The organism is Weeksella sp. HMSC059D05, assembly GCF_001809725.1.
Classification (GTDB): domain Bacteria; phylum Bacteroidota; class Bacteroidia; order Flavobacteriales; family Weeksellaceae; genus Weeksella; species Weeksella virosa.
Genome location: NZ_KV798521.1, coordinates 1 through 56,723 on the forward strand (window position 1 = coordinate 1; position 56,723 = coordinate 56,723).

The 56,723-nt window shown below is 35.5% G+C and carries 61 protein-coding genes (1 of these 61 running past the window's edge); 35 read left to right on the plus strand and 26 right to left on the minus strand.

Annotated features, from left to right (window positions below; all coding sequences use genetic code 11):
* Nucleotides 1-220: 220 nt before the first annotated feature.
* Both HMPREF2660_RS01475 and HMPREF2660_RS01480 read left to right on the plus strand, forming a co-directional pair.
* Nucleotides 221-712: an RNA polymerase sigma factor gene (locus HMPREF2660_RS01475; RefSeq protein ID WP_070485374.1), complete on the plus strand. Its 492-nt coding sequence runs from the start codon at nt 221-223 to the stop codon at nt 710-712.
* A gap of 30 nt (nt 713-742) precedes the next feature.
* Nucleotides 743-1,081 (plus strand): hypothetical protein, encoded by a 339-nt coding sequence (locus HMPREF2660_RS01480; RefSeq protein ID WP_070485376.1) that lies wholly within the window; start codon nt 743-745, stop codon nt 1,079-1,081.
* Nucleotides 1,082-1,097: 16 nt separating this feature from the next.
* On the opposite strand, the gene HMPREF2660_RS01485 is transcribed toward HMPREF2660_RS01480, so the two are convergent.
* The 6 genes from HMPREF2660_RS01485 to HMPREF2660_RS01510 form a co-directional block, all read right to left on the minus strand.
* Complete coding sequence (locus HMPREF2660_RS01485) at nt 1,098-1,391, minus strand: ATP-dependent Clp protease adaptor ClpS (RefSeq protein ID WP_013598586.1); 294 nt, start codon at nt 1,389-1,391, stop codon at nt 1,098-1,100.
* Between the two features lie 4 nt (nt 1,392-1,395).
* Nucleotides 1,396-2,226, minus strand: coding sequence for a 50S ribosomal protein L11 methyltransferase (gene prmA / locus HMPREF2660_RS01490; protein ID WP_070485378.1), 831 nt, complete (start codon nt 2,224-2,226; stop codon nt 1,396-1,398).
* Between the two features lie 77 nt (nt 2,227-2,303).
* Nucleotides 2,304-3,062, minus strand: a complete 759-nt coding sequence (tpiA, locus tag HMPREF2660_RS01495; RefSeq protein WP_070485379.1) for a triose-phosphate isomerase — start codon at nt 3,060-3,062, stop codon at nt 2,304-2,306.
* A gap of 34 nt (nt 3,063-3,096) precedes the next feature.
* Nucleotides 3,097-4,179: an ABC transporter permease gene (locus HMPREF2660_RS01500; protein ID WP_070485381.1), complete on the minus strand. Its 1,083-nt coding sequence runs from the start codon at nt 4,177-4,179 to the stop codon at nt 3,097-3,099.
* Nucleotides 4,176-5,300, minus strand: a complete 1,125-nt coding sequence (locus HMPREF2660_RS01505; protein WP_070485383.1) for a BT_3928 family protein — start codon at nt 5,298-5,300, stop codon at nt 4,176-4,178. The genes HMPREF2660_RS01500 and HMPREF2660_RS01505 overlap by 4 nt, the downstream gene beginning before the upstream one ends.
* Complete coding sequence (locus HMPREF2660_RS01510) at nt 5,297-5,845, minus strand: DUF1599 domain-containing protein (RefSeq protein WP_070485384.1); 549 nt, start codon at nt 5,843-5,845, stop codon at nt 5,297-5,299. The genes HMPREF2660_RS01505 and HMPREF2660_RS01510 overlap by 4 nt, the downstream gene beginning before the upstream one ends.
* 56 nt (nt 5,846-5,901) lie before the next feature.
* On the opposite strand from HMPREF2660_RS01510, the gene folP reads away from it, so the two are divergent.
* On the plus strand, nt 5,902-6,726 hold the full coding sequence (gene folP, locus HMPREF2660_RS01515; RefSeq protein WP_070485386.1) for a dihydropteroate synthase: 825 nt from the start codon (nt 5,902-5,904) through the stop codon (nt 6,724-6,726).
* Nucleotides 6,727-6,728: 2 nt separating this feature from the next.
* Here the strand turns inward: folP and HMPREF2660_RS01520 are convergent, their stop codons facing one another.
* Nucleotides 6,729-7,139 carry a hypothetical protein gene (locus HMPREF2660_RS01520; protein WP_070485388.1) on the minus strand — a complete coding sequence of 137 codons (411 nt, stop codon included), beginning with the start codon at nt 7,137-7,139 and terminating at the stop codon, nt 6,729-6,731.
* Nucleotides 7,140-7,583: 444 nt separating this feature from the next.
* Nucleotides 7,584-8,651, minus strand: coding sequence for a branched-chain amino acid aminotransferase (locus HMPREF2660_RS01525; RefSeq protein WP_070485390.1), 1,068 nt, complete (start codon nt 8,649-8,651; stop codon nt 7,584-7,586).
* An 89-nt stretch (nt 8,652-8,740) separates the two neighbouring features.
* On the opposite strand from HMPREF2660_RS01525, the gene mnmD reads away from it, so the two are divergent.
* Both mnmD and HMPREF2660_RS01535 read left to right on the plus strand, forming a co-directional pair.
* Nucleotides 8,741-9,454 carry a tRNA (5-methylaminomethyl-2-thiouridine)(34)-methyltransferase MnmC2 gene (gene mnmD / locus HMPREF2660_RS01530; protein ID WP_070485393.1) on the plus strand — a complete coding sequence of 238 codons (714 nt, stop codon included), beginning with the start codon at nt 8,741-8,743 and terminating at the stop codon, nt 9,452-9,454.
* Nucleotides 9,455-9,459: 5 nt separating this feature from the next.
* Nucleotides 9,460-9,888 carry an NUDIX domain-containing protein gene (locus tag HMPREF2660_RS01535; protein ID WP_013598596.1) on the plus strand — a complete coding sequence of 143 codons (429 nt, stop codon included), beginning with the start codon at nt 9,460-9,462 and terminating at the stop codon, nt 9,886-9,888.
* Between the two features lie 16 nt (nt 9,889-9,904).
* On the opposite strand, the gene HMPREF2660_RS01540 is transcribed toward HMPREF2660_RS01535, so the two are convergent.
* The 4 genes from HMPREF2660_RS01540 to greA are packed head-to-tail and all read right to left on the minus strand — an operon-like array spanning nt 9,905 to nt 11,758.
* Entirely contained in the window at nt 9,905-10,285 is a 381-nt protein-coding gene (locus tag HMPREF2660_RS01540; RefSeq protein WP_232013414.1) for a hypothetical protein, read from the minus strand.
* A 3-nt stretch (nt 10,286-10,288) separates the two neighbouring features.
* Nucleotides 10,289-10,858: a hypothetical protein gene (locus HMPREF2660_RS01545; RefSeq protein WP_070485395.1), complete on the minus strand. Its 570-nt coding sequence runs from the start codon at nt 10,856-10,858 to the stop codon at nt 10,289-10,291.
* A gap of 6 nt (nt 10,859-10,864) precedes the next feature.
* Nucleotides 10,865-11,260, minus strand: a complete 396-nt coding sequence (locus HMPREF2660_RS01550) for an HIT family protein (protein ID WP_070485397.1) — start codon at nt 11,258-11,260, stop codon at nt 10,865-10,867.
* Nucleotides 11,261-11,287: 27 nt separating this feature from the next.
* The gene (gene greA / locus HMPREF2660_RS01555; protein WP_041942312.1) at nt 11,288-11,758 is read right to left on the minus strand and encodes a transcription elongation factor GreA; all 471 of its coding nucleotides are present in this window, start codon (nt 11,756-11,758) and stop codon (nt 11,288-11,290) included.
* A gap of 144 nt (nt 11,759-11,902) precedes the next feature.
* On the opposite strand from greA, the gene HMPREF2660_RS01560 reads away from it, so the two are divergent.
* The 5 genes from HMPREF2660_RS01560 to HMPREF2660_RS01580 all read left to right on the plus strand — a co-directional run bounded on the left by HMPREF2660_RS01560 (nt 11,903) and on the right by HMPREF2660_RS01580 (nt 17,709).
* Complete coding sequence (locus tag HMPREF2660_RS01560; protein ID WP_070485399.1) at nt 11,903-12,343, plus strand: Rieske (2Fe-2S) protein; 441 nt, start codon at nt 11,903-11,905, stop codon at nt 12,341-12,343.
* Between the two features lie 271 nt (nt 12,344-12,614).
* A complete protein-coding gene (gene eno / locus HMPREF2660_RS01565) occupies nt 12,615-13,907 on the plus strand; it encodes a phosphopyruvate hydratase (RefSeq protein ID WP_070485401.1) in 1,293 nt (430 codons plus the stop codon).
* 88 nt (nt 13,908-13,995) lie between these two features.
* Nucleotides 13,996-15,279 (plus strand): citrate synthase, encoded by a 1,284-nt coding sequence (locus HMPREF2660_RS01570; protein ID WP_013598603.1) that lies wholly within the window; start codon nt 13,996-13,998, stop codon nt 15,277-15,279.
* 125 nt (nt 15,280-15,404) lie between these two features.
* Complete coding sequence (locus tag HMPREF2660_RS01575) at nt 15,405-16,073, plus strand: sterol desaturase family protein (RefSeq protein ID WP_070485402.1); 669 nt, start codon at nt 15,405-15,407, stop codon at nt 16,071-16,073.
* A gap of 382 nt (nt 16,074-16,455) precedes the next feature.
* The gene (locus HMPREF2660_RS01580) at nt 16,456-17,709 is read left to right on the plus strand and encodes an AI-2E family transporter (protein ID WP_013598605.1); all 1,254 of its coding nucleotides are present in this window, start codon (nt 16,456-16,458) and stop codon (nt 17,707-17,709) included.
* A gap of 115 nt (nt 17,710-17,824) precedes the next feature.
* On the opposite strand, the gene HMPREF2660_RS01585 is transcribed toward HMPREF2660_RS01580, so the two are convergent.
* The 3 genes from HMPREF2660_RS01585 to HMPREF2660_RS01595 all read right to left on the minus strand — a co-directional run bounded on the left by HMPREF2660_RS01585 (nt 17,825) and on the right by HMPREF2660_RS01595 (nt 20,464).
* Complete coding sequence (locus HMPREF2660_RS01585; RefSeq protein WP_070485403.1) at nt 17,825-19,147, minus strand: ABC transporter permease; 1,323 nt, start codon at nt 19,145-19,147, stop codon at nt 17,825-17,827.
* A gap of 7 nt (nt 19,148-19,154) precedes the next feature.
* Nucleotides 19,155-20,078 (minus strand): ABC transporter ATP-binding protein, encoded by a 924-nt coding sequence (locus HMPREF2660_RS01590; protein ID WP_013598607.1) that lies wholly within the window; start codon nt 20,076-20,078, stop codon nt 19,155-19,157.
* 65 nt (nt 20,079-20,143) lie between these two features.
* The gene (locus HMPREF2660_RS01595) at nt 20,144-20,464 is read right to left on the minus strand and encodes an MGMT family protein (RefSeq protein ID WP_013598608.1); all 321 of its coding nucleotides are present in this window, start codon (nt 20,462-20,464) and stop codon (nt 20,144-20,146) included.
* 41 nt (nt 20,465-20,505) lie between these two features.
* Between HMPREF2660_RS01595 and HMPREF2660_RS01600 the strand changes: the two genes are divergently transcribed.
* The 4 genes from HMPREF2660_RS01600 (at nt 20,506) to argS (ending at nt 24,809) form a co-directional block, all read left to right on the plus strand.
* The gene (locus HMPREF2660_RS01600; RefSeq protein WP_013598609.1) at nt 20,506-21,051 is read left to right on the plus strand and encodes a hypothetical protein; all 546 of its coding nucleotides are present in this window, start codon (nt 20,506-20,508) and stop codon (nt 21,049-21,051) included.
* Between the two features lie 116 nt (nt 21,052-21,167).
* Nucleotides 21,168-22,013 (plus strand): UDP-2,3-diacylglucosamine diphosphatase, encoded by an 846-nt coding sequence (locus HMPREF2660_RS01605; RefSeq protein ID WP_070485405.1) that lies wholly within the window; start codon nt 21,168-21,170, stop codon nt 22,011-22,013.
* A complete protein-coding gene (locus HMPREF2660_RS01610; RefSeq protein WP_070485406.1) occupies nt 22,010-23,002 on the plus strand; it encodes a glycosyltransferase family protein in 993 nt (330 codons plus the stop codon). Before HMPREF2660_RS01605 ends, HMPREF2660_RS01610 begins: the two co-directional genes overlap by 4 nt.
* 34 nt (nt 23,003-23,036) lie before the next feature.
* On the plus strand, nt 23,037-24,809 hold the full coding sequence (argS, locus tag HMPREF2660_RS01615) for an arginine--tRNA ligase (RefSeq protein WP_070485408.1): 1,773 nt from the start codon (nt 23,037-23,039) through the stop codon (nt 24,807-24,809).
* A gap of 62 nt (nt 24,810-24,871) precedes the next feature.
* Here argS and HMPREF2660_RS01620 read toward each other — a convergent pair whose 3' ends face one another.
* A complete protein-coding gene (locus HMPREF2660_RS01620; RefSeq protein ID WP_013598613.1) occupies nt 24,872-25,765 on the minus strand; it encodes a polysaccharide deacetylase family protein in 894 nt (297 codons plus the stop codon).
* A 232-nt stretch (nt 25,766-25,997) separates the two neighbouring features.
* On the opposite strand from HMPREF2660_RS01620, the gene mtgA reads away from it, so the two are divergent.
* Complete coding sequence (gene mtgA, locus HMPREF2660_RS01625; RefSeq protein WP_013598614.1) at nt 25,998-26,669, plus strand: monofunctional biosynthetic peptidoglycan transglycosylase; 672 nt, start codon at nt 25,998-26,000, stop codon at nt 26,667-26,669.
* A gap of 39 nt (nt 26,670-26,708) precedes the next feature.
* On the opposite strand, the gene HMPREF2660_RS01630 is transcribed toward mtgA, so the two are convergent.
* Nucleotides 26,709-28,937 carry a T9SS type A sorting domain-containing protein gene (locus HMPREF2660_RS01630; protein WP_070485410.1) on the minus strand — a complete coding sequence of 743 codons (2,229 nt, stop codon included), beginning with the start codon at nt 28,935-28,937 and terminating at the stop codon, nt 26,709-26,711.
* 84 nt (nt 28,938-29,021) lie between these two features.
* Between HMPREF2660_RS01630 and HMPREF2660_RS01635 the strand changes: the two genes are divergently transcribed.
* On the plus strand, nt 29,022-30,512 hold the full coding sequence (locus tag HMPREF2660_RS01635) for an aminoacyl-histidine dipeptidase (protein ID WP_013598616.1): 1,491 nt from the start codon (nt 29,022-29,024) through the stop codon (nt 30,510-30,512).
* Nucleotides 30,513-30,798: 286 nt separating this feature from the next.
* Here HMPREF2660_RS01635 and HMPREF2660_RS01640 read toward each other — a convergent pair whose 3' ends face one another.
* The 4 genes from HMPREF2660_RS01640 to HMPREF2660_RS01655 all read right to left on the minus strand — a co-directional run bounded on the left by HMPREF2660_RS01640 (nt 30,799) and on the right by HMPREF2660_RS01655 (nt 34,293).
* The gene (locus HMPREF2660_RS01640) at nt 30,799-31,392 is read right to left on the minus strand and encodes an RNA polymerase sigma factor (RefSeq protein ID WP_013598618.1); all 594 of its coding nucleotides are present in this window, start codon (nt 31,390-31,392) and stop codon (nt 30,799-30,801) included.
* A 184-nt stretch (nt 31,393-31,576) separates the two neighbouring features.
* The gene (gap, locus tag HMPREF2660_RS01645) at nt 31,577-32,584 is read right to left on the minus strand and encodes a type I glyceraldehyde-3-phosphate dehydrogenase (protein WP_070485412.1); all 1,008 of its coding nucleotides are present in this window, start codon (nt 32,582-32,584) and stop codon (nt 31,577-31,579) included.
* 57 nt (nt 32,585-32,641) lie between these two features.
* A complete protein-coding gene (gene pfkA, locus HMPREF2660_RS01650; RefSeq protein WP_013598620.1) occupies nt 32,642-33,613 on the minus strand; it encodes a 6-phosphofructokinase in 972 nt (323 codons plus the stop codon).
* Between the two features lie 44 nt (nt 33,614-33,657).
* Nucleotides 33,658-34,293: a DUF4294 domain-containing protein gene (locus tag HMPREF2660_RS01655; protein WP_013598621.1), complete on the minus strand. Its 636-nt coding sequence runs from the start codon at nt 34,291-34,293 to the stop codon at nt 33,658-33,660.
* A 63-nt stretch (nt 34,294-34,356) separates the two neighbouring features.
* On the opposite strand from HMPREF2660_RS01655, the gene HMPREF2660_RS01660 reads away from it, so the two are divergent.
* From HMPREF2660_RS01660 to tsf, 9 genes are all read left to right on the plus strand, one after another.
* Entirely contained in the window at nt 34,357-35,445 is a 1,089-nt protein-coding gene (locus HMPREF2660_RS01660; RefSeq protein WP_070485526.1) for a M42 family metallopeptidase, read from the plus strand.
* A gap of 299 nt (nt 35,446-35,744) precedes the next feature.
* The gene (purN, locus tag HMPREF2660_RS01665; protein WP_070485414.1) at nt 35,745-36,314 is read left to right on the plus strand and encodes a phosphoribosylglycinamide formyltransferase; all 570 of its coding nucleotides are present in this window, start codon (nt 35,745-35,747) and stop codon (nt 36,312-36,314) included.
* A gap of 45 nt (nt 36,315-36,359) precedes the next feature.
* A complete protein-coding gene (purH, locus tag HMPREF2660_RS01670) occupies nt 36,360-37,880 on the plus strand; it encodes a bifunctional phosphoribosylaminoimidazolecarboxamide formyltransferase/IMP cyclohydrolase (protein ID WP_070485416.1) in 1,521 nt (506 codons plus the stop codon).
* A 36-nt stretch (nt 37,881-37,916) separates the two neighbouring features.
* Nucleotides 37,917-39,179, plus strand: coding sequence for a phosphoribosylamine--glycine ligase (gene purD / locus HMPREF2660_RS01675; protein WP_013598625.1), 1,263 nt, complete (start codon nt 37,917-37,919; stop codon nt 39,177-39,179).
* Between the two features lie 163 nt (nt 39,180-39,342).
* Nucleotides 39,343-40,203, plus strand: coding sequence for a fumarylacetoacetate hydrolase family protein (locus tag HMPREF2660_RS01680; protein WP_013598626.1), 861 nt, complete (start codon nt 39,343-39,345; stop codon nt 40,201-40,203).
* Nucleotides 40,204-40,427: 224 nt separating this feature from the next.
* On the plus strand, nt 40,428-40,883 hold the full coding sequence (rplM, locus tag HMPREF2660_RS01685) for a 50S ribosomal protein L13 (protein WP_013598627.1): 456 nt from the start codon (nt 40,428-40,430) through the stop codon (nt 40,881-40,883).
* An 8-nt stretch (nt 40,884-40,891) separates the two neighbouring features.
* Complete coding sequence (gene rpsI / locus HMPREF2660_RS01690) at nt 40,892-41,278, plus strand: 30S ribosomal protein S9 (RefSeq protein ID WP_013598628.1); 387 nt, start codon at nt 40,892-40,894, stop codon at nt 41,276-41,278.
* A gap of 127 nt (nt 41,279-41,405) precedes the next feature.
* Nucleotides 41,406-42,155, plus strand: coding sequence for a 30S ribosomal protein S2 (gene rpsB / locus HMPREF2660_RS01695; protein WP_013598629.1), 750 nt, complete (start codon nt 41,406-41,408; stop codon nt 42,153-42,155).
* A gap of 120 nt (nt 42,156-42,275) precedes the next feature.
* Nucleotides 42,276-43,100: a translation elongation factor Ts gene (gene tsf, locus HMPREF2660_RS01700; RefSeq protein ID WP_013598630.1), complete on the plus strand. Its 825-nt coding sequence runs from the start codon at nt 42,276-42,278 to the stop codon at nt 43,098-43,100.
* A gap of 104 nt (nt 43,101-43,204) precedes the next feature.
* Here tsf and HMPREF2660_RS01705 read toward each other — a convergent pair whose 3' ends face one another.
* The 4 genes from HMPREF2660_RS01705 to truA form a co-directional block, all read right to left on the minus strand.
* Nucleotides 43,205-44,149, minus strand: coding sequence for a hydrogen peroxide-inducible genes activator (locus HMPREF2660_RS01705; RefSeq protein ID WP_013598631.1), 945 nt, complete (start codon nt 44,147-44,149; stop codon nt 43,205-43,207).
* Between the two features lie 127 nt (nt 44,150-44,276).
* Nucleotides 44,277-44,693 carry a hypothetical protein gene (locus HMPREF2660_RS01710; protein WP_013598632.1) on the minus strand — a complete coding sequence of 139 codons (417 nt, stop codon included), beginning with the start codon at nt 44,691-44,693 and terminating at the stop codon, nt 44,277-44,279.
* Nucleotides 44,694-44,767: 74 nt separating this feature from the next.
* Complete coding sequence (locus HMPREF2660_RS01715; protein WP_070485418.1) at nt 44,768-46,531, minus strand: ABC transporter ATP-binding protein; 1,764 nt, start codon at nt 46,529-46,531, stop codon at nt 44,768-44,770.
* Nucleotides 46,528-47,274: a tRNA pseudouridine(38-40) synthase TruA gene (truA, locus tag HMPREF2660_RS01720; RefSeq protein ID WP_013598634.1), complete on the minus strand. Its 747-nt coding sequence runs from the start codon at nt 47,272-47,274 to the stop codon at nt 46,528-46,530. The genes HMPREF2660_RS01715 and truA overlap by 4 nt, the downstream gene beginning before the upstream one ends.
* A gap of 36 nt (nt 47,275-47,310) precedes the next feature.
* On the opposite strand from truA, the gene HMPREF2660_RS01725 reads away from it, so the two are divergent.
* Nucleotides 47,311-47,802 (plus strand): metallophosphoesterase family protein, encoded by a 492-nt coding sequence (locus tag HMPREF2660_RS01725; protein WP_041942316.1) that lies wholly within the window; start codon nt 47,311-47,313, stop codon nt 47,800-47,802.
* A gap of 161 nt (nt 47,803-47,963) precedes the next feature.
* On the opposite strand, the gene HMPREF2660_RS01730 is transcribed toward HMPREF2660_RS01725, so the two are convergent.
* On the minus strand, nt 47,964-49,202 hold the full coding sequence (locus HMPREF2660_RS01730) for an NAD(P)/FAD-dependent oxidoreductase (RefSeq protein WP_070485420.1): 1,239 nt from the start codon (nt 49,200-49,202) through the stop codon (nt 47,964-47,966).
* A gap of 120 nt (nt 49,203-49,322) precedes the next feature.
* Here HMPREF2660_RS01730 and hutH point away from each other — a divergent pair, with 120 nt between their 5' ends.
* The 9 genes in view from hutH to HMPREF2660_RS01775 are tightly spaced (at most 15 nt apart) and all read left to right on the plus strand, a layout consistent with a single transcriptional unit that may run on beyond the window.
* Nucleotides 49,323-50,849 carry a flexirubin biosynthesis tyrosine ammonia-lyase FlxA gene (hutH, locus tag HMPREF2660_RS01735; protein WP_070485422.1) on the plus strand — a complete coding sequence of 509 codons (1,527 nt, stop codon included), beginning with the start codon at nt 49,323-49,325 and terminating at the stop codon, nt 50,847-50,849.
* Nucleotide 50,850: 1 nt separating this feature from the next.
* On the plus strand, nt 50,851-51,585 hold the full coding sequence (gene fabG / locus HMPREF2660_RS01740; protein WP_070485424.1) for a flexirubin biosynthesis SDR family reductase FlxB: 735 nt from the start codon (nt 50,851-50,853) through the stop codon (nt 51,583-51,585).
* 12 nt (nt 51,586-51,597) lie between these two features.
* The gene (locus HMPREF2660_RS01745; RefSeq protein ID WP_070485426.1) at nt 51,598-52,821 is read left to right on the plus strand and encodes a beta-ketoacyl-[acyl-carrier-protein] synthase family protein; all 1,224 of its coding nucleotides are present in this window, start codon (nt 51,598-51,600) and stop codon (nt 52,819-52,821) included.
* An 8-nt stretch (nt 52,822-52,829) separates the two neighbouring features.
* Nucleotides 52,830-53,084 (plus strand): phosphopantetheine-binding protein, encoded by a 255-nt coding sequence (locus tag HMPREF2660_RS01750; RefSeq protein WP_070485527.1) that lies wholly within the window; start codon nt 52,830-52,832, stop codon nt 53,082-53,084.
* Nucleotides 53,084-53,962: an LpxL/LpxP family acyltransferase gene (locus HMPREF2660_RS01755; protein WP_070485428.1), complete on the plus strand. Its 879-nt coding sequence runs from the start codon at nt 53,084-53,086 to the stop codon at nt 53,960-53,962. The genes HMPREF2660_RS01750 and HMPREF2660_RS01755 overlap by 1 nt, the downstream gene beginning before the upstream one ends.
* 9 nt (nt 53,963-53,971) lie before the next feature.
* Nucleotides 53,972-54,889 carry a hypothetical protein gene (locus HMPREF2660_RS01760; RefSeq protein WP_070485430.1) on the plus strand — a complete coding sequence of 306 codons (918 nt, stop codon included), beginning with the start codon at nt 53,972-53,974 and terminating at the stop codon, nt 54,887-54,889.
* Nucleotides 54,886-56,022: a dialkylresorcinol biosynthesis protein DarB gene (locus HMPREF2660_RS01765; protein ID WP_168160779.1), complete on the plus strand. Its 1,137-nt coding sequence runs from the start codon at nt 54,886-54,888 to the stop codon at nt 56,020-56,022. The genes HMPREF2660_RS01760 and HMPREF2660_RS01765 overlap by 4 nt, the downstream gene beginning before the upstream one ends.
* A gap of 15 nt (nt 56,023-56,037) precedes the next feature.
* The gene (locus tag HMPREF2660_RS01770; RefSeq protein ID WP_070485434.1) at nt 56,038-56,469 is read left to right on the plus strand and encodes a hotdog family protein; all 432 of its coding nucleotides are present in this window, start codon (nt 56,038-56,040) and stop codon (nt 56,467-56,469) included.
* Nucleotides 56,470-56,723 carry the 5' portion of a hotdog family protein gene (locus HMPREF2660_RS01775; protein ID WP_013598645.1) on the plus strand. It continues 190 nt past the right edge of the window, so the window shows 254 of its 444 coding nt (coding positions 1-254); it begins with the start codon at nt 56,470-56,472; its stop codon lies beyond the right edge, outside the window.

A 56,723-nucleotide genomic window follows, 5' to 3' on the forward strand; every position in this document is an offset into this window, starting at 1 on the left:
CTATCTTTTCTACTTCATCCTACTGAAATCCTTTTAAAATGCTTTATTATATACAATAATTATTAATGGTAAAGATAAATTATTCCATTTTTTAGTATATTCTAATTTTATTACGAGCATATTAATTTTTTCATAGTTCTATTGTCTTTAGAAATTTAAAATATTGTTTGAATTGTTTTATCAAGATTTAGATTTACATTTGTATTTAAGTTAAATTGGTTTGGATTTTAAAGCGTTTGTTAAAGAATATCAACAAAAAGTGTATTGGCAGGTGCGTCGCATGGTGTATAATCATGAGGATACGAATGATTTAGTACAGGATATTTTTGTGAAAGTATATACAAATTTTGATCAGTTTCGTGGTAATGCTAAACTTTCTTCTTGGGTGTATAGAATTGCTTTTAACGAAACGATAAATTTTCTGAATAAACAAGCTAGAGAACGTACTTTATCATTAGACGAATTAGCTTTAGATTCTATAGATAAATTGAAAGATGATATTTATTTTGATGGTGATGATACTGAAATACTTTTACAGAAGGCTATTGCAAGTTTGCCTGTCAAACAACGCATGGTATTTTTGTATAAATATTACGAAGAATTAAAATATGATGAAATAGTTGAAATTTTAGGTGGTAGTGTTGGAGGTTTGAAAGCTTCTTATCATCATGCTGTAAAGAAAATAAAAGACTTTATTTATCAACATCATTAAACCTTTATTATTTATTTTTGTCTTACAATCATGAGAGATATTAAACCAACTAATCCGTATCGTGTTCCAGAAAACTATTTTGATCATTTGGAGCAATCTATTCTAGAGGCTAATCAACCAACGAAAAAAAGAAAACTATCTTTGGGGCCATGGCTGGTAGCAGCAAGTGTGCTTTTGTTGGCAGTGGCTTTTTATTTCACTTTGTACCAAAATAATTCCTCTTTCGTTAATGCAAAAAAAGAAGAGTTGGTTTACAATCGTTTATTCGATTTGTTTATCTCGGAAGATTATAAAAACGTGCCGGATGAAATGGAGAATGAAAAATTACAAGAATTTTATTCAGACGACTTATTGATCGTAATGGATTAATGTCTCCTCTCTACTCTTATACAATTTCTGCAGAGATGCCTCTATTCAAGAGCTCTTCGCATCTAGGCTTCAGGTAAGTATATTCTCCTGTTAGCACATCACATTTACCATTATAATGTATAATTAGTGTACATTGTTCTGCTTGTTCTGGTGTATGATCGCAAACATCAATAAGTGATTCGATAACCCAATCGAAGGTGTTAACATCGTCGTTATGAACAATGATCTGATTTTGTTCTTTTTCTTCTGTTAATACCTCAATATCCGTTTCAGGACTTGTTTCGATAAGAGGTTTTACGTTAAAATACATGGTTTTATTTTTTGATAAAATGTAAAGCAATCCAGTTGTTTCGTTCTTTTTTCGTCACAAATTTCAGACCATTTTCTGTACATGTTGCCAAAATATCATCGAAATCGATATCCAATAAACCACTTAAATATAAATCGCCGTCTTTTTCCAAGACTTCGCTATATTTTGGCATATCTTTTATCAAGATATTTTTATTGATATTGGCAAAGATAGCATCAAAATGTTTTCTACCCAAAAGAGAAGAATCTCCCATTTTGGCATCGATACTCACTAGATTTTTTTTCGCATTTTCGAGTGAGTTTTCCACCGCCCATTCGTCAATATCAATAGCTTCAGCAAAGTTAGCACCTTTTTTCATTGCCAATATTGCAAGAATAGATGTTCCACAACCCATATCTAGAATATCTTTTCCCAGGAAATTATTTTCTAGAATATATTCCACCATCATATGAGTTGTTTCATGATGTCCTGTCCCGAAAGACATTTTTGGCGTAATAATAATTTCGTACGGATAATTTTCTTCGGTAGGATGAAAATCTGCACGGATAATGCATTGATCATTAACTCGAATAGGATCGAAGTTTTTCTCCCATTCGGCATTCCAATTTTGTTGCTCAATTTCTTGTCGAATATATTGTATTTTGGCATCGCTTATCGTTTCTATAATCGCATTCACTGCTTGTTCGTCATCCAATTCTTTTGGGATATATGCCTGAAAACCAAATTCGTTTTCTACAAAACTTTCGAAAGGTAATTCGGCAATCATTGCGATTGTAATTTCGGTCCAAGGATTTCTGGGTTCTATTGTAAAAGTATATTCGTTATAATTGGTCATAAAAAAATGATCTAAAAAGCTTGACAAAGTTACATCAAGTTTTTTAGACCATTGTTCATATTTTTTTACATTTCTTATTATTGTGCTGCCATTATAATTTGGGTAAATTGATCCAGTTGTAAAGAGGCACCTCCTACCAAACCTCCATCGATGTCATTTTGGGAAAATAAGTTTTCTGCATTTTCTGCATTCACACTTCCGCCATATAAAATAGGTGTAGAATTAGCGATTTCTGCTCCAAAATTTTTATCCAATACTTCACGTACATATACATGCATTTCTTGGGCTTGTTCTGGGCTTGCTGTTTTTCCGGTCCCGATGGCCCACACTGGCTCATAAGCCAAAATAAGTTTGTTAAGATGCTCTTTATCTTGTTTAGCCAAAACATCGAGAAGTTGACTTTCTACCACTTCGAAATGTGTGTTATTTTCACGTTGTTCTAGATTTTCTCCAAAACAAAAGATAGGATAAATCTGATGTGCAAAAGCTTGTTTCATTTTCTGCTCTAATACTTCGGCATCTTCGTGTTGATAAGTTCTTCTTTCAGAATGACCGATTAGGCTAAAGTCTAAGCCAATAGAATCTAGTTGTTCTGCAGAAATATCACCAGTATAGGCACCTTTTTCGTGTGCAGATAAATCTTGAGCTGATATTTTCAAGAATTGCTCATCGACATTTTCTAGCAAGGTAGGTAGATATATAGAAGATGGTGCTATTATTACTTCTGCTTCTGGCTGATTGTCCGCTATCCAACCATTAAGATCAATCGCTAATTGAAGGGCTTCCTCAAATTTCAGATTCATTTTCCAATTTCCAGCAACAATTTTCTTTCTCATGTTTTATGTGTTTAGTATGTTTTGAAATATTTTTTTAATTAATTCTAACGCGTGGATCCAAGATTCCGTATATAAAATCGATAACAATATTAATGATAATAAACATCACGGCAATGGTGAGTACTGCTCCCATAACGATTGGCAAATCTAGTGCATTGAGTGCATTGACAATTTCTTTGCCCAAGCCATTCCAGCCAAAAATAAATTCTACGAAAACAGAACCGGCCAACATCGAAGCAAACCATCCTGATATTGCAGTAATTACAGGATTCATCGCATTTTGCATAGCATGTTTCATGATCACCATTTTTTTCGTAAGACCTTTGGCGTATGCCGTACGGATATAATCTTGATTAAGAACTTCTAACAACGAATTTCTGGTCAATTGACAAAAGACAGCCAAAGGTCGAGAACCCAAGGTGAGTGCAGGAAGTAAAAGGTTTTTCGGGACCAAATGAGTTCCTTCGCCTAGGTCATCTACTTCATATAAACTCCCAATCATATTGAGTCCAGTAATCGAATGCAGTAAATAGGCAAAGATATAAGCCATCAAGATTGCAGAAAAAAAAGAGGGAATACTCATACCGAAACTCGTAACTACTAGTAAAACACGGTCTATCCATTGATCTTTGTAGAGTGCTGCAATTATGCCTAAGCCAACTCCTAAAATAGTAGCTATCATTATAGATGCGATGGCCAAAATAAGGGTGTTGGGTAAAGTTTCTGCAATAATGCTGTTGACGGTTTTCCCCTGTTTCTGAAAGGATGTTCGTAAATAGGGAGTTTTCAATACAAGGCTTTTATCTCCGAAACGAATAAGTGTTTGATACGAATATTTCCCACTACTCAAAGCAGTATAATCGGTGCTATTTTCTTGGTTTTGATGCAAAGAAATTGGCGATAAATCATTGAGGTAATACGCGTATTGTTTCCATAAAGGTTGGTCGAGCCCAAGATTTTTTCGGATAATAGCTAATTGTTCTGGATCTTCTTTTTGGTCGAGCATCATCCGTGCAGGATCGCCGGGTAATACCGTAAAAAGAAAAAATACAACCGTAATTACTCCCCACAAGGTAAGTAAACTATACACTAATTTTTGTAGCAAATAGCGAATCATAACAAGTCGCTTAATAGTTGTTCTATGCTAGGTAAATCATTGAAATGGTACTTCGACTTCACCACACCGTTGCTTAATGTCATGATTCCAGGATTACTTCTGGTCATGGTTTTCAGAACAATCTGATCGACCAAACAAACTGGTTGTGTAATTTTTTCGATTGGATTATTACTCAAAATTGCAAACGGAATGTCGTGTACATGCGCTTCGTGGGCAATTCGCTCGATAGCTAATCTTTTCTTTGTGGCAATTTCATGTGCAAATGGTACAATAATAAAAATTACTTTGGGCTGATTGAGGTAATAGTCTGTTTTATCTACCCCCAAGCAGTCTAATGAAAAATCTTTTATTGCTGGCTCATAGCCTTTGTACACTAATCGAGATTTGGTGAGTTCTGGCAGAATTTCCCATGGCGTACCATCTTTATACCACTTGTCATTTGTCACATATTCTGTGTCATTGATTTGGACAGTTTTTCCGTTTTCTTTGTTTTTTAGTGTAAAAACAGTCTCATAAACCGAAGGTTTTTTTCCTAATTCTTCGGCAGATTTCATTTCTTCTTTCAGATCTTTTCCGACTGCGTATGCTCTAAAATCTATAATTGGTGAGTGTTCTATTCCTAGGTAAGCAACATACGACGATAAAATTAATCCTATAGCAAGAAGCAGATAGTTTGTTTTTGGTTTGAATAATGGTTGAATAAATCGATGACCAAAAAGAATTATTAAAATTAAAACCGTTAGCACTATATCTTTGATGAAAGATGTCCAAGGATCTAATGTTAAGGCATCCCCGAAACAACCACAGTCGGTAACTTTATTGAAGTAGGCTGAGTAAAATGTAAGGAAAGTGAAAAAAGCTATTACTGCAAGTAATGCCCAAGCAGTAAACTTTCGGGTAATTCCCAAGAGTAACATCAGCCCCAAACCAATTTCTAGTAAGGTAATCAATACAGCAATCGGAAGGTGAAACTCCATTAAACCTGCCAGATTGAGAACACTCGGTGAGAAATATTCTTCGAGTTTATAGCCCATCCCAATAGGATCAATGATTTTTACAAATCCAGAAATAATAAATAAAACTCCGACCAAAAGACGACAAATTTGTACTAGAATTCTCATACAGTTTTGTTTTCATGGATTAATATTAATGCAAAGATCGAATAATTTACCATATCGAGATAATTAGCATCCAAGCCTTCAGAAACCAACGTTTTTCCTTGGTTATCTTCTATTTGTTTGATACGAAGAATCTTCTGTAAGATAAGGTCTGTAATCGAACTGATTCGTAAATCTCGCCAAGCTTCTCCGTAATCATGATTTTTGTTTTTCATCAAATCAAAAGCCTCTTGTGCCATTTTATCGTAATATTCTAAGGCTTGTTCTACCGAAAGGTCGGGTTTATTGACCACGCCCAACTCCAATTGAATCAGAGAAATCAGCGAATAGTTAATAATCCCAATAAATTCTTCTTCTTCGCCTTCGGCAATTTTTTGTTCGTCTTGAGTTTGAAGGGTTCTTATTCGATTGGTTTTGATATAAATTTGATCGGTAAGTGATGGCAAACGCATTACGCGCCAGGCACTTCCGTAATCTTGTAATTTGTTCTGAAACAATTCTCGACAATTAGCAAGGATCGTTTGAAATTGGTTTGCTGTATTTTTCATAAATTCGTTTCAAATTCAAAAATAAACGAAATTCGTTAAAAACCCGAAAAGATAACATGACAATTAACTGTAAAGGCACTTTAGTTGATCTTTCTACTCCAAAAGTGATGGGCATTCTTAATGTCACACCCGATTCTTTTTACCAAAAAGGGCGAACACCCGATATAGATTCTTTGTTGAAAAAAGCAGAAAAACATTTAGCAGATGGTGCAACTTTTTTAGATTTAGGTGGTTATTCTACGCAACCAGGAGCAAAAGAAGTTTCGGTAGAAGAAGAGTTGGATAGAATAATTCCGGCTGTGGATGCATTACAGAACTATTTCCCTGATGCTTTGCTTTCTATTGATACGTTTCGCAGTCAGGTTGCACAAAAATCTGTCGAAGCAGGGGCGCATATAATTAACGATGTTTCGGGCGGAACGTTGGATGAGCAAATGTTCTCAACCATTGGTCAATTGCAGGTTCCGTATGTTTTGATGCATATGAAAGCGACTCCGCAAACCATGCAAATCAATCCACAATACGAAGATGTTGTCACCGAAGTTAATCAGTTTTTGTTAGAAAGAGTTCAACAGTTACAGATGCTAAAAGTAAAAGATATTATTCTGGATCCTGGTTTTGGTTTTGCCAAAACATTAGAACATAATTATCAATTACTCGATAAAATGGAATTGATTGGTTTCGGAGATTTTCCAATTTTGGTGGGCGTTTCTAGAAAATCGATGGTCTATAAATTACTCAACATTACGGCAGAAGAATCTCTCAATGCGACGACAGCATTGCATATGATTGCTTTGCAAAAAGGAGCTAAAATCCTTCGTGTTCACGATGTAAAAGAAGCCCAACAAGCGATCGTAATTCACCAAATGTTGGGCAAATAAAATTATTTTTTGCATAAAGCATGTTCGTAAGCGTCTAGAACTTCGTCGACATCAGAGCTTACATGCCACACACCGTTGACCAATTCTAATATGATTTCGTTATCGTAAAGATTTTCATCATCGGTAAGAAGATTTATTTTTTCTAAATCTCGATTTCCGACAATTATCGCATGTGTAAGATCAATTAATCGATCATTTACTGCAATTAAATTTTCAAAAGTCAATAATAAACCATCTTTTTCTTCGATTAATTGATGCAAACTAAAAATTGTGAATTCTTCCGAATCGGTTTCTCCATCCAACCAAATTATTCGCCAATGGAATTGCTCGGGTGATGGAATCGGACGAGTAAGCTCGAATATATCGAGATAAGCATCGTTAGGTAATCGACTATCGATATGAAAATCAGCCATTTTTTTATAATTTATACAAAGGTAGAAAACGTTTTTTTCTTCTTTCTATAAAGGTTTCTATTTTTTTTCTAGAATGTTTAGGATTGTATGGTTTGTCGCTTGATCATTTAGAAGCTATAAGCAGTCTGTATAATTTCTTAGATCCAGTAGGGATGCGTAAGGTCCTTTTATCGATACGTGTGTGACTAATGAAGAAATCTCAAAGAGTTTTTCTCGAAAATAGGATGGCATAACAAAATAATTGTTAAATAGTTTTTGAAATCTGTTTTTTGTTCTGTTCCTCCATTTTAATAATTACCTTCAGAATGTTTCGAATTGATAGATGTTTTATTCAATTTTATAGTACTTAGGGTCTACCAGAAAATTTCACAAAAAAAGCCGAAACAAAAACTTGTTCCGACTTTCTTGTTGATTTATAATCAATCTGATAAACAATAATTAAACTTATACTGTTTGATGCTCTTCTACTTTTACTCTCCACCCGTAAGGATCTTCCACCTTCCCGAATTGGATATCGTTTAATTTCTTTTTCAGTTGCATTCCGTACGAATCTTCATCGCTAATATTGGGCAATTGGCAACGCTCATCACCAAACCCTACTGCATCATAAACGTTGACCACAACCGCTGTTCCTACTCCGAAAACTTCTTTTAGTTCTCCTTTTTGGTAAGCTTCATACATTTCTTCTACAGAAACAGGACGTACTTCTATATCATATCCATTGTCTTTGGCTAATTGAATAATAGAATCTCGGGTTACCCCATCTAAAATTCTCTCAGAAGTTGGTGCTGTTAATAAAGTATCACCAATACGAACAAAAACGTTCATCGTACCCGCTTCTTCGATAAATTTGTGTGATATAGAATCGGTCCAAATGACCTGATCATAGCCTTCTAGTTTTGCTTGTTCAGTTGGGTAAAAAGAGCCTGCATAGTTTCCGGCACATTTAGCAAAACCAACACCTCCTGGTGCCGAACGGCTATAGTAATCAGCGATTTTTACTGATAATCTTTTGGTGTAATAGCTTGGTGAGTAAGCCATTAGGATAACAAAAGTGAATTCGTTAGAAGAACGTGCTGTGATCGCCTCTTCAGTAGCAAACATGGTTGGTCTTAGATACAACGATGTTCCTTCTTTTTTCGGAACCCATTGACGATCCAAATCAATTAAAGCTTTTAGTCCATCCATAAAGATTTCTTCAGGCACTTCTGGCATGTTTAGACGAACTGCCGACTTATTGAAGCGTTTGAAGTTTTTTTGTGGTCTAAAAATGAATACCTCATCGTCTTCATTTTTATAAGCTTTCATCCCCTCGAAAATAGCTTGTCCATAATGAAAAACCATTGCTGCAGGAGTGAGTTCGATCGGTTGGTAAGGCATGATTTTCGGTTCGCTCCACTTTCCGTCTTTGTATTTAGCAATCAACATGTGGTCTGTAAAATCTTTCCCGAAAGTAGTAGACTCAAACACTTTTTCTGTAAATTTGGTTTGAGGTATTTTCTCTATTATCATAATGAACTTTTGTTTGTTGCAATCCAAATATACGTTTATTTTGTTGAATATATTAAATCAAAGCTGATAAAAATTAGGAGATTTTTCGGATGAAAAGGTCAATTATCCAAACGCAAGACGGTTCGCGTACCATTCGTATAGAAGAATGGACAGAATCCTATCATTCTGTGCATGGTGCGGTGCAAGAAGCTGTGCATGTTTTTATGAAAAATGGGCTAGAAGAAGTGGCCATGAATAAATCAACCATAAAAATATTAGAGATTGGCTATGGTACAGGGTTGAATGCTTTATTGACAGTTTTATATGGCTCAAAACTAAACCTGATGATTGATTATGTGGGGATAGAAAAATTTCCGGTTTCTCGAGAAGAACTTTTCGCTTTGGCTTACGCAGATAGCTGTACGAAAATAGCAGATAAATCTATCGAGAAAATAGAAGATATACAACAGAAAATGTTCGATGCTTCGTGGGGTGTTTTTACAGAGATAACACCTTCTTTCAGACTGAAAAAAGTACAACTTGATTTTTTCGATTTACCGAAACTATTGGATAAAGATTTCGATTTAATCTATTTTGATGCTTTTGGTGCGCGTGTTCAACCAGAATTATGGGAAATGGAGTTGTTGCAAAAAGTGGTCGAAAAGATGAACATAGAAAGTCAATTCACTACCTATGCTGCGAAAGGGAGTTTGAAACGCACCTTGCAGACATTAGGCCTAGATGTCGAAAAACGTGTGGGACCTCCAGGAAAAAGAGAAATGATGATCGCAAAGAAATATCCTATCCAACCCGAAAATATCTGATAACAATGAAACCTTTTAATGTACGGGTCTATGCATTGCTTGTTCATGATGCAAAAGTTTTGGTAATGCACGAACCTTTTCTAGGGAAGTTGATTTATAAATTTCCGGGTGGTGGATTAGAGTTTGGAGAAGGAACGCGTGATTGTTTGGTAAGAGAATTAAAAGAAGAACTGAATCTGGAAATCGAGGTGGAAGAGCATCTTTATACACAAGATTTTTTCATGCAAAATGCTTTTGATCCCGAAGAGCAAATAATTCTAATTTATTATAAAGCGAGTATTTCTGATAAAAATTTAACTCAATTAAAAGTTTTAGAACGGAATATTAACCAGTTACTTTGGATGAGAATCGATGAGCTGTATGTAGAAGATTTTACATTAGTAGCCGATAAAAAAGTGATAGAGATTTTTCGAGAGAAATATCTAAAGAAATAAAAAAAACTTTGACTCCCTAGGCGTCAAAGTTTATGATATTTTGATCAACGAAATATTGGATAATTGCGTGTTTCATGAGTAATGTTTGTTCGTTTGTTTTCAGTTCTGGCAAATTCTCAATTAGCTCGAAATGTGGCCAACCGTCTTTATCCAAACCATCAAAACGATAATAACCAAAAGGTTCTAAAACACGACAAACGGCAATATGTAAAAGGTTAATTTTCTCATCCTTTTTGAATCGTCTTTTGCCTTGCCCTAATTCTTGAACCCCGATAAGAAACAGCATCGTATCCAAATCAGGTAATTCTCCATCGGTGAAATTTTCTTGAAAAAATCCTTCGATTTTCTTCCATTTTTCTGCCATATTACTAGCTCTTGGCATAAGATGTTGTGCCATTTTTTAGAATTTTTTGCCACGATGACGCATATTTGGATTTTGGAGTTGTCCTGGATTGAAATTGAACTTCTTCATTTGTCCTTGCATCATTTTTATATGATCCGTAAACATATTTTTATCATCTAAACGCTTGGCTTCTTTTAGGTAGATTTCCGCCTCTTTTCTTCTTCCTTTTGCCATGGCGGCTCCTGCTAGAGAAAGGTTTGCCATTGCTCGATCGTGCTTGAAACTAAGACCATAATCCAAAGCATTTCGCATATATTTCTCAGATACAGCAATATTATCCTCGGCTTCGGTAATGCCTTTCATATAATTAAAATAGCCCCACTGTTTACGAATTAGTTGGGTTTCTTGATTTGTAATTCTATTCAGCCATTTTTTGGCTTTTTCTACTTCTTGCTTTCGCATGAACCAAAAAGCCATGATGATATTTTCGTTTCGAAAGTAGAATACTATTGGGAAAATTGCTAAAAATAACATTATAAAGCCCCAGCCATACGCCCGATCTGTAAAAAGATAAATTCCACTAATGATAAGAACGCCAGCTAGTACAAGTTTAAGGTATTTGTTCATAATCTTTTATACTAAGTATGATTTAATTTTATCGGCAATTTTTCGCATTTCTTCTGCAGAAAGCGACAATTTGGGTTGTGTAAAATTGATATCTTGCATAGTGTTGAGAGGAACCAAATGTACATGTACATGCGGTACTTCTAGCCCTACAACAGCTACCCCAATTCTTTTACACGGAATGGCTTTTTCTATTGCTGGTGCAATACTGTACGCAAAATCCATTAGCCCTAGATAAGTTTCACGATCCAACTCAAAGAGTTTATCTACTTCTTTTTTAGGGATTACCAAAACATGTCCTTTCACCAAAGGAAAAGCATCGAGTATGGCAATATAGTTTTCGTTTTCTGCTACCTTATAAGAAGGAATTTCGTTCCGGATGATTTTTGTGAATATGCTAGCCATTTATTAAAATTTTTGGCAAGTTACGATTTAATCTAAAGAAATACTCAATACTTCAAAAGTTAAAGTCTGACCATTAGGCAGCTCTATTTCAGCTATATCACCTACCGATTTACCTAATAAACCTTTAGCAATTGGTGTATTTACTGATATACGCGCTTTTTTTAGGTCAGCTTCTGTTTCGGGTACCAATGTATATGATAATTCTTGTTTACTTACTTGATTGCGAATACGAACAGTAGATAAAATCGAGATTTTAGTAGCATCTAATTTCGATTCGTCTATAAGACGAGCGTTAGCAATGGATTCTTGTAACTTAGAAATTCTCATCTCTAACATTCCTTGTGCTTCTTTGGCTGCGTCGTACTCAGCATTTTCAGATAAATCTCCTTTGTCGCGGGCTTCAGCGATTTGTTGAGAAATTTTCGGACGTTCATAGGTTTCTAGCTCGTGCAATTCGGCACGTAATTTTTCCAAGCCTTCTTTTGTTACATATTGTATATTTGCCATATCAATGTTTTTTTACTTACTTACATTTATAGATATAAAGAAAATAATCCTACACATTGCCTTTATCGGGATGCGCAGGACTATTTTCTATTTTGTTAAATGCAAAGATAGTAAATTTTTAAAATAGACATACATATGAAGCAATTTATTCGGTTTCTTTTCTTTTTTAGTACATTCTTTGTATCAAGTATTTTCAGTTCCTGTGAATCCGATACGCACAACGATTGTGTCCCGCGCGTAAATGTAAGCCTGACTCTCAATACTAACTTGCCAGAATATAGTGTTCTAAATTCACCTGGTAGATGGATATATGTAGGAGGAGAAGGTGCTGGAACAAGAGGTTTGATTATTGTGAGTATCGGTAATGATCGATATAAAGCTTGGGATCGTAATGCACCACATCTATGTCCCGATGTCAATACTACCCTCGAAGTAGTAGACGGCATTAAGATAGTGTGCCCAAAAGATGGAGCAGAATGGAATATTAATACAGGACAACCTATAAAGATTGCCAATCGCTCTCCTATGGAGTATAATGCGTTTCGATCAGGAAATACTTTGGTGGTAACTCGATAGCTACTATAATAGTATTTTCATTTTTTTCAAAAAAAATATACCTTAACAACATAAGCTCAACTCAAATTTTTTCGCTAGAAGAAGAAAATCAGAAAGAAGCGTTTTTTATTATATCAAATCTTTCGGATAGACAACCAAAATTTAGAAAGATGTTGAAAAAATATAGCAGCGGTGAAATCGTCTTAATTAAACTTGTAAGGAAGATACAATTATTTTAATTTTGACATGCAAATAAAATTATTACGAACTTAAGTAACATAAAAAACAAAAAATGAGTATCATTACACACATTCATGCAAGACAAATATTGGATTCTCGCGGTAATCCAACTGTAGAGGTAGATGTTATTACCGAGAACGGAATTTTAGGGCGTGCAGCAGTACCTTCAGGGGCTTCTACCGGAGAACACGAAGCTGTAGAACTACGAGACGGAGGTGATTTTTATCAAGGGAAAGGAGTTCTTAAATCGGTTGATAATGTCAACGAAATCCTTGCACCAGAATTGGTAGGATACTCGGTTTTTGAGCAAAATTTAATCGATCATACCATGATCGAAATAGACGGAACCAATAATAAAGGGAATTTAGGAGCAAATGCAATTTTAGGCGTTTCTTTGGCCGTTGCAAAAGCAGCTGCGGAAGAATTAGGTTTGCCACTTTTTCGCTATGTCGGTGGTGTAAATGCCAATACGCTACCCGTTCCCATGATGAATATCGTCAATGGAGGCTCGCACTCTGACGCACCAATTGCATTTCAGGAATTTATGATAATGCCTGTAGAGGCCGAAAATTTCTCGGATGCATTGCGTAAAGGAACCGAAATTTTCCACGCTCTGAAAGCTATTTTACACGAGCGCGGTTTGTCTACTGCCGTAGGTGATGAAGGTGGATTTGCACCAACTTTTAAGGGAACAGAAGATGCGTTGGATACCGTAATGTTGGCTATAGAAAAAGCAGGTTATCAGGCAGGTACAGAAATTATGTTGGCACTTGATTGTGCTGCATCAGAATTTTATGTCGATGGAAAATACGATTATACCAAGTTCGAAGGTGCCGATGCAGCAATCCGTACATCAGAAGAACAAGCAGCTTATCTTGCAGAATTAGTAGAAAAATATCCTATCATCTCTATAGAGGATGGAATGGATGAAAATGATTGGAAAGGTTGGAAAGTATTGACGGATAAAATTGGTGAAAAAGTTCAATTGGTTGGAGACGATTTATTGGTAACAAATGTCAAAATGTTAGAGCAAGCTATCGAATCTGAAACAGCCAACTCTATTCTTATAAAAGTAAACCAAATCGGGACATTGACCGAAACAATCGAAGCGGTACAAATGGCACAAAACGCAGGCTATACAGCAGTAATGTCTCATCGATCTGGAGAAACAGAAGATGCAACTATTGCCGATTTGGCCGTGGCTTTGAATACTGGACAAATAAAAACAGGATCAGCATCTCGCTCAGATCGTATGGCAAAATACAATCAATTACTTCGAATTGAGGAGACTTTGGCTCAAACTGCTATTTACCCAGGCCGAAAAGCATTTAAAGTTAAGCGATAAAAACTGATGATAAAATTCATGAGTTTTTATGCTGTAAAAATTCGATTTTTATCGTATATTACCCTGGTTTAAAGAATTATATTAAAAAATGTCAGATAAAGTAACCTTAAATTACGAAGGAAAAAGTTTAGAATTGCCTGTTTCAACTGGAGCTATGGATGAAAAGGCAATTGATATCTCAAAATTAAGAGACCAAACTGGGTTGATTACAATGGATCCAGGATACAAAAACACTGGTGTATGTGAAAGTGAAATCACTTTTTTAGATGGGGAAGAAGGAAAATTATTGTATCGTGGTTACCCGATTGAGCAGTTAGCAGAAAAATCGAGTTTTGTTGAGGTTATTTACTTGTTACTAAAAGGAGAATTACCAACACAACAAGAATTGGATCAATTCGAAAAAGATATTGCAGAATACAATTATGTGTCAGAGGATTTAGTGAAAATCTTGGATGCATTCCCAAGTACAGCACACCCAATGGGAATGTTATCGTCGTTGACGTCTGCCTTATCAGCATTCAATCCGAAAACTGTGAATGTAAATTCACCAGAAGACATGTACAAAGCAGCGGTTACCTTATTGGGTAAATTCCCAGTTTTAGCATCTTGGACACAACGCAAAACAAAAGGTTTACCGATTAATTACTCGAATGATGAACTGGGATATGTAGAGAATTTTTATCATTTGCTCTTCAAAAAACCAGGTAAAGAATTAGAACTGAATCCAGTAGTTGTAGATGCTTTAGACAAGTTATTAATCTTACATGCAGATCATGAGCAAAACTGTTCTACCTCTACGGTACGTTTGGTAGGATCATCACATGCAGGGCTATTTGCATCAATTTCAGCAGGGATTTCTGCACTTTGGGGTCCATTGCATGGTGGAGCAAACCAAGCCGTTCTAGAAATGTTGGAGGCTATAAAAAATGATGGGGGAGATGTGCATAAATACATCGAAAAAGCAAAAGATAAAAATGACCCTTTCCGTTTGATGGGATTCGGTCATCGTGTGTACAAGAACTTCGATCCACGTGCGAAAATTATAAAAGTGGCTGCCGATAATGTTTTAGAGCAATTAGGGGTGAATGATCCTATTTTAGATATTGCTAAAAAACTAGAAGAAGCGTCACTACAAGATAGTTATTTCATAGATCGTAAATTATATCCTAATGTTGATTTCTACTCAGGAATAATTTATAAAGCATTGGATATCCCTACTGAAATGTTTACCGTAATGTTTGCAGTGGGTCGTTTACCTGGTTGGATTGCGCAGTGGATGGAGATGAGACAAACAAATCAACCAATTGGTCGTCCACGCCAATTGTATACTGGGAAGCCTACCCGTGATTATGTAGAAATTTCTAAAAGATAATTTAGATTTAATAAAAACATATAGAGACCGAATCCTTAGAGATATCGGTCTGTTTTATTTTTAATCTAATTCTAATTTGTAGATAGAAGTTGATTTTTGTAATTTTAGCTCAGAAATAAATAATCATGAAGTTTGATAAAATAAATAACAAAGGGCAAGCTCAACTCTTTGAAAATAAATTTTTAGAAGCACTTACCAAAGGTAGCCCACAATTAAGTTGGGGGATACATCTTCCGATTCTTATTTTCTGCTTTTATTACGGCTATAAAAATTATCAAATGCCATTGGGAACGATGTTCATGGTATTTTTCGGGGCAATATTCTTTTGGACTTTCTTTGAGTATATTGCGCATCGATATATTTTTCATCTGATAAGTGAAAATCCCAAACTGCAAAGATTTGCTTACATAATGCACGGCAATCATCACCATTATCCACGGGATAGACAACGTTTGTTTATGCCTCCTGTGCCAAGCTTAATTATTGTTGCTGCTTTGTTTGGTATATTTTATCTTGTTATGAGAGAATATGCTTTTGCTTTTTATCCAGGTTTTGTTTTAGGATGGTTGATGTATGCATCAATGCACTATATGATCCATGCAATGGCTCCGCCGTTTAAGTTTATGAAACCTCTTTGGCGAAATCATCATCTCCACCATTACAAAGACGAAACCTTAGGTTTTGGCGTATCGAACACCTTTTGGGATAAAGTTTTTGGGACAATGTTCGACCTGAAAAAAGAGAAAGAAGATAAAGAAAAAGTTCAAGAGCTAATGTTCGAAAAGAAAAAATAACATCAATAAAAATATTTAAGAGCTTTCAATATATTTTGAAAGCTTTTTTTGTACCTTTTCTAAAAAAATGAATAAAACAAACTGAAATAATATTTTGGTCTATTGTTTGCGACAAAGCTAGATGCACACTTTACCATAATGACTGCGATTAACAATCCTAGACAATGGAGCTAGGGCGACAAAGAGAAATGATTTTTGTGCTTTATACGGACTCATGTAGCAAGAGAAATTCATTCTATCATTAGAATCTAGAAGTAGAGGTTTTAGTGTATTTAATGTAAATAAATTTATAAGAAAGATTCCTTTCATCAAAACGACTAATGCTTGGGCGAATGATGACAAAAAAGCTCACAATTAATAAACATAAAAAGTACTACATATAATGGAAAATAAACAATTTCAGTTGAAAGAAAGTGCACGTGCTTCACTTCGTCGACATCGCAACAGGAAACTTCCTTTTGTCGTGAAGCTCGCTTGTGTTTTGGTAAGTTTAGTTACTTTATTTTATATCTCAATTGTCGGTAAATCGATTATTGTGCCTTTGATTATTGGTTTTCTTTTATCAATGGTATTATTACCGATAGCAAATTTCCTCGAAAGAAAGTTGCGCTTTCCTAGAATTGTAAGTTCTTTGCTTTCTCCGATCATGTTTGTTCTTGTAGTTTTGGGAGTTATGTTTTTGTTGGGGACTCAAATTGTACAATTCCAGAATGAGTTGCCCGAACTACAAAAACAATTAATCGATTTGTTTCATAAAACCCAACAATTTATTGCCGAACAATTTAATGTGACGGAACAAGAACAACTAAACTACTTGAAAAAAAATACAGAATCGACTATCAAACATGGCGGTGCTGTAGTTGGTGATGTTGTGTCAACAATGACAACCGTGATCGGCTCTTCTGTTTTTGTATTCTTATATACTTTTTTCTTTCTACTCTATCGTAGCCATCTTACTAAATTTATTGTTTGGTGTTTTCCTCCAAGCGAACAAAAAAAAGTGCGTAATGTAGTTAGCTCTATCCAAAGCATTATCAAACAATACATCGTAGGTTTGGGCATACAGATTACTTTTATTACGGTTGCTTTGTTTACTGCATTTTCTATTATTGGGATAAAATATGCCTTCTTTTTTGCAGCTCTTTGTGGTCTTCTAAACCTAATACCCTATATCGGTATTTTCTCTGCAACAGTTTTGGCTACTTTGGTGACCTTGGCAACAAACGAACCCATCAATGCTTTGTGGGTAGTGATCTCCGTGATTGTTGTCAATTCGATTGATGGCAATATTCTAACACCAAAAGTAATAGGATCAAAAGTTTCTCTAAATTCATTTGTAGTACTTTTCGGTATTATCGTAGCAGAAAGTATTTGGGGGATGGCCGGAATGTTTTTAGCGATTCCGATTTTGGCAATTGCGCGTATTGTTTTCGATGCGGTCGAAGACCTGAAACCTTACGGATTTTTGTTAGGCGAAGAGAATGCACCTACCCCTATGTTCGAGAAATATTATAATTTATATTTCACGAAAACAAAACCAAAAGACGAAGATTTACCACAGAATCTACAGACAGAAGAGCAAAATCATCAAGAATTTGATGAACGAAAAAGTGATGAAACTGATAAAGATTCATAAAATAATAATCAGCAATTCGTTATTTATGGTAGGATTTTTCTCATTCTATCGATATATAAAAGATCCCTTTCAGAAACTGAGAGGGATTTTAACTTTTGATTTATTTTGATTGGATTTAATTTTTATAATTAATCCATTTTATCATTTCTTTTATAGTAGGTTTTTTACCAAACATCAGAATTCCAACTCGATAGATTCTCGCAGCAATAAAAATCATAATCAAGGTAGAAACAATTAAAATTCCTAACGACAGAGCTAATTGCCAAACAGGAACATCGAACGGAATACGAGTCATCATCGAAATCGGTGACGTTAGCGGAAACATCGATAACCAGAAGGCAACAGGACCATCGGGGTTTTGTAGTGTTGTAAAACTTCCGTACAATCCGACCATCATTGGGACCAAAGGTAAAAAAGTAAATTGTTGCGTGTCGGTGTCATTGTCCACAGCCGAACCAATTGCCGCAAATATACTACTGTAAAACAAATAGCCTAAAATGAAAAAACCAATGAATGCAATTATAATAACTGGATAATTTAGGCTTAATAAAGTAGTCGAGATATCGTTTATTTGGTGCATAATATCAGGATTCTCCCCTAAGGTTGCGGATGCTTCTTCGGGTAAATTTTCGGTCATCATACTCATTCTTGCAGCCATAATCGCAGGAAAAATTGTCACCAAAATAAGGGTTATAGCAATCCAAATAGCGAATTGTGTAGTGGCAACCAACGTTGTGCCTATAATTTTTCCCATCATCAGTTCGAAAGGTTTCACAGAAGAAATAATAATTTCGATAACTCTATTTTGCTTTTCTTCAACCACAGAGCGCATCACTCGTACACCGTAAATCATGATAAATGTGAATATTATATAACACAAAAAGGCAGAAAGACCAATTTTTACAGCCAAACCAGAATCTTCTTTACCATCTTTTACATTATAAACATTTAGCTTTATATTCGATTTTGTATTGTAGATAACCTCTGGGTCAACACCTTTGTTTTGTAAAAGCATTTCTTCTGCTTTTTTATCCAAAGTAAGCTTAATTTTCGTACGTTCTTCCATACCCAAATTCCCGTTTGTAAAGAGTTGTGTATGCTTATCAAGCGGAGACAAATCAGTTTTGCTTACCAATGGAATATGAAGAAGAGCGTTGAGGAATTTACTTCCATTTAGGGTGTCTTTTATCGAATTTAGTTCGTTTTTGGTATAAAAAAGATAAGAAGTCGTCGGTGTAGACTTTAGCTCGGTGAAAAATAATCCACTTTCATCAACCACCGCAATATTTTTATGTTCTTCATTGGCCATGCTAAACCAAACTACTGCACCGATTGCCAGAATAATTAGCAAAGGTGATAAAACAGTCATGATAATGAAAGATTTATTTTTTACTTGCGTCAGGAATTCTCGTTGCGCAACGAGTAGAACTTGTTTCATGGTAGATTTAATGATTTGATTGTTGAACAGCCTCTAAGAAAATATCGTTCATAGAAGGTATAATTTCACTGAATTGATGAATTTCACCCACTTTGGCCAACTCCGACAATACATGATTAGGAGAAATACTTTTATCAAACTTCAGGTCGAATGAATGACCAAAAGGAGTCTGAAGTACATTTTCGGTAGAATAGTGTTGTGAGAAATTGGCAAATGCTTCTTCGGCAACATTGCTTAGCATAATCCTATATTTACCTGTTTTGTATTGGTTACGGACTTCCTCAATCGTACCATCCAAAACTTTATTAGAAAGATTAATCAAGGCAACATGATCACACATTTCTTCTACCGACTCCATACGATGTGTAGAGAAAATAACAGTTGTTCCTTTGTCGCGTAATTCTAAAATTTCTTGTGCAATGATGCTTGCATTTACAGGATCGAAACCACTAAAAGGCTCATCGAAAATAAGTAAAGCGGGATTGTGTATTACAGTGATGACAAATTGTACCTTTTGTCCCATACCTTTCGATAATTCACCTAATTTCTTTCCCCACCAAGAAGAAATACCAAGCTTGTCGAACCAATACTGTGTTCTATCGCGCGCTTCTGTATGCGATAAACCTTTTAGTTTTGCAAAATACATGGCTTGCTCACCGACTTTCATGTTTTTATACAAACCTCTTTCTTCGGGCATATAACCCACATGTGCAATACTTTCTTTGTTTAGGGGTTGATTATTGAGGATAATTTTACCTTCATCTGGTGCGGTAATTTGATTGATAATTCTAATAAAAGTCGTTTTTCCTGCTCCATTTGGACCCAAAAGACCATATATAGAACCTTTCGGGATGTTGAGGTCAAACGAATTCAGTGCCGTTTTGTCGGCATAACGCTTGGTTACGTTTTCAGCTTGTAATAAATATTCCATAATAAACTACTGTTCATTGCAAAGTTAGTCATCCCAGTGTAGGAATAGTTACAAATGCGATGAAATTAAGGCCATAAATTTTCTTTGAAGTTGACGATTTGATCGTTTTCGATTATAAAACCTTCATTTTCTAATAATTGCTGCATGAGTTGTGGAGGATGAAAATGCATTTTCCCTGTTAATTGTCCGTTACGGTTAACAACTCGATGAGCAGGAATAGAGCTATCAACATGTGCATGATTGAGAGCGTAGCCAACCATCCTAGCTCCACTTGTAGATCCTAAAATGGCTGCAATACGACCGTAAGTTGAAACTTTTCCTAACGGGATTTTCCTCACAATTTCGTATATTTCTGCAAATGTATTTGTTGGTTTATCTAAACTCATTCTAACTTATTTTTATCGTAAATTTAGTAAAATAGAACAATATGAAACAAAGTCTACATGTGAAATCTATTCGCTCCCGACCAAGACTCAAAGCCTATTCTTATCATAAAAAAGAAGAGGTAGAAGATATTATGAAACAATTACTCGAGAAAAATTCAGATCTCGGAGGATATGTCGGGACATTAGGAAGTGTGGTTCGGGTACGAAAAGAAAAAACCAAATATTGGTCACCGCAACTGAGTTTGAAGCTGGAATATAACGAAGATCGCCCCGATGTGTTAGAATTACGAGGGATTTTTGGGCCACGACCAAGTGTGTGGACATTTTTCATGTTCTTGTACGGTTTTGCGGGGGCTTTGGCACTAACCGTAGGGATTTATGGTGCGGTAGAAATGGCTCTCGGGATTGGCACTGTCTGGATTTGGTCTTTGCCAGTTTCTTTTCTGATTGCATTACTTACCTATGCAGCAGCACGGTATGGGCAACATTTATCGCGTAATCAATTAGAAAGATTGCATCAATTTGTTGATGAAATATATCAGAAAGGAGATTTCTATAATAAATTACCGAAGCCATTATCCAAGTAAAAGAGTTAAAATCAATGTTAATAAATTCTATACACTTTTTCTGAAAACTTCACATTTTAGTAGCTTCTGCACAACTTTCAGGTAACTTCAGTAGCCGATATTTACCTAAAACTACTATGAAAAGAAAAGTTGATTTGGTGATTATCTCTGATGTGCATTTAGGGACGTACGGTTGCAAAGCAAAAGAACTGTTGGCCTACCTGAAAAGCATAAAACCAAAAAAAATAATTCTCAATGGTGATTTTATTGATATTTGGCAGTTTAAGAAAAGTTATTTCCCCGCTACACATTTAGAAATCATCAAACATATCCTCAACCTTTCTCTTAAAGGAACAGAAGTGATTTACATTACAGGAAATCATGACGAGTTTCTTCGCAAATTTCCCAAGGTACAATTTGGTAATATTCAGATTGTAGACAAATTAGTTCTAACGGTAGATTATAAAAAAGTATGGATTTTCCATGGAGATGTTTTCGATTTATCCGTACAGCATTCTAAATGGATTGCAAAATTAGGCGGAATAGGATACGATTATCTAATCCGAATCAATAATCTATCGAACTGGGTGCTAAAACAATTTGGATATGAAAAATACTCTTTCTCTAAAAAAATAAAAAATTCGGTAAAAAAAGCAGTCAAATATATAAATGATTTCGAGCAGACAGCAGCCGAACTCGCCATTGAGAATAATTATGATTATGTAATATGTGGGCATATTCATCAACCACAAATCAAAAAAGTGACAACCAATAAAGGTGAGTGCGTGTATCTGAATTCTGGTGACTGGATAGAAAATCTTACCACTATAGAATTTCATAAAGGATTATGGAAAATTCATCACTACGAGACAGGGCTATTTGAGTATGAAAATCAGGAAGATTGGTTGAAAAATGAGCTCCTCGAGCAAGATGAGCAAATGTTCGAGAATTTGATGGAAAGCATCCAAATAAAAATTAAATGAAAATATTATACGCACTGCAAGCCACAGGAAATGGACATCTGGCACGGGCAAATGTGCTAATTCCTAAGCTACAAGAATTTTTGCCAGTTGATGTTTTGGTGTCGGGTACAAATGCTCAACTAAAAGGTACTTTTGAATATAAGAAATACCAAGGAATTTCTTTGTTTTATTCGGGAAATGGTGGATTGGATTTTATGAAAATAGTACAGAAAAATAGCTTTTCTACCTTTGCTAAAAATATTCGTCGTTGTAAAATCAAAGATTATAGTTTGGTTATCAACGATTTCGAGCCGATTACCGCTTGGGCAAGTAAACTGCAAAACGTACCGACTTTGGCGCTGAGTCACCAATGGGCTGTGAAACATACTAGTTCTCCTAAACCAAAAAAAAATGATTTTTTTGCTCAAATAATTTTAGAAAAATATGCGCCTTCACGAGAAGGAATCGGATTTCACTTCAAATCCTATCACTCATCCATTTATCTTCCATTGTTGCGCGAGCAAATTGTTGCACAAAAATCTTCTTATGATCATTATTATTTGGTGTATTTACCAAGTTATCACCATGATGAGTTGATTTCATTTTTTCAAAGATTTCCTTCGACAAGGTTTGTTATTTTTTCACCGATGACGAAAACCAGCTTTTCCAACTCTCAAATAGAAGTTCGACCTATAGATGGAGACCTTTTTATAGAAAAACTTCTTCATTGCGAAGGAGTTATATGTAACGCAGGTTTCGAGTTGCCTTCGGAGGCTCTATACCTGAAGAAAAAACTATACGTTATTCCGATTGCCAAACAATATGAGCAATTGTGCAATTATACAGCATTAAAAAAAATGGGCGTAGACGGAAATCTACATTTAGACCAAGCTGAGATCGCATCTTGGCTAAAGAAAAATGCAATTACGAATTTTTCATGGGAAGATCAGACCGATAAAGTAATCGGAAAAGTTTTGCAAACGATCTCAAAACTGCCAACTATCCGCTAAGAATGTTGTAATTTTGCATTTTTAGAATTTTATCATGACAAATAATAAACAACACCTAAACCTTCTCTTGCAAAAAGCAATCGAAGAGGTTTATCAATTACAGTTTCCATCGCTAGAAATTCAGTTTACTCGCAAAGAATTCGAAGGAGATTATACCTTGGTTGTTTTTCCATTAATCAAAACCCTTAAGAAAAAACCAGAACAAATAGGACAAGAAATAGGAGAACATCTTTTGGTACAAAAGAAAATTGCGTCGTACAATGTAGTGAAGGGCTTTCTGAACATAGAGTTGCTACCTTCTACTATTGTAAGCTACTTATCCGAAAATGCCCAAAATGTAAGTTACGGTCTACAATTTCCTACCGAAAAATCGAAAACCGTTATGGTAGAATATTCTTCACCCAATACGAATAAACCTTTGCATCTTGGTCATGTGCGTAACAATCTTTTAGGATATTCGGTTGCAGAAATTATTGCAGCAAGTGGAGCAAATATCGTTAAGACCCAAATCATAAACGATCGTGGAATACACATTTGCAAGTCGATGTTGGCTTGGGAAAAATTCGGTAACGGAGAAACCCCCGAATCGTCGAAAATTAAAGGAGATCATTTAGTAGGAAAATATTACGTAGAATTTGATAAACATTACCGCGACGAAATCAAAGAATTGGTTGCAAACGGTATGGAAGAAGAAGAAGCCAAGAAAAAAGCTCCGATTTTTATAGAAGCACAAGAAATGTTGAGAAAATGGGAGGCAAATGATCCCGAAGTTCGTGCATTGTGGGAGAAAATGAATAATTGGGTGTACGATGGTTTTGCAAAAACTTACCAACGTTTAGGTGTTGATTTTGATGAGTACCTTTACGAGAGTGATACTTATATTTTGGGAAAAGATTTGGTGGAGGAAGGATTGAGAAATGGGGTTTTTTATCGGAAACAAGATGGCTCTGTTTGGATAGATCTAACAGAGGATGGTTTGGACGAAAAGTTGGTTTTGCGTGCAGACGGAACCTCTGTGTATATAACGCAAGATTTAGGAACGGCCGTAGAACGCTTTAAACATAGAGAATTAGACGATTTAATTTATGTGGTAGGAAATGAGCAAGATTATCATTTCAAAGTTTTGTTTCTTATACTCCAGAAATTGGGATATTCTTGGGCAGAAACATTACAGCATCTCTCGTACGGGATGGTAGATCTACCAGAAGGAAAAATGAAATCTCGTGAAGGAACTGTGGTCGATGCCGATGATTTGATGCAAGAAATCTATGAAACAGCAAAAGAAATTGCACAAGAATTAGGGAAACTAGAAGGGTATACAGATGCCGAAAAAGAATCTTTATACGAAATAATTGCAATGGGTGCTCTGAAATATTTTATTTTGAAAGTAGACCCGAAAAAAAGAATTTTATTCGATCCGAAAGAAAGTGTAGATTTTAACGGAAATACTGGCCCTTTTGTGCAATATGCCTATGCGAGAATCCAATCTTTGTTGCGAAAAGAATCACCAAAAGATATGGATTGGTCTACGATAAAGTTGCAAGGAATCGAAAAAGAATTGATTCGTCTACTGAGTGATTTTGGCGAGACAATACAAAAAGCAGCCGAAGAATTGAGTCCGGCAATCATTGCTAACTATACATACGATTTGGTAAAACTCTATAATTCATTCTACCAAAATACACCTATCTTGAAAACCGAAAACGAAACCGAAAAACACTTCCGTCTAATGCTTTCCCTTTGGGTGGGAAATACGATAGCTTCTGGGCTGAAGTTGTTAGGGATTCAAGTACCAGAGAGAATGTAACCTAAAAACAATAAAAAAACCTCCACATTTTGGAGGTTTTTTTGTTACTGTTTTTTCTTAGTTTACATTAATTTTTTACTGGATTGTTGTACAGGATAATTAGAAATAACATCCAACACAAGTTTATCGTTTCCTTTGATTAGCCTAATCAGTTCACGTAATTTTTCTGAATTTTCTACAGAAGAGAACATGTTATCGTGCATCAATAAAATTAAGTGATTTTTCTCGAATGTATAATTTTTCTCTAATCGATGCATAATGCCTTTATAAATACTTTGTGGTGAGTCTATTGAATTTCCTTTTTTGGGACGCTCCCACTCATAATCCCAACCGTATATTGCATATTGTTTGCTGGCTATATAATCGGCCACTTGTGCAGAAGCTTTGTCGAAATCGTTATGTTTGCGTTTACCCACTCGCCAAATATTTCTTCCCGGAAAACGAACAATTCTATTGGGAAAAAGAATCGAATCGTTGTTGCGCTCAATGTCCTTCAAAACATTATCTGCATTGCTGTAGAATTGTGAATATTTGTTGCGAGCATGTGTATAGGTATGGTTGGCTAACTCGATGTTTTTGTTGTCTTTATAATCTTTTACATAAGATTTTAGTTTTGGTGTAAAAGCATTAAAACCTACCAAAAAAACAGTAGCTTTTATATTTTCTTCCGAGACAATTTTGTTTATTTTTTCGCTCCCTTCTTGTGGTCCATCGTCGAATGTAAGGTAGACGAATTTTTTATCGTCTATACTATCCTGTATTCTTTTCTGCTGAGCTATCGAGTCTTGCTTTTTTGCAACTGCAATGCTATCTATCACAAGGGAGTCTCGTAATGGAATAGAGGGCTTGGTGGTTTCGTGCACTGCATGATAGTTTTGGTTTACTGGCTGTTCTTTTTTACAAGAAGAAAAAGCCAAAATAAAAACAAAAGACAGAAAGAATGTTTTGTTAGGCATTATTATGGTTATGAGATTTTTATTAAAAATGAGATTTGGTTAAGCGATGCAAAAATAAGAATTTTGAAAGGATTAACCAATCAAGAAAATTTATTTTATACTAATTTTTGTACATAATTAACGTTTGGTTTTACAACTTTTTTATAGGGAATTCTGAGATACTTTTCGTTTAAAAAATTTCTAGTAGAGATGGAAAACTTTTATACATTTGGAAAGTATTAAAACACACTCCATGCTCAAATTAGTAAAAAAAATTATCCTCTATTTATTTATCGGGCAATTATTTTATATCGTTGTACTGAAGTGGATTAACCCACCAATAACCCTTACACAAATAACCGAAATGGTCAATCAAAAAAAAATCAAGAGATCGTACGTCTCTTATGATAAAATGGGTAGGAATATAAAATTGGCAGTAATTGCATCCGAGGATCAGAAATTCCCTACGCATAACGGTTTTGATTTTGATGAAATTCAACGTGCATACGAAGATAATCAATCGGGTAAAAGATTTCGTGGTGGGTCGACAATTTCTCAACAAGTCGCTAAAAATGTCTTTTTGTGGCAAGGAAGAACTTGGGTGAGAAAAGGTCTAGAAGTGTATTTCACCTTCATGATCGAAAAGATTTGGGGTAAAGAACGCATCCTAGAAATGTATCTAAATACTTCTGAAATGGGGATTGGTGTCTTTGGTATTGAAGCTGCTGCAGATTATTATTATCAAAAATCGGCCATCGACCTTAGTAGAGAAGAGGCTGCAAGAATTGCGGCTGCTTTACCAAATCCGAGAAAATACAATGTGAATCCTCCTTCTGCTTTTATTAATAGAAGAGCTAATCAGATTATGCGACAAATGAGAAATATACAAGGTTCTGCTGGTCTTAATGAAATTTTGGATAAATGAAAAAAACTCCCATTTTGGGAGTTTTTTTATGATTGAGTTTTATTTTACCAAAACTTTCTTGCTGATTTGCTCACCTTTATCATTCTTTAGTTGGATAGTGTAATTACCTTTTCCGAAACCTTTCATCGAAAGTTGAGTTTCTGTTTCACCTTTTCCAGATAATAATAATTGTCCTGCCGAAGAATAAATTTTATATTCATATTCTCCGAAATTTTGTGGCGTAGAAATGGTTAGATTATCTTTGGTTGGGTTCGGATAAATGGATACTTTTTGTATATTATTTGTGTTGATACCTAATTTTTTACGGATTTTGAAAACTGTTGATTCTGAGGATGAGAAATTACCTCCTTCTGCCAAAATAGTTCCATTTTCGGTGGTTAGTTTATAGAAACCTTGTCCATATGCACAGCAAATTCCATCACCTCCAGAATCGGTAATCTCGAATGTGTAACAATCGTCTTTTGGTAAATTAATGTCGATTGTATAGACTTGGTTGTTTGAGTAATTGCTGCCAGATTGTACGACCGCGTTTTTAGAATCATACACTTTCCATTTTGTTTCATCTCCAAAATAATCGGTTCTTAGAGTTAGCGTTACTTTATCAACTTCATGAGATTCTAATATATGAAAAACTTTGGTACGTTCATTGTTTTTTAAGTTTTCATCTTTGTCATAAATGATCTTAGCTTTCAACTCATGATTTCCGCTTACCAATTCTTTTTCGGGTAAATTAATAGTAATTCTACTTTTAGGTTCTAAACTTCCGTTCCAGGTTATTGTTTTTTCTTCTTCTTGATTGTATTGATAAACTAGTGTAAAGTTTTCTGCTTTTTCTAAACCTGCATTTCGAACATCAATCGTTGGATTCACAGTTTCTTCACAACTGCTAGCAATGTTTATCGAAGCAATTCCGAGGTCGAAGTTTTTCTCTTGTGCTTTGTAAACTTCTAATGTCGTAGCGTTTGTGTTATTAGGGTCTAGCCAATCTTTCAATCGAGAAGTAGGAGTGCCACCGCCTTCCCATGAAACATCAAAACGTCCATAGTTATCATTCTTGGTGTTTGGATTTGTTCCTGCGCACGCAGATTCTCCTCCATACAATTGTCCTACCAATAAACCATCCTGGTTGAATAATGCTGAGCCAGAAGAACCTCCTTCGGTAACGCCTAAATCCCATTTCGGGATTTCCCAGTTTTTTACACCATATCGGTTGCTTATGGTCGGTGAACTATAGTATTGAGAAATTTTCATGATATCTCCCGCTGGGTGATGTAAACCGGTTACCTCGGTCGGAGGCGTTCCTGTCCGATCCCATCCGGCCCAACTTAGTTCCCATTCTTCTGGTATTTCATTTCTTAATTTTAGTAAAGCAAAATCGGTATTAGCACTTCGGGCAACAATCTCTGCTCCACTCATACTATAAACTCGAGGTCCATCTCCACTAGGTGCTGTTGTCCCACAATCTGGATTTTCACTTATCCATTTAAAACGAAATGTCCAATTGGGCGTTCTGCTATTTATGCAGTGATCGGCAGTAAGAAAATAAGGAGTACCATCCTCGGCCGTATTATTTATTAGAGTTCCGCTACACCATGCAGAAGAACCACTTAAAATTAGTGCTACAGCTTGTTTTTGATCATCCCAATTATCGCCTGCTGCACAATTAGCATCTATATTACAATCTCCAGAAGAATTGAGATCTTTGGTATAATCCTTTATGTTTTTTACAGATCGATAACCATGGACAGCTTTGCTAATTCTGAAGGTTGATTGACCAATTTCTGTAAAAGGCTCATAAAATTCTATCGTTATTTTATCGCCATCAATCAGCCAAGAGCCTACTTCTCTGGTGTCGTTATTTTCTTTGGCACCATAATACCCCAAAAACTGACCAGCTTCGTTATGCATATACAACTTGGCATTGGGTGAAAGTTGATATTGATCGAAAACAAAATTTAGGGTTTGTGCATCTTTCGACTCGATCACTATCTGCCAAAGTCTATCACCGTTCGGTAGAGTTGTCCAAAGACCATCTCGTGTAGGCTGAATATCAACAGGAAACTCTTTACCAAAACGGAATGGTTTGGTAGGGAGCTTATCATTTATGGCATCTTCTTTCTGTAACAAATTCATATCAAAAGCTGGTAATTTGTACGTTGGAATAGAAGACTTTTGATGCATTTTTTGGCTATAAATTGTGCCCACATCTGTTACTTGACTCCAAGCAATACCTCCTATCAAAAGGAAAGGTAATAAAATTCTTTTCATGGGATAATAGTTTTTTACGTTAATGATTTTTTAAAATTAGGCTAATTTTTGATAATCTTATTAAATTTGATAAAAATAAAATTCATGTCTGAAATATTTAAATTGGAACCAAAGCCAATCTGGAAAAATTTTCATGCTTTGAATCAGATTCCGAGACCATCAAAAAAAGAAGAAAAAGTTCGGCAATTTATCATCGATTTTGGTGAAAAATTAGGCTTAGATGTTTCTACAGATAAGGTAGGTAACGTGTTGATCAAAAAATCTGCATATCCAGGAATGGAAGATCGTAAGAAAGTTGTTTTGCAATCGCACCTAGACATGGTGACACAAAAAAATAACGATATCGATTTTGATTTTGATACTCAACCAATAGAAATGTATGTAGATGATGGCTTTGTGAAAGCAAACGGAACAACTTTAGGGGCTGATAACGGTATTGGGGTTGCTGCAATAATGAGTATTCTAGAATCCAAAGAGATTCCTCACCCGGCAATAGAAGCTTTTTTTACTATAGACGAAGAAACCGGAATGACAGGTGCACTTGGATTACAACCGAATTTCTTGAGTGGAAAAATCTTGTTAAATCTCGATACCGAAGAAGATGATGAATTGGATATCGGTTGTGCAGGTGGTGTAGATATTACTGCAAAAAAAACATATCCGGTCGAGAAAATAAAAAATAAAACTGCCTTTCAATTGGTGGTAAAAGGTTTGCAAGGTGGGCACTCGGGGATGCAAATTCACGAGGGATTAGGAAATTCTAATAAAATTTTAGGTAGAATTTTGTACCATACTTTGGCTTATGAACCACAAATTTCTACTGTAAATAGTGGAGGTTTACGCAATGCCATTCCGCGAGAAGGAATTGTAGAATTTGCGTTAAACGCAGATAAAGAAAACGAATTTCGACAAGTTTTCGAAACCGTGAAAGAAGAAGTCATAGAAGAATTTTCGACCAAAGAACCAAAACTATCCATCACTCTAGAAAATGTTTCTGTTGCCGAGGGTATGAGTGTTGATGAGTCAACTACATTTATTCGTGTATTGAACGCAGCCTTCAGTGGAGTGTTTCGTATGAGTCCAGATGTGGAAGGATTGGTAGAAACGTCGAATAATTTGGCCAGAGTAGAAGTAGGAGAAGGGAATATCACATTCAAAAATTTGACGCGTTCTTCGGTGGAAAGTGGAAAAGAATATTTGAGTGAAGTAATTCGGTCAATATTCGAATTGGGTGGATTTTCGGTCGAATTTTCTGGTTCTTATCCAGGGTGGAAAGCCAACCCAAAATCAGAAATCTTATCGATTATGAAACAACTCTATACAGAGAAATTTGGTGAAGAGCCAAGAGTTGTTGCTTGTCATGCGGGATTAGAATGCGGGATTATTGGGCGTAATTATCCTGGCTTGGATATGATTTCTTTCGGCCCGAATATTTATGGTGCACACTCACCCGATGAGCGTGTAGAAATAAAATCTGTACAGAAGTTTTGGGACTATTTGCTGTTGGTTTTAAAAGAAATTCCGGTCGATGGAGTAGTTGATTATAGTTGCGAAGTTCCTAAGCAATATTCATAAACGCAAATAAGACTCTATAAAATAAAAGAATCGATTATCATAAGGTAATCGATTCTTTTCATTTGATAACGCTATTAATCTATTAATTCAAAAACATCAAGATGTTTTTTGGTAAAGATTCAGTTTTTATAGGCTGAATGGCTTTTGAAAAGTTTAATAATGATTGAATAGTTGATTCTTTCGGATTTAAAGCTGTTTTAAACGATGTAAAATTTTTATCCATTCGATAACATTTAATATTTAAAGTTAAAACGAATAGTCAATTAAATTATTGTATAAAAACATGCTAATCGATTGTTAGAACTAAATCTTTCTCATTAATCAACTTTCTTAAGTTAATCAAAGCATAGCGCATTCTACCCAAAGCTGTATTAATACTTACTTCGGTTTCTTCGGCAATTTCTTTGAAAGTTAGATCTCGAAAAATCCTAAGAATCAATACTTCTTTTTGGTCGGCGGGTAAACAATCAATCAAATCAATAATTTCACTATTAATTTGTTCTTTGATGAGTTTGGTCTCTAAGCATTCATCCAACTGTCCTAGGCAATCGAAAATATTATAATCTTCGTTTAGGCTAGAAGATTCACTTACTTTAGGCATTTTTTTATTGGCTCTAAAGTAGTCAATCGTAAGGTTATGTGCAATTCGCTGAACCCATGGATAGAATTTTCCTTCTTCGTTGTACTTACCGTTTTTTAGAGTAAGAATTACCTTGACAAAAGTATCCTGGAAGATATCTTCTGCTACGTCGCGATTCAAAACTTTGTTATAAATAGAGCTATAGATTCTGGTTTTGTACCGATTAATTAATGTTTCCAACGCACTTTCATTCCCCGAAATATAAGCGTGTATAATCACAGAGTCTTCTTCGTATATCATATCTACATTGTTTTTGCAAACAAAAAATTGTGTTAATTAATAGAATAGATATGTATCGATACGCAGTATTTTTATTGGTTTGTTAAACAAATATAAAAAAACATTTAATTGTTTTAGAAAAATTAACAAAAAAGCAACTAAATTTATTAGTTGCTTTTTTTAACGTTCAATGAATGATTATTGTTTATGATAATTTTGCCAAATGCTCTATGCTGTCCACAACTTTCTCTGAATAGCCAATTTCGTTATCGTACCAAGCTATAAGTTTTGCAAAAGTAGGGCTAAGCATGATACTTGCTTCTACATCGAAAACACAGGTTCTGGTTTCTCCAACAAAATCTTGTGAGACCATTGCTTCTTTTGTATAGCCAATAACGCCTTTCATTTCTCCTTCTGAGGCATCGGCAATCGCTTTGGTTATTTCTTCTAGGTTAGTAGGTTTTTCGAGTTTCACTGTAAGGTCTACAACCGAAACGTTTGCTGTAGGAACACGGAAAGATAATCCTGTTAATTTGCCACTAAGGGCTGGGATTACTTTACCGACTGCTTTTGCCGCTCCGGTAGAAGAAGGGATAATGTTTAGCATGGCGCTTCTTCCGCCGCGCCAATCTTTTTTAGAGATGCTGTCTACTGTTTTTTGGGTAGCGGTGGTCGCGTGTACGGTAGACATTAGTCCTTCTACAATTCCAAAATTCTCGTGCAGTACTTTGGCAAGTGGAGCTAAACAGTTGGTGGTACACGAGGCGTTTGATATAATGGTATGTTCGGCAGTTATTTCATGGTCATTTACTCCCATCACAAACATTGGCGTGTCGTCTTTTGATGGTGCTGTTAAGACTACTTTTTTTGCACCTGCAGCTAAATGAGCACTTGCTGTTTCATGAGTTAGGAAAATTCCGGTTGCTTCTACAATATATTCGGCACCAATTTCGTCCCATTTTAGATTTTTTGGATCAGTTTCTGAGGTTACTCTAATCACTTTTCCGTTGACAATTAATTGTCCATCTTTTGTTTTGATTTCTGCATCATATGTTCCATGAACAGAATCGTATTTTAGCATATAAGCGAGGTAATCTACATCAACTAAATCATTGATTCCTACAACTTCTATATCTTTTCTTTTTAAAATCGAACGGAAAACTAATCTCCCGATTCGACCAAAACCATTTATTCCAACTTTAATTTTTGACATGTTATAATTTTTCTTAACTTATTATTTGGTGAAAATATGTTTGATAATATTATTTTTCTATATCGCTAATATTTTTGCAACCTTAAGTAATTCATTATCGATAGAATGATGTTTTTGGATAGCTTCCTCAATCGGAGTATAAACAATTTTGTTCGAGCGTAGCCCCGTCATGACATTGGTTTTGCCCTTCATTAACGCTTCTACAGCCGCAATCCCTAAACGACTTGCTAATACACGATCTTGGCAGCTTGGGTTACCGCCGCGTTGTATGTGACCAAGAACCGTAACGCGTATATCATAATCGGGGTGTTTGGCTTTAACTTGCTTAGCCAACTCGTAAACGTTCCCCAACTCTTCACCTTCGGCGACCACGACAATGCTTGATTTTTTGCCCGATTTTGCAGATTGTTCTAATGATTGAATCAATTCATTGATGTGGTCTTTTTTTTCTGGGATTAAAATGTTTTGTGCGCCAGAAGCAATGCCACTATTTAGAGCAATGAAACCTGCATCGCGACCCATAACTTCTACAAAAAAAACACGATCGTGTGAGGTTGCCGTATCACGAAGTTTGTCTACTGCTTCTACTACAGTATTAAGAGCAGTATCATAACCAATCGTATAATCTGTTCCAAAAATATCATTATCTATCGTTCCCGGTATACCAATAAAGGGTAGATTGAATTCTTGATGAAAAATATTAGCGCCCTTAAAAGAGCCATCGCCACCTATAACTATTAAACCATCAATATTATTTTTTTGAATATTTTGATACGCTTTCTTTCGACCTTCTATCGTTCTGAACTCTTCAGATCTGGCTGTTTTTAAGATGGTTCCCCCTTGGTTAATGATATTTTTTACAGATCGAGGTCCCAATGTTAGCATATCGTTTTGTATCAAGCCTTCATATCCTTGTAAAATCCCAACTGATTCTAAGTTGTAATATCTGCAAGATCTGACAACTGCTCGTATCGCAGCATTCATCCCAGGAGAATCACCACCAGAAGTTAAAACACCAACTCTTTTCATAGTCTTATAATCTTTCACTTCTCCCTAATGTTGCTAAGCTGATTTTAATTTTCATCTTCGTATACCGGGTAGAGAATTCCTTGAGCAAAATCCCGCTGAAGAATTACTTCTATGAAATAGTCTTCGCGTGTTTTTTTAGGGTCAAAAGTTTGTTTTAGGCTTATATCATAGGCTCCTCCTGCAGTATTCCATAGAAAAGCTTTCATTCCTCCACGTAATTCTTTGATAATGTCATAGGCGGTTTTGTCGGTTTCTCGGTAAATGAGCTTAGTTAATATTTGACCACGAGACGTGGTTAAATTTTTTAAATTTTTTTCAAACTGGTCCGCTAATAGTGCTTGTCTTTTTTTGATAAATTTCTTTTGGTCTTTGCGATAATTTAATTTCTCGATCGAATCCGTTACAAAATTATATTCACGCACAGCAGTGCGTACATAAGGCCAAACGTCACGAACTCGTTGTCTCAACCAAATATAATATTTTTTTTCTAAATCGGTCTTTAGATTTAGAGAATATATTTCCGATTCTTTTAGTTGAATCGTATCCATAAAATCAATTGATTGCTTCGATTCTTCAAGACGCAAAGTATCTTTTTTTAGACCAAAATCAATACCGAAAATCTGTGCCGATACTTGCATGCAGCCTAGAAAGGTAAAAATCAGGATATAAACAACTCTCATACGTTCTCTTCTACAAAAATTGTTCCCAATTTACTATATTTGTTCTATACTAAATAAATTATGATGAAAGAGAACCACTTATTCGATGAAAAGTCAATGAGCTTTTTAGAAAAATATTTAAACACTGCATCACCAACAGGATTCGAAGTAGAAGGTCAAAAAGTTTGGATAGATTATATACGTCCTTTTGTCGATGAGGTACACACCGATAATTATGGTACTGCTTACGGGGTAATTAATCCAGAAGCAGATTATAAAGTGGTAATAGAGGCTCATGCAGATGAAATTTCTTGGTTTGTAAACTATATTTCAGATGATGGTTTGATCTATGTAATCAGAAATGGAGGATCAGATCATATGATTGCACCATCCAAGGTGGTTAATATTCATACCAAAAAAGGTATTGTAAAAGGTGTTTTTGGTTGGCCAGCAATTCATTTGCGTACTGTAGGAAAAGAAGAATCACCAACTCCAGACAAAATTTGGATCGATGTAGGTTGCACCTCGAAAGAGGAAGTGTTAGAGCTAGGTGTACATGTAGGATGCATGATAACTTATCCAGATGAATTTTTTACATTAAACAATCGTTACTTTGTTTGCCGTGCAATCGACAATCGTATGGGTGGTTTCATGATTGCAGAGGTTGCTCGAAAAATATTCGAACAAAAAGATCAATTGAATTTTGGATTATATATTGTGAATGCAGTACAAGAAGAGGTTGGCTTACGTGGAGCCGAAATGATAACACAAACTATCAAACCAGATGTAGCCATTATTACCGACGTTACGCATGATACTACTACTCCGATGATTACAAAATCCAAAGAAGGTGAACAAAAATGTGGAGACGGACCTGTGATATATTATGCGCCAGCAGTACAAAACAATTTACGAGAATTAATAATCGAAACAGCCGAAAAAGAAAATATTCCATTCCAACGAGCTGCAAGTTCACGTGTAACAGGTACCGATACAGATGCGTTTGCGTATAGCAATGGTGGGGTACCTTCTGCTCTAATATCATTACCGTTGCGTTATATGCATACTACGGTAGAAATGGTGCATCAGAGCGATGTGAAAAATGTAATAGAGTTGATTTACTCATCCGTAAAAACTATAGAGAACAAACAAGATTTCAGGTACATTAAATAGTTTTTTGCTACGATGAATAACTATCGTTTTTTATCCTACCCGTAAAAGAAAAAACAAATCGAAAAGTCATGCTCGTAATAGAGTATGACTTTTTATTTTTAGAGTCTAAATAAATTAAAGATTAATACATTTAAAACAACTATACGTTTGGTTTCTATTCATCAATTCGCTTAAACTTGTAAAAATTATCCCATCACTAATAATAGAAATCGAAAGCTTGGCAACTCCTACAGAAAAAATTATCTTTGTAAATAATTAAAAAAGTTCGACTTTTTGATTTCCAAAAAAAAATAGATTTCATGAAAATAGCAGTGTTTGTTTCCGGAGGTGGAACTAATCTTCAGACTCTAATAGATGCCGTAGAAGATGGACGATTACCCAACGTAGAAATTTCTATGGTGATGGCTGATCGAGATTGTTTTGCGATAGAAAGAGCACTCGACCATGAAATTAGAACTTATTTACTCGACCGAAAAACTTTCTCAGAAGATGCTCTTCATAATTTAGAAGGTGAAGAAATAGATCTAATAGTGTTGGCAGGCTTTTTAAGTATCTTATCCAAAGATTTTACCGAAATCTGGAAAAATAAAATGATCAATATTCACCCATCATTGCTGCCAAAATTTGGCGGTAAAGGTATGTACGGGGCATATGTTCATAAAGCTGTTTTAGAAGCCAAAGAAAAAGTTTCTGGTGCAACGGTACACTATGTAACAGCCGAGGTAGACGAAGGTGCAATTATTTGTCAAGGTGAATTTCAGGTAGATGAAAACGATCAACTAGAAGATTTACAACGAAAAGTGTCCGAAGTAGAACAGCGAATTTTAGTAGAAGCTGTGAAGAAAATCAGTGCTCAATCTTCTCAATAGAAAGATAAATAGGAAAAACAAAAAACTTTAAAAACAAATATTCTCATGCAAAAACAAGCACTAATAAGTGTTTCAGACAAAACCAATCTGTTGCCATTTGCGCAATTTTTACAAGCGCATAAGTATAAGATTTTATCAACCGGCGGAACCTTCAAATTCTTACAAGATAATGGAGTTGAGGTAACCGAGGTAAAAGATGTAACACAATTCCCAGAGATTTTAGATGGACGTGTAAAAACTTTGCATCCTGCAATTCATGGAGGGATTTTAGCACGAAGATCAGATGATAAACATATGGATACCTTACGCGAACATCAAATCAACCCAATAGATATTGTGGTGGTAAACTTGTATCCCTTTTTCGAAAAACTAAATACCGGACTCTCTGAGGCCGAAATGATCGAATTTATCGACATTGGAGGTCCGTCGATGTTACGATCATCTGCTAAAAACTTTCAAGACGTAACAGTTATTACCGAAGTAGAAGATTATGCATTGGTAGAAAAAGAAATCAAAGAAAATGGAGAAACCTCTTTGGCTACCAGAAAAAAATTCGCAGCCAAAGTATTTAACCTTACTTCGGCGTACGATGCAGCAATCTCTACCTATTTATCTGATTCTATAGAAGAAGAATTTCCTAAATATCTAGAAACAGCTTACGAAAAACAAATGGATTTGCGTTATGGCGAAAATCCACATCAGAAAGCAGCCTATTATGTAGACAAAACCAAAAGTGGTGCAATGAAAGACTTTGTCTATTTACAAGGTAAGGAGTTATCTTTCAACAATATTCGAGACATGGATTTGGCCTATAAAGTTGTAGCCGAATTCGAAGAAACATGCTGCTGTGCAGTAAAACACTCTACACCGTGCGGAGTAGCAATTGGCGATACAGTTGCAGAAGTATACGAGAAAACCTATGCTTGCGACCCGATGTCTATTTTTGGTGGAATCGTAGCATTTAATAAAGAAGTGGATGAAAAAACAGCACGAGAATTGGTGAAAATCTTCCTAGAAATAGTAATTGCTCCAGCCTTTACAGAAGATGCTTTAGAAGTTTTCAAACAAAAGAAGAACTTACGCATCATACAAGTGAAACATCCGGTTTCTGATAAACAAAGTTATGTGAAGGTAGACGGTGGACTTTTAGTACAATCAAGTGATCACCAATTTTCGAATACTTTTGATATAGTTACCAAAGTTGAGCCAACAAAGAAACAAATGACCGATCTAATTTTTGCACAAAAAATTGTAAAATGGGTAAAATCTAATGCAATTGTTGTAGCAACAAACGGACAAGCGTATGGTATCGGAGGCGGACAAACAAACCGTATTTGGGCAGCACAACAAGCTATAGAACGCGCCAAGGAAAAAGTAAATGAAGGATTGGTTCTAGCATCTGATGCTTTTTTTCCATTCCGTGATGTTGTAGATTATGCTGCCGAAAATGGCATTCAAGCAATCATTCAACCAGGAGGATCAGTAAAAGACGAAGATTCTATCGAGGCGTGTAACGAACATCAAATCCCGATGGTATTTACAGGTATGCGTCATTTCATGCATTAATCTATCGCTACCTAACTATAAATAAGAAAACAAACAATGAGTACAAAAATTTTAATTGTAGGAAGTGGTGGGCGAGAACATGCAATTGGTTGGAAGTTCGCTGAAGATTTTAAACGTAAACAGGAAAAAGTAGACTTGTTTTTCGTACCTGGAAATGCAGGTACAGCAAAATTAGGTGAAAATATCGCACTGAATTCTATTACAGAAATGAAAGATTTTGCTCTAGAAAATAAGATAGATCTCACCTTTGTTGGTCCAGAAGCCGAGTTAGCAGAAGGTATAGTAGACCTCTTTCAGGCGAATCATCTACCAATTTTTGGCCCACATAGAGAAGCAGCCAAGTTAGAATCTTCCAAAGCTTTTGCAAAAGATTTTATGCATAAATATGGCGTAAAAACAGCTGAATATAAAGTTTTCCAAGGACCGATGTTGGCTATCGAATATTTAGAAAAAGCAAGCTTCCCAATTGTTATAAAAGCATCTGGTTTGGCCGCAGGAAAAGGCGTGATTATTTGTCAAGATTTTGACCAAGCCAAAAAAGCTGTTCTAGAAATTATGGAAGACAAAACCTTTGGTGATGCAGGAAATGAAGTTGTAATTGAAGAATATTTGGAAGGATTCGAAGCATCGATACTTTCTTTTTTCAATGGGAAAACCATTATTCCCTTTATATCTGCCAAAGATCATAAAAAAATAGGTGAAGGAGAAACCGGGCTCAACACCGGAGGTATGGGAGCAATCGCACCGAACCCCTTATTTACCGAAGCACATTATCAAGCATTTCTAGAGGATGTTTTGGAGCCAACAAAATGTGGGTTAATCAAAGAAGGTCTGAGGTTTTCGGGTGTCATTTTCTTTGGTCTGATGATTACTACAAAAGGAGTTTATCTCTTAGAGTATAATTTACGAATGGGAGATCCAGAAACACAAACAACTTTGCCATTACTAGAAAATGATTTGTATGATGTAGTGCAAAAAACTATTAAAAACGAAGAGTTTACGCTGGAGTTTAGCGCTCAACACAGTTGTTGTGTAGTGATGGTTTCGGGAGGATATCCTGGTAATTACGAGAAAGGTTACCCAATAAGAGGATTGGATCAGGTAACTTGCCCAACGTTTATTGCAGGAGCGAAACTGTCGCAACAAGAAATTCTAACCTCTGGAGGACGTGTGCTTAATGTCGTTGGGATAGGAAAGTCGTTAGAAGAAGCAAGAAAAACAGCTTACGAGAATGTAGCAAAAATACACTTCGACTACGAATATTATAGAAATGATATCGGTGAGATAAAAAAGAAGTAATTTTTATCTACCTATTATATCATACAAAAAAGCGACTATTTAGTCGCTTTTTTTCGATAGTTGTTTTTTGTTTAGTCTCCTAAAATACAGAAAAGAAGAAAAACTAGAAAATCAAATTTTTCATAAAACCGTATATTTGTGTCCGGAAAAATAAAATAGTAGAATGAAGTTAATACGTTTTGGAAAAATAGGAGAAGAGAAATCTGGCGTCGTAATCGATGAAATAAGGTACGATGTTTCTGGTTCTGGAATTGTGTATGATGAAGAGTTTTTTGGATCAGAAGAGAAAAGAGCAGTATTAGAAAAATACATCGAAGAAAATAGAAACACTTTGCAAGTAGTGTCGAATGAAGAGCGGTTAGGGCCACCTATGGTACGACCAGGAAAAATTGTATGCGTTGGATTGAATTTTGAAGACCATGTAAAAGAAACAGGATTAGAACAACAGCCAGAGCCGATTATGTTTCTCAAAGCCAATCAATCTTTTTGTGGTCCGCAAGACGGCATTATGCAACCAAACGGTTCTACCAAAATGGATTGGGAAACAGAATTAGCTGTAATAATTGGTAAGAAAGCCAACAACGTAAACGAAGAAGAAGCGATGGATTATGTATACGGCTATGCATTGATGAATGATATTTCGGAGCGTGCATTTCAGACCGATCGCGGTGGTACTTGGGATAAAGGAAAAGGGTGTGATACTTTTGCACCGCTCGGGCCATGGATTGTGACAAAAGATGAGGTAGATGATGTGGATAATATAGGATTGTGGCTAAAACTAAATGGTGAAATGATGCAAGACGGGAATACACGCGATTTCATTTATCGGATTCCGAAATTAATTGCTTATCTAAGTCAATTCCTGTCATTCATGCCCGGAGATATTTTATCTACTGGCTCACCTGCAGGCTCGGGAATGGGTAAAGAACCGCAAATTTGGCTAAAGCCTGGTGATATTATCGAGTATGGAGGGGATTATTTAGGTAGTACCACACAGACTATTCTTCCTTTTAGTAAAGACTAGAACAAAAAAACTTGTTTCTTCAACAATTTCTGTAGTAATCCTTTAGCCAAAGGATGAGGTTTTTGTTTCGATGAATCATTTATTATCTTCATAGGATTACTTAGAAATTAAAAATAAATAGATAAAAATCAAAATCCTTTTTGCAATCCGAAAAGGATTTTGTACATTTGCACCCCGATCATAGTGTCGGTAATTAAGTAGAATATTAAAAATCAATCAAGAGAGTGGACACGTTAAGTTACAAAACTACATCAGCCAACAAAGAGACTGCCCAAAAAGAATGGGTAGTGGTGGACGCTTCTGGCCATAATTTAGGTCGCCTGTCATCAGGAATAGCGAAGCTCCTAAGAGGGAAACACAAAACCAATTTTACCCCACATGCAGACTGTGGAGATTACGTTATTGTGTTGAATGCAGACAAAGTTGAATTGTCTGGAAATAAATGGGAGGATAAATTATATATCCGTCACACAGGTTATCCAGGAGGGCAAAGATCATTAACTGCAACAGAGTTGTTTAATAAGGATCCTAAACGTCTTATCGATAAATCTGTAAAAGGAATGTTGCCGAAAAATAAACTAGGTGCAGCATTATTGAAAAATTTGCACATTTTCGTGGGAGAAGAGCATACACATCAAGCTCAAAAGCCAAAGAAAATTGATATTAACCAATACTTATAATTAAATCCATGGCAATAGTTCATAAAATAGGACGTAGAAAAAAATCTGTAGCCCGTGTTTATTTGCAAGAAGGGACAGGAGAGATTTATATCAACGGACGTACTTTAGAAGATTATTTTGGTACAGATGTTTTACGTTACAAAGTAGAGCAACCATTTCTAATCACAGGTACAAAAGACAAATATAACGTAGATGTTAAAGTATTTGGAGGTGGTACCACTGGACAAGCAGAGGCAATTCGTTTGGCAATTTCACGTGCATTATGTGAGATAGACTCAGAATTTCGTTTAGAGTTGAAGCCAGAAGGGTTATTAACTCGCGATCCACGTATGGTAGAGCGTAAAAAATACGGACAGAAGAAAGCTCGTAAGAAATTCCAATTCTCTAAACGTTAATCAATTATTTAAATTATTAAAAAAATCCATTTTCCGTTGGTTTAGCATCTAAACAATTAAGGCAATTTATATACCCACTTAATTGTTGCTTGTTGAGAAAACGGAACGTAAACTATCAAATAAGAAAATGGCAAAAATAAATGTAAAAGACCTATTGAATGCAGGTGTGCATTTCGGTCACTTAACCAGAAAATGGAATCCACACATGGCTCCTTATATCTTTATGGAGAAAAATGGAATCCATATAATCGATCTTCACAAAACTGCAGTGAAGTTAGATGAAGCTTCGGAAGCATTGGGGAAAATCGCAGCATCAGGACGTAAAATTCTATTCGTTGCAACCAAAAAACAAGCAAAAGATGTAGTTGCTAAACATGCAGAAGAAGTAAACATGCCGTATATTACAGAACGTTGGCCTGGAGGTATGTTGACAAACTTTGTAACGATCCGTAAAGCAGTTAAAAAAATGAACTCTATTGACCGTATGAAAAAAGACGGTACTTTCGAAACTTTATCGAAAAAAGAAAGATTGCAAGTAGATCGTCAGCGTGCTAAGTTAGAGAAAAACTTAGGTTCTATCGCAGACATGACACGTCTACCTTCTGCAGTATTTGTAGTAGATATTGTACGTGAACATATTGCAATTGCAGAAGCTAAAAAATTAGGTATTCCAGTATTTGCGATGGTGGATACTAATACCGATCCGCGAATTGTAGATTACGCAATTCCTGCAAACGATGATGCTTCTAAATCTATTGATATTATTTTATCTACTGTAGCAGAATCTATCAAAACTGGTTTATCTACCCGTAAAGCAGAAAAAGAAAAAGCGAAAGAAGATAAAGAAGAAGGAGTAGAAAAAACACAAGAAGCTTAACATTTATTTGATGATTAAGTCATCGATATAGTATAAAATTGTAGCTCCTACGTTTTCGGATGTATGAGCTACTTTTGTTTCAGACTACATAAGAAATACTAATAAACTAAAAAAACAATTATGAGCTATAAAGCAACAGCCTCTGAGGTAAGTAAATTAAGAAATGCGACAGGAGCAGGAATGATGGACTCTAAAAAAGCTTTGGAAGAAGCTGGTGGAGATTTTGACAAAGCTGTAGAAATTCTACGTAAAAAAGGTCAGAAAGTTGCTGCAAACAGAGCAGACCGCGAATCTACAGAAGGTGCAGTAATCGCTAAAGTTAACGCAGCACACAACAAAGGGGTAATTATTGCACTAAACTGTGAAACTGACTTCGTTGCGAAAAACGAAGACTTCGTAAAATTAGCTAATGAATTAGCAGAATTAGCTTTAGATTACAACACAAAAGAAGAATTGTTAAAAGCACCTTATGCAGGCATCACTGTAGAAGAGAAATTAACAGAACAAACTGGAGTAATCGGTGAGAAAATCGAAATCGGAAACTTCCAAACAATCGAAGGATCATCTCTTAACGCTTATATCCATGCAGGTAATCGTATCGCAGCAGTAGTAGCTCTTTCTGGCGAATATGATGGTGCGAAAGAAGTTGCCTATGATGTTGCAATGCAAGTTGCTGCAATGAATCCAGTAGCATTAGATGAAACCCAAGTTGCTCAATCGATTATAGATACTGAATTGAATATCGCTCGAGAACAATTGAAAGCAGAAGGGAAACCAGAAAACATGATCGAAAATATTGCAAAAGGGAAACTACAAAAATTCTTCAAAGAAAACACATTGGTTCATCAAGCATCAATCAAAGATGGGAAAGTAGCAGTACAAGATGTTGTAAAAGCAGTTAACCCAGACCTGAAAGTAACAGGATTTATCCGTTACTCAATCTAATAATCGAAAAGAAATTAGTCAACATAAAACAATCCGGTCAAAGTGTTTTTGATCGGATTGTTTTTTCTATATGGTTTATACTTTAATATTTCCGGTACGATAAATTACTTTGGCAAACTTACAGTAGCATGACTTTCGTTGGTTTGTTCTAAAAATATTTTTCCACGCAAAATACTCTGAATTGTTTTTATCAACTCCTCTTCAAAAGAATCCCTCAATTGAGATTGGTGGTAAATCAAACTTACTTCTCTCGTTGGAATTGGATTTTCGAATTGACGTAAATTTTTTCGCAATTTTTTCGGTAATTCTTCTGCCACCAAAGCAGGTAAAAGCGTCATTCCATATCCTTCGTTTGCTAATTTTATCAATGCGTCAAAACTACCACTTTCTAGTTTAACGGGACGTTGCTTTATTTTAGAGGCTTCGCATAAAGATAAAACATTATCACGGAAACAGTGCCCTTCTTGCAAGATGAGCAAATCTGCAGATTCTAAATCGGTTTCTACTATTTTTTCCTGGCTTGTCAAACGATGTCCTTCAGGGATATAAGCAACCAATGGCTCGTAATATAAAGTTTTTTCGATAATTTGATCTTCGTGTAAAGGCGAAACGACAATCCCAAAATCCAATGAACCGTCTTTGATTCCTTTGATGATTTTTTCGGTTTTGAATTCTTTGATTATCAAATTCGATTTTGGATGTTTTTTCTCAAAAGTTTTATAGAACAACGGAACCAAGGTAGGCAATATTGTTGGTATTACACCAATCACAAAATCACCTTCTAACAGACCTTTTTCTTCATTCACCAAATGCTTCATACGATTAGCTTCCATCAAGATTGTTTTGGCTTGTTGTACTATTTTCTCACCAATTTGGGTGATTTTTATCGGATGGGAAGTGCGATCGAAAATCTCTACATTGAGCTCTTTCTCTAGTTTCTGAATTTGCATGCTAAGAGTTGGTTGAGTAACAAATGATTTGTCAGCTGCTACAGTAAAGTTTTTATACTCTGCCACTGCCAATACATATTGTAATTGAACTAATGTCATAAAGATTTTTTTGATATATAATCTTAGTAAATTTACGAGTTTTTTTGGTAAAAAAATGAGAATAAAATAGCCGTTCCTTTATGAAAGAAACGACTAAAATCTAAATTTCTAAAAAAATAGAAATAAATTATTTATTAAGATTTTTTTGTAATTCAGCTGCCCAATCTTGTAACTTTTTTGCATCTTCTGGGGTGAGTTTTTGTGCAATTTCTGCCATTTCTTTAGAGAAATCTACAGCTTTAGCTTGTAATTCTGTTAGCTTTGTAGCATCACCAGAAGTAGCAGCTACTTTTAGTTCTTGTACGTAAGCTGCGTATTTGTCTGCAAATGCTTTTGCCTCTGGAGAGGTGAAAGCTGGCATTGCTGCTAAAGTTTCTAAGTTATTGTCAATCTCAGTTTTTACTGTTTCCGTTGCGTCATTTGTTGTTTCAGCTATTACCTCTTGTGTATCTTTAATGTTTTCTACTTTTTTTTCTGTTTCACTTTTGCATGAGGTAAAACCAATCATTCCTAATACGGCTAATCCTAAAATTGTTTTTTTCATTTGTCTGATTTTTTTAAATGTTTTTTATAGTTTTTCAAAGGTAAAGAATTGATCACAATAAATTATGTATTTTTTTAATTTTCTTCATCAATAAATTGAACTTCATACAATTGATGATAAAAACCATGCTGTGCTAGTAATTCTTCGTGAGTACCACTCTCAACAATCATTCCATTATCCATTACTAGAATTTTATCTGCATTTTTTATGGTCGCTAATCGATGTGCAATTATTATCGATGTTCTATTTTCTGTGAGTTTCTCAGTGGCTTTTTGGATCATCTTTTCAGAGGCGGTATCTATCGAAGAGGTTGCTTCATCCAAAACTAAAACCTCTGGGTTATATATATATGCACGTAAAAAAGAAATCAACTGTCGTTGCCCAACAGAAAGTGTACTTCCACGCTCGCTTACTTCTGTAAAATAACCTTTGGGTAATTTGGTAATGAACTGATGAATACCAATTATTTTAGCGGCTTGTTCTACTTCTTCTAAGGTGATTTCTTTATTACCCAATACGATATTGTCGTATATAGTAGAATTGAAAAGGAAGACATCTTGCAAAACAACAGCTACATGTTGACGTAAGTTATGGATATCTAAATCGTAAATATTATGATTATCGATAAAAATCTCTCCAGAATCTATATCATAGAAACGGCTTAATAAGTTGATAATTGTTGATTTTCCAGCACCAGTTGATCCAACAATTGCAATAGTTTCACCTGGCTGTGTCGTAAAAGAAATACCTTTTATTACTGGATTGTTCGGCACATAAGAAAACTTAACATTACGGAATTCTATTTTCCCGTCGATATGATCGAGCTGTATAGTTCCTTTGTTCGGCAAGCTTTCATCTGAATCTAAAATTTTGAAAACCCGAGCAGCTCCTACCAGCCCTCGCTGAATAGAATTGAAGCGTTCTGCGATTTGTCTCATCGGTTGCGTTAACATCGTTGTGAAGGATATAAATGCAATAATATCGCCAACCGTAACATCTCCATGAATTGCGGTTCGTAATCCTCCAAACCAAATCATCGACCCGATAGCCGTTGCCGAAACAATATCGACCACAGGAAAAAGAAGAGAGAAATAGAAAACTGTTTTCAGGTAAGTACCCTTTAATTGATTGTTTATGCTTACAAATTTTTTATACTCACGCTTTTCACGGTTGAATAGTTGAATGATATTCATCCCAGTTAATCTTTCTTGTACAAAAGAATTGAGATTTGCCGTATAAGTTCTTTCAGCATGGTATACGTTTTTCAGGGCTTTCTGAAATAGGCGTGTAATAATCATCATTAAAGGGAGGATGAGTATCACGACGGTTGCCAATGTCCAATTCATATAGTACATCATACCAACAATGAAGATAATTCGTAAAAAATCTCCTAATATGACGAGGATTCCATCATTGAAAACTTCGGCAATTGTTTCTATGTCCGATACCGAGCGCGTTACCAAAACTCCGTTCGGTGTTCGATCGAAATAACCAAGCCTGAAGGTCAGTAAATGATTGTATAATTTTACCCGTAAGTAGCGAATTACTTTTTGGGCAACAACATTGGCCAAATAAATCAAAAAAAACTGCAGAAAGCCTTCTAATAAAAGAGTACCACCAATTAGCATAAGATGTTTTTGTAGCCCAACTGCATCATAATTCACTATGTATTGGTCAATTGCGACACCAGTGAGATATGGGCGGTATATAGAAACCGCAGAGCTAAGAACCGCAATGGCAACAACCGATAAGAATAAACCTTTAGATTGTAGGCCGATACTGATAACACGCTTTAGACCTTGGAAATCGAAAGATGAACTGTCTAGTTTGTCGCTCATAATATAAAGAGGTTTTCAGGATAAAGAACTTCTACCAAAAAAAGGCCTTGTGGAGGGGCAGAAGCAGCTGCAAATTTACGGTCTTTTTTATCAATTATGTTGTTAAAATCGGACGGAGTTATTTTTCCCAAGCCAACTTCTACTAATGTCCCCACGATGGCGCGCACCATGTTGCGTAAAAAACGATCGGCTGTAATCTCGAAACAAAAAAAATCTTTCTCGATCTGGATCCACTCTGCTCGATAAACCGTACAAATATTGGTTTTTACGTCGGTGTGTAATTTTGCAAAACTTCCAAAATCTGCTTTTTTTATCAAGTATTTTGCAGCTTCGTTCATTTTTTCTATATCCAATGGTTTTCGTATTTGCCAAGAAGTTGTCGTGGTAAATGGATTTTTTTGGGTATAAATATGGTAGTGATAGGTTCTTTTCACCGCATCGAAACGTGCATGTGCTTCTGGAGCCACACAATGAATAGAAGTAACGCTTATATCTTCGGGCAAAAAGGAGTTTAGTCTACGGATAAAATCATCTGTCAAGCTTCCATCAAAGTCAAAATGTGCGTACATTTTCTTGGCGTGCACTCCGGTATCGGTTCGTCCGGCTCCTACAATATTAATTTCTTCTCGGAGCAAAGTCGATAAACAAAACTCAATTTTTTCTTGTACAGATAGTTGTTTTGGCTGTCGTTGCCATCCAAAATAGTTTTGTCCGTTGTAAGCTAATTCTAAGAAGTATCGCAATTGTTTATAAATTTGTTGATTCCAAAAATACAAATTTTGAAAAAGATTCTCCTACTATCCGATACTCATTCTTATATCGATGACCGAATTCTTGCTTATGCTTCGCAGGTTGATGAGGTGTGGCATGCAGGAGATATAGGGCAAGAAAATGTTATTAATCAATTAGAACAAAAAGCCTTTGTGCGAGCTGTATACGGGAATATCGATGATCAGTTGATTAGACAATCTTGGCCCGAAAATCAACTTTTTACCTTAGAAGGTGTTACAGTTTTGATGACACACATTGGCGGATATCCTAATAAGTACACGGCAAGAGTAAAAAAAATGCTGACTGATCATCGACCAGATCTCTATATTTGTGGACATTCTCATATACTGAAAGTAATGTATGATAAGAAGTTGCGCTTGTTGCATATGAATCCAGGTGCTGCTGGTAAACATGGTTTCCAACGAGTGAGAACGATGTTGCGGTTTGATTTGAGGGACTCTAAAATAGAAAATTTAGAAGTCATAGAATTCGATTCGTAAACTTATCTAATTTTTCTCCAACTATTTTGTTTGATAGTTTGTTTATCAAGATATCAGAATAAAATTAGTACAACCAAATAGTTGGTTTTATAGAATTTCTTACCAAAAAAATGAAAATTAGGATGAGAAATAGACAATCTATTTTTTATCAAAACAGCTTACTACTGATTCATTTCGATAAGATAAGCCATGTTTCTAATAACAGACTGATGTTTTTTAACAAATGGATTTTCTTTGTTCCAGACATATCCTGCCAAAACTGAACAAATTTTCTCCTTGACATCTAAGTTTTCTGGCCGGAAAAAGAAAAGAGTTTGTAGATTTCCTGTGTACCATTCTCGCACGTAGGTAGAAAAAACATCGATCCCGAATTTCATGTATTCTTCATATTCTACTGCCCAATTTACAGCTTCTCCATTGAGTTCTTTGTAGATTAACTCTGCTGCTAATGCACCAGACTCTGTAGCAAAACATACGCCTGAAGAAAAAATTGGATCTAAAAATTCGGTACTATTACCGGTGAGAATATAGCCATCGCCAAACATTTTTTTGACAGAAGTAGAGTAGTTTTTTAATATTTTTGGTTCGAACAGAAAATCTACCTCAGAAAAACGATTTCGATAAAAGGGTGAACGTTGAATTCCGGTTTTTAAAGCTCCCTCAAGATTCTCGCTATGCTTGATTAAATCCTCTACATAAGCAGTTTTTCCTACCAGACCTATACTCGTATTACCATTGGAAAACGGTATCACCCATAACCAAACCTCACGCTCGATTACGTCAAACGTAATTTGAGTGCCTTCTCTCCCGATTGGTCTATTTTTTTCGTAAGTATGCGAAAAAATTGCCGAATGCGGACTCAGTGTAGAATCATCATGTAGATTTAGCAGTCGAGGTAAAACTCTCCCATAACCACTTGCATCTATGATATATTTAGATCGAATGATAGACTCTGTATTTTCTTTGTTTTTTATTATCGTTAGGCAATTTCCTTTGTTAGGTTCGACGGCTATAACTTCCGTCTCGAACGCAATGTTAACTCCTTTTCTTTGTAATTCATCGGTAATAGCTTTATCAAAATCAGCACGCGGTATTTGCCATGTCCAATCCCACCCCTTACCAAATTTTTTACTAAAATCAAACTCACAAATCAACTCATCTCTTACAAATCGAGCACCACTTTTCACCTGAAAGTTATATTTTTTTAGGGGTTCTAGAAGTCCGGCTTCATCGAAACGATCCATCGATCGAGGCAATAAGCTTTCGCCGACAACTAAACGTGGAAATTTCATTTTTTCAACAACTTTTACCGAGATGTTTCCTTTGTGTAAATAGGCCGCAGCAATGCTTCCTGCAGGGCCGGCACCAATTATTACTACATCCACCTCTTCTTGTTTCATAATTAACTTTTATAGTGTTAAAAAAATACTAATTTTGTAGCCATTTATTTACCTAATCAAAACATGTCAAAGGTAAACAAATTGCTTAAAATAATATAATATAGAACCTGTTTGAGATAAATGGAATTATCAGAAAATATTCAAATGAATTTAGCAGAATTAAAATCGATTGTTTTTGGTAAAAAACAGGTTGACATAGAACCTACTGTTCAGCATAAAATACAAGAAAGTTTTCGATTTTTAGAGAATTTTATTCACGACAAAGTAATTTATGGTGTGAACACAGGTTTCGGTCCGATGGCGCAATATCGTATAGGCGAAAAAGATCGTAAACAACTGCAATACAATCTTATTCGGAGTCATGCAACCGGAGTTGGACAACCCTTGTCGCTAGAAATGGTGCGGGCAGCAGTTTTAGCAAGATTCAATACCTTATCTTTGGGTTATTCGGGTGTGCATCCATCTGTTTTAGATTTAATGAAAACGATGCTGAACCGCTCGATTTATCCTGTTATTTTCTCGCACGGAGGAGTAGGAGCTAGCGGTGATTTGGTTCAATTAGCACATCTAGCTTTGGCAATGATTGGTGAAGGAGAAGTTTGGTACAAAGGTGAACGTCATCCTACCGAAATTGTTTTTCGTGAAGAAAAAATCGAACCCTTGAAGATTTATATTCGCGAGGGATTGAGTATTATGAACGGGACTTCGGTAATGGCAGGAATCGGTTTGGTAAACACATATTACGCTGAAAAATTAATGCGTTTAAGTTGTGTTGCCTCTAGTATGATCAATGAATTGGTTTGCAGTTATGATGATCATTTTTCTGTAGAATTGAATGCGGCAAAACTCCACAAAGGACAGCGTTATATTGCTAAACAAATGAGAAATTTCTTACAAGATAGTTCTCTAATACGTTCACGAAAAGAGTATTTATACAAAGCAGCAAAAGAAGAAATTTTTAAAGAGAAAGTACAAGAATATTATTCGTTGCGTTGTGTTCCTCAAATTCTCGGTCCCGTACAAGAAATGATTTGGAGTGCAGAACAAACCATCGAAAAAGAAATCAACTCGGCAAGTGATAATCCCATTGTAGATTTAGCAAGTAAGCAGGTGTATCACGGAGGTAATTTCCATGGCGATTATATTGCATTTGAGATGGATAAATTGAAGTTGGGGATTACAAAATTATGTATGCTCGCAGAACGTCAGTTAAACTATCTACTCAACTCTAAAATCAATGAACTACTTCCACCATTTGTTAATTCTGGTAAGTTAGGTTTCAATTTTGGAATGCAAGGAGCGCAATTTACAGCAACCTCTACAACAGCCGAAAATCAGACCTTATCAACATCAATGTATATACATTCGATTCCTAACAATAACGATAATCAAGATGTTGTGAGTATGGGTGCAAATGCAGCTTTGTTGTGTAATCAAGTAATAGAGAATAGTTTCGAGGTTCTCTCTGTGCATTTCATGACCATTGTACAAGCAATCGAAGTTCGAGGATGTTTAGAACAAATCAATCCAAATTCGAAAAAAATATTCGATTCGATTCGGAAAATATTTCCAGCAACCCAACAAGATGTTGTGCTATATCCTTATATTAAGGAAGTGAAAGATTTTTTAAAATCGAACAATTTCTAAGATGAAAAAAACAGTTTTAGTAACGGGAGGATCGCGCGGAATAGGTCGTGCAATTTGCGTACAGTTGGCTCAAGATTTAGATTTTCATGTGCTTATTAATTATCATTCTAATAAAGACGCAGCCATGTCTGTTGCAAAGGAAATAGAAGCGTTGGGGAAAACAGCAGAAATTCTACCGTTCGATGTAAGCAGTCGAGCAGCCGTGCAAGAGGCATTAACAAACTGGAAAGTCTCTCACCCAGAATATAGAGTAGAGGCAATAGTAAATAATGCCGGAATTACAAAAGATGGCCTTTTTATGTGGATGGATGAAGAAGATTGGCATTCAGTAATTTCAACAAGTTTAGATGGTTTTTATCATGTCACTCAATTTTTTATACAAGATATGCTCCGTCAACGTTTTGGTAGAATAGTAAATATTGTGTCGGTTTCCGGACTCAAAGGAAATCCTGGTCAGACAAATTATGCTGCAGCAAAAGGAGGGGTAATAGCTGCCACAAAATCTTTGGCACAAGAAGTTGGAAAAAGAAATATTACAGTCAATGCAGTAGCACCTGGATATATCGAAAGTGATATGACTGCCGAAATGAACCAAACAGAACTGAAAAAGCATATTCCACTCAACCGGTTTGGGCAAGCCAAAGAAGTGGCCGATTTAGTTAGTTTTTTGGTATCGGAAAAAGCTGCCTATATCACCGGAGAGGTAATCAATATAAATGGTGGATTATATACATAAACAATTGGTAGAATGGAAAATAGAGTTGTAATCACAGGAATGGGAATTTATTCTTGTTTAGGAACTTCGCTCGATGAGGTTACCGAGTCTTTACGAAAAGGAAAATCGGGGATTGTATACGATGAAGAAAGAAAGGAATATGGTTTCAAATCTGCCCTAACAGGAAAAGTACCAACCCCAGATCTGAAAAATATACTCAACAGAAGACAAAGAATTACCATTGGCGAAGAAACCGAGTATGCCTATATGTCGACCATTCAGGCATTGGAACAAGCCAACATTTCGCACGCTTACTTACAAGAAAACGAAGTCGGAATCCTCTTCGGTAATGATAGCGTTTCACGAGCAGTGATCGAGGCAACCGATATTGTACGCGAGAAAAAAGATACAACCCTAATCGGGTCGGGTGCAATTTTCAAATCGATGAATTCTACCGTTACCATGAATCTTTCTACTTTGTTTCAGTTAAAAGGTGTCAATATGACAATAAGTGCTGCTTGTGCAAGTGGTTCACATGCAGTAGGTTTGGCTTATCTTATGATCAAAGAAGGATTGCAAGATATGGTGATTTGTGGTGGGGCCCAAGAGATCAATAAATATGCGATGGCTAGTTTCGATGGTTTAGGCGTTTTTTCCAACTCAGAAGATCAACCCACCAAAGCATCACGACCGTTCGATAAAAATCGAGACGGATTAGTACCAAGTGGAGGTGCTGCAACGTTGATTTTAGAAAGTTTAGCGTCTGCCCTGAAAAGAGACGTCCCAATACTGGCAGAAGTCGTTGGGTATGGATTCTCATCGAATGGCGGGCATATCTCTACACCCAATGTAGATGGACCTATGTTAGCGATGCAAAAAGCGCTAAAACAGGCTAATTTATCAGCCGATGAAATAAGCTATATCAATGCACATGCAACATCTACACCTGTTGGGGATAGTAACGAAGCACAAGCGATTTATAATCTATTTGGAAAGAAACCCTATGTAACATCTACAAAGTCGATGACCGGACATGAATGTTGGATGGCTGGAGCAAGCGAAATTGTGTATTCTAATTTAATGATGTTGAATAACTTTATCGCTCCTAACATAAATTTTGAAGAACCTGATGAAGTCTCGGCTCAATTAAATATTCCGAATCAAATTGTACATAAAGAATTTGATGTATATTTGTCGAACTCTTTTGGTTTCGGAGGTACAAACTCTGCATTAATCATAAAGAAATATAAAATTTAATGCAAAGAATGGTGAATACAGACATTTCAGAAAAGATTAATGAAATATTAATGGAGGAATTTGAAGTAGAAGCAAATGCTATTTCAAAGGAGAAAAATATCAAAGAAACATTAGACTTAGATAGTTTGGATTATGTTGATTTGGTGGTAATTATCGAATCTAACTTTGGAGTGAAATTGGTCAAAGAAGACTTCTTGAGTATGATAACCTTTGAGGATTTTTATACCATCATTCAACAAAAAATAGACGAAAATAAAGCGTAATGACCCAATGGGAAGGAAAATCGAAGGGGACTTTACTTGGGTATAAAATTTTTGTATACAGTATAAAAAAATTAGGCATACGGACAGCGTATATAGTTCTTTTGTTCGTTGCTTTCTATTACTTCTTGTTTGCTTGGTCGAGCAATCGAGTGATGTATAATTATTTTCGGAAAAGACAAAACTTTTCTATTTCACGATCAATTGTTGGTATCTATAAAAATTATTACATATTTGGGCAAACTCTACTCGATAAAGCCACAATATCTATGGGGTTCCGCAATTGGTTTACGTATGATTTTGATGGAATCGAAATTCTGAAATCTCTTATAAAAGAAAAAAAAGGAGGAATCTTAATTAGTGCACACGTCGGCAATTTCGAAATTGCAGAATATTTCCTAAACGATATCAATACCGATATTAATATCCATTTGGTTACCACCGATTTGGAGCGAGATGCAATAAAAAATTATATGGAACAGATTCGAGTGAAATCAACCATAAAATTTATTGTGATACAAAAAGATATGTCACACATTTACCAAATAACCGATGCACTTTCTCGTAACGATTTGATTTGCTTTACAGGAGATCGTTTTTTTGAAGGAAACAAAACGCTCGAAGAAAATTTATTAGGCGGATTGGCACAATTTCCCGCAGGACCATTTTATATTGCATCACGCTTACATGTCCCAGTGGCTTTTGTATATGTGATGAAGGAACCCAATTTGCATTACCATTTATACACGAGAAAAGCAAATTTCAGGCACCGTGACGCACAGCAATTACTCAAAGAATATTGTGCAAGTGTAGAAGGTATCCTAAAAAAATATCCATATCAATGGTTTAATTATTTCGATTTTTGGAAATCTACCCGATAATAGTTTGGTATGAAAAAAGTATTGGTTATTTATTATTCGCAATCGGGGCAATTGAAAGATATAGCCAATTCGATAGCACGACCTCTGGTAAATGATACAACCATTGAAGTAGATTTTTATCCTATCAAGATGAGAAAAGACTTTCCTTTTCCGTGGGATAAAGAAAGTTTTTTTGGAGTTTTTCCCGATTCATTTGGGCAAATACCGCATGAGATTTTAGCACCTCCTACCGAAATTCTTCATCAGAAATATGATCTTATTTTATTGCATTATCAGGTTTGGTATTTATCTCCTTCTATTCCAGTTAATTCTTTCCTACAATCCATATACGCAGAACAACTTCTAAAAAACACAAAGGTGATTACCGTAAGTGGTAGCCGAAATATGTGGGTATATGCACAAGAGAAAATGAAGAAAATTCTTCTAGCCCAAAAAGCACATTTGGTAGGAAATATCGCTCTTACGGATAGAAATATAAATTTAATCAGTGTAGTTACCGTAGTCGATTGGATGTTTACTGGTCTTAAAAGAAAAGCATACGGAGTTTTTCCTTTGCCCGGTGTTAGCAAAAAAGAAATTTACCAAGCCCGAAAGTTTGGCGAAATAATCCGGAATGCTTTACAGAATGACAATTTAAATGAAATACAAACCAAATTAGTTGCAGCAGGTGCCGTAGAAATTAGATGGTTTTTGGTATCAATGGATAAAAAAGCTAATCGGTTGTTTGCTGTATGGATAAAGATTTTTAGAGCAAATCCTACTAAGAAATCCCTTCTAATCAAACTCTTTAATATATATTTGTTGATAGTGATTTGGTTCGTATCCCCGATCGTACATCTCATAGAAACGCTTTTCTATCCATTTTTTATCGGTAAGAAAAGACAACAAAAAAAATATTATCAAGGAATCAATCTATCAGAATGTTGAACAATGTCTATATAACACGTAGCGCAAAATTTCTACCTAATAAAGCAATTTCCAATGATGAAATGGAAGATTATTTAGGGCAAATTAATCAACTTCCCTCCAAAGCAAGAAGAGTTGTTTTGAGAAATAATGGTATAATAAAAAGATATTATGTAGTCGATAAACAACAAAATATACACTACACAAATGCAGAACTAACCGCTAAAGCAATAGGGAAATTGTTTGATGATCAGGTGGTTATGCAAGATGTGCAGGTTTTGTCTGTTGGTACATCCACGCCAGATCAGTTGTTGCCATCTCACGCATCGATGGTGCATGGATTACTAAAAAATCCTTCGGTAGAATTAAACTCTTCTAGCGGCATTTGTTGTTCTGGGATGAATGCTCTGAAATTTGCTTATCTATCTGTTTTGTCTGGCACGGCCAAAAATGCAGTAAGTTCTGGATCAGAATGTGTTTCTCCATGGATGTTGAGTAAACGATTCGCTCAAGAGATAGAAAACATAAAAGAACTTGATCAACAACCGATTATAGCTTTTCGTAAAGAATTTTTACGCTGGATGCTATCCGACGGAGCAGCTGCTTTTTTATTACAAAATAAACCCAATGAAAACGCTATTTCATTGAAAATAGAGTGGATGCAATCGTATTCTTATGCGCACGAAACAGAAGTTTGTATGTATGCGGGTGCAGAAAAAAACGAGGAAGGTGAATTGGTTCCATGGCAAAATTATTCTAATGAAGATTGGCTGAAAAAATCCATATTTAGTATCAAGCAAGATGTAAAAGTTTTAGATGAATTTATCCTAGTAAAAGGCGTTGAGAGTATGTTAGATGCTCTAAGAAAGCATCAGATTTCGGTAGACGATATCGATTATTTTTTACCACATATTTCATCAATGTATTTTAAGGATAAATTATACGATAGTTTCAAAAATGCCAATTTCGAGATACCATTCGATAAATGGTTTATTAATTTGGATAAAGTAGGGAATGTAGGAGCTGCATCGATTTATTTGATGGTCGAAGAACTCATGAATTCAGGGAAGTTGAAAATTGGCGATAAAATATTATTATCTGTACCAGAAAGTGGACGATTTTCTTACGCTTATGCTTATCTTACCGTTGTTTAATTAAAATATTTTTTTATGAATTTGCCCATCTGCAATGCAGAAATCATCAAAACATTTATCCCTCATCGTGAACCTATTATTATGGTAGATGCTTTGTACAAATATGCAGAAAAACAAGTTGTGGGAGGGTTGACCGTTGAAGAAAACAATCTTTTCAATAAAAATGGACATCTTGCAGAACCAGGCCTCATAGAGCATATGGCACAAACAGTAGCACTGCATACAGGTTACCAATACTATCTGATTGGTCAACCAGCTCCGACGGGTTATATTGGTACGATAAAAAATTTACATATCAATCGATTGCCAAAAGTCAAAGAAAAAATTGTAACAGAAGTAGAAATTCTACAAGAAGTAATGGGGGTTTCTTTGGTGAAGATTACATCAAATATCAACCAAGAATGCATAGCAATAGGAGAAATGAAAACCGTTTTAGCTCCTCTATAAATGAGCAACAGTCCGATACAAGAAGTTTCGCTTTTCTTGCCGCATAAAAAACCAATGTTATTGGTCGATCGAATTATTCGTTTAGATTTGGTTTCGGTAGAAACTGAATTTTATATTAGCGAGGATAATTTTTTTGTAGACGAAAACCACTTGTTAGAAACCGCCTTGATAGAACATTCTGCTCAAAGTTGTTCATGTGTTTTGGGACAAGAATATTATCAAAAAAAATACGGAATACAACCGAAAAGTTTTGG

Excerpts from the sequence above, each read along its gene's own strand:
- HMPREF2660_RS01570 (WP_013598603.1), top strand. The coding sequence starts at position 13,996 with ATGTCAGATAAAGTAACCTTAAATTACGAAGGAAAAAGTTTAGAATTG.
- HMPREF2660_RS01580 (WP_013598605.1), top strand. The coding sequence starts at position 16,456 with ATGGAAAATAAACAATTTCAGTTGAAAGAAAGTGCACGTGCTTCACTT.
- HMPREF2660_RS01585 (WP_070485403.1), bottom strand. The coding sequence starts at position 19,147 with ATGAAACAAGTTCTACTCGTTGCGCAACGAGAATTCCTGACGCAAGTA.
- eno (WP_070485401.1), top strand. The coding sequence starts at position 12,615 with ATGAGTATCATTACACACATTCATGCAAGACAAATATTGGATTCTCGC.
- HMPREF2660_RS01485 (WP_013598586.1), bottom strand. The coding sequence starts at position 1,391 with ATGTATTTTAACGTAAAACCTCTTATCGAAACAAGTCCTGAAACGGAT.
- rpsB (WP_013598629.1), top strand. The coding sequence starts at position 41,406 with ATGGCAAAAATAAATGTAAAAGACCTATTGAATGCAGGTGTGCATTTC.
- HMPREF2660_RS01750 (WP_070485527.1), top strand. The coding sequence starts at position 52,830 with ATGGTGAATACAGACATTTCAGAAAAGATTAATGAAATATTAATGGAG.
- HMPREF2660_RS01575 (WP_070485402.1), top strand. The coding sequence starts at position 15,405 with ATGAAGTTTGATAAAATAAATAACAAAGGGCAAGCTCAACTCTTTGAA.
- HMPREF2660_RS01680 (WP_013598626.1), top strand. The coding sequence starts at position 39,343 with ATGAAGTTAATACGTTTTGGAAAAATAGGAGAAGAGAAATCTGGCGTC.
- HMPREF2660_RS01545 (WP_070485395.1), bottom strand. The coding sequence starts at position 10,858 with ATGAACAAATACCTTAAACTTGTACTAGCTGGCGTTCTTATCATTAGT.
- argS (WP_070485408.1), top strand. The coding sequence starts at position 23,037 with ATGACAAATAATAAACAACACCTAAACCTTCTCTTGCAAAAAGCAATC.
- tsf (WP_013598630.1), top strand. The coding sequence starts at position 42,276 with ATGAGCTATAAAGCAACAGCCTCTGAGGTAAGTAAATTAAGAAATGCG.
- HMPREF2660_RS01655 (WP_013598621.1), bottom strand. The coding sequence starts at position 34,293 with ATGAGAGTTGTTTATATCCTGATTTTTACCTTTCTAGGCTGCATGCAA.
- HMPREF2660_RS01550 (WP_070485397.1), bottom strand. The coding sequence starts at position 11,260 with ATGGCTAGCATATTCACAAAAATCATCCGGAACGAAATTCCTTCTTAT.
- purN (WP_070485414.1), top strand. The coding sequence starts at position 35,745 with ATGAAAATAGCAGTGTTTGTTTCCGGAGGTGGAACTAATCTTCAGACT.
- HMPREF2660_RS01760 (WP_070485430.1), top strand. The coding sequence starts at position 53,972 with ATGAAAAAAGTATTGGTTATTTATTATTCGCAATCGGGGCAATTGAAA.
- HMPREF2660_RS01770 (WP_070485434.1), top strand. The coding sequence starts at position 56,038 with ATGAATTTGCCCATCTGCAATGCAGAAATCATCAAAACATTTATCCCT.
- hutH (WP_070485422.1), top strand. The coding sequence starts at position 49,323 with ATGGAATTATCAGAAAATATTCAAATGAATTTAGCAGAATTAAAATCG.
- rpsI (WP_013598628.1), top strand. The coding sequence starts at position 40,892 with ATGGCAATAGTTCATAAAATAGGACGTAGAAAAAAATCTGTAGCCCGT.
- prmA (WP_070485378.1), bottom strand. The coding sequence starts at position 2,226 with ATGACCAATTATAACGAATATACTTTTACAATAGAACCCAGAAATCCT.
- HMPREF2660_RS01745 (WP_070485426.1), top strand. The coding sequence starts at position 51,598 with ATGGAAAATAGAGTTGTAATCACAGGAATGGGAATTTATTCTTGTTTA.
- HMPREF2660_RS01710 (WP_013598632.1), bottom strand. The coding sequence starts at position 44,693 with ATGAAAAAAACAATTTTAGGATTAGCCGTATTAGGAATGATTGGTTTT.
- HMPREF2660_RS01595 (WP_013598608.1), bottom strand. The coding sequence starts at position 20,464 with ATGAGTTTAGATAAACCAACAAATACATTTGCAGAAATATACGAAATT.
- HMPREF2660_RS01640 (WP_013598618.1), bottom strand. The coding sequence starts at position 31,392 with ATGATATACGAAGAAGACTCTGTGATTATACACGCTTATATTTCGGGG.
- HMPREF2660_RS01730 (WP_070485420.1), bottom strand. The coding sequence starts at position 49,202 with ATGAAACAAGAAGAGGTGGATGTAGTAATAATTGGTGCCGGCCCTGCA.
- folP (WP_070485386.1), top strand. The coding sequence starts at position 5,902 with ATGACAATTAACTGTAAAGGCACTTTAGTTGATCTTTCTACTCCAAAA.
- HMPREF2660_RS01560 (WP_070485399.1), top strand. The coding sequence starts at position 11,903 with ATGAAGCAATTTATTCGGTTTCTTTTCTTTTTTAGTACATTCTTTGTA.
- HMPREF2660_RS01620 (WP_013598613.1), bottom strand. The coding sequence starts at position 25,765 with ATGCCTAACAAAACATTCTTTCTGTCTTTTGTTTTTATTTTGGCTTTT.
- purH (WP_070485416.1), top strand. The coding sequence starts at position 36,360 with ATGCAAAAACAAGCACTAATAAGTGTTTCAGACAAAACCAATCTGTTG.
- mnmD (WP_070485393.1), top strand. The coding sequence starts at position 8,741 with ATGAAAAGGTCAATTATCCAAACGCAAGACGGTTCGCGTACCATTCGT.
- HMPREF2660_RS01510 (WP_070485384.1), bottom strand. The coding sequence starts at position 5,845 with ATGAAAAATACAGCAAACCAATTTCAAACGATCCTTGCTAATTGTCGA.
- HMPREF2660_RS01610 (WP_070485406.1), top strand. The coding sequence starts at position 22,010 with ATGAAAATATTATACGCACTGCAAGCCACAGGAAATGGACATCTGGCA.
- HMPREF2660_RS01660 (WP_070485526.1), top strand. The coding sequence starts at position 34,357 with ATGAAAGAGAACCACTTATTCGATGAAAAGTCAATGAGCTTTTTAGAA.
- HMPREF2660_RS01755 (WP_070485428.1), top strand. The coding sequence starts at position 53,084 with ATGACCCAATGGGAAGGAAAATCGAAGGGGACTTTACTTGGGTATAAA.
- HMPREF2660_RS01715 (WP_070485418.1), bottom strand. The coding sequence starts at position 46,531 with ATGAGCGACAAACTAGACAGTTCATCTTTCGATTTCCAAGGTCTAAAG.
- HMPREF2660_RS01480 (WP_070485376.1), top strand. The coding sequence starts at position 743 with ATGAGAGATATTAAACCAACTAATCCGTATCGTGTTCCAGAAAACTAT.
- HMPREF2660_RS01535 (WP_013598596.1), top strand. The coding sequence starts at position 9,460 with ATGAAACCTTTTAATGTACGGGTCTATGCATTGCTTGTTCATGATGCA.
- HMPREF2660_RS01505 (WP_070485383.1), bottom strand. The coding sequence starts at position 5,300 with ATGAGAATTCTAGTACAAATTTGTCGTCTTTTGGTCGGAGTTTTATTT.
- HMPREF2660_RS01520 (WP_070485388.1), bottom strand. The coding sequence starts at position 7,139 with ATGGCTGATTTTCATATCGATAGTCGATTACCTAACGATGCTTATCTC.
- HMPREF2660_RS01635 (WP_013598616.1), top strand. The coding sequence starts at position 29,022 with ATGTCTGAAATATTTAAATTGGAACCAAAGCCAATCTGGAAAAATTTT.
- HMPREF2660_RS01630 (WP_070485410.1), bottom strand. The coding sequence starts at position 28,937 with ATGAAAAGAATTTTATTACCTTTCCTTTTGATAGGAGGTATTGCTTGG.
- HMPREF2660_RS01540 (WP_232013414.1), bottom strand. The coding sequence starts at position 10,285 with ATGGCACAACATCTTATGCCAAGAGCTAGTAATATGGCAGAAAAATGG.
- HMPREF2660_RS01600 (WP_013598609.1), top strand. The coding sequence starts at position 20,506 with ATGAAACAAAGTCTACATGTGAAATCTATTCGCTCCCGACCAAGACTC.
- mtgA (WP_013598614.1), top strand. The coding sequence starts at position 25,998 with ATGCTCAAATTAGTAAAAAAAATTATCCTCTATTTATTTATCGGGCAA.
- purD (WP_013598625.1), top strand. The coding sequence starts at position 37,917 with ATGAGTACAAAAATTTTAATTGTAGGAAGTGGTGGGCGAGAACATGCA.
- gap (WP_070485412.1), bottom strand. The coding sequence starts at position 32,584 with ATGTCAAAAATTAAAGTTGGAATAAATGGTTTTGGTCGAATCGGGAGA.
- HMPREF2660_RS01705 (WP_013598631.1), bottom strand. The coding sequence starts at position 44,149 with ATGACATTAGTTCAATTACAATATGTATTGGCAGTGGCAGAGTATAAA.
- HMPREF2660_RS01590 (WP_013598607.1), bottom strand. The coding sequence starts at position 20,078 with ATGGAATATTTATTACAAGCTGAAAACGTAACCAAGCGTTATGCCGAC.
- tpiA (WP_070485379.1), bottom strand. The coding sequence starts at position 3,062 with ATGAGAAAGAAAATTGTTGCTGGAAATTGGAAAATGAATCTGAAATTT.
- pfkA (WP_013598620.1), bottom strand. The coding sequence starts at position 33,613 with ATGAAAAGAGTTGGTGTTTTAACTTCTGGTGGTGATTCTCCTGGGATG.
- HMPREF2660_RS01525 (WP_070485390.1), bottom strand. The coding sequence starts at position 8,651 with ATGATAATAGAGAAAATACCTCAAACCAAATTTACAGAAAAAGTGTTT.
- HMPREF2660_RS01605 (WP_070485405.1), top strand. The coding sequence starts at position 21,168 with ATGAAAAGAAAAGTTGATTTGGTGATTATCTCTGATGTGCATTTAGGG.
- HMPREF2660_RS01500 (WP_070485381.1), bottom strand. The coding sequence starts at position 4,179 with ATGATTCGCTATTTGCTACAAAAATTAGTGTATAGTTTACTTACCTTG.
- fabG (WP_070485424.1), top strand. The coding sequence starts at position 50,851 with ATGAAAAAAACAGTTTTAGTAACGGGAGGATCGCGCGGAATAGGTCGT.